The sequence below is a fragment of the Thermostichus sp. MS-CIW-37 genome (assembly GCF_054060065.1).
On the sequence record NZ_JBSSCV010000016.1, the window covers coordinates 1 to 55,247 of the forward strand.

Here is a 55,247-nt window from a genome sequence, read left to right on the forward strand (position 1 = left end):
CGTGGTTGGCTTGCCAACTGCAGGGCTACCGTTCGCGCCAGCGGGCCGGAGGCCTTAAGCCCGCCCTGTACTGCGAAGCAGTCAGGGTCGGGTAGTTTACTTTGAGATACACCCGCTAGCCAGAGCCGGATCCCTGAGGTAGAGTAGTGGATATCGAGCCTCGATCATCTACCGCAGTTGGGTCTCGCATTGAGTCTTGCCCAGAAAGTGTGTAAAGTGGTAGACGATGTGGACTTCGGCTGTATCATGTCTTCCCAGAGTCCGCGATTGCCAGGCTCGTTGTTGAGGTAGGCAGTTTGTCGCTTCTATGAGGACACTTCTACAGCCAAAAAGGTGTGAGGAAAAGAACAAGGAGAGAAACATGCCCGCGAAACACGCGAACTACTGGAAAACGCTGCTGGCTGGCACCCTGGGCGCAGCAGCGATCCTGACCCCTGGAGTGGCTTATGCCCAAGCTACCGGGCCGGTCACCTCCATCTCTGAGCTTTCGGATGTGCAGCCCACCGACTGGGCCTTCCAAGCCCTGCAATCCTTGGTGGAGCGCTACGGTTGTATTGCCGGCTACCCTGACCGCACCTTCCGCGGCAACCGGGCTATGACTCGCTTTGAGTTTGCCGCCGGTATGAACGCCTGCTTGGATCGCATCAATGAGTTGATTGCAGCCGGTTTGGCCGACAAAGTCTCCAAGGAAGACTTGGCCACGCTGCAGCGCTTGCAAGAAGAATTTGCTGCCGAGCTGGCGGCCCTGCGCGGGCGGGTGGATGCCCTGGAAGCCGATGTTACTGATTTGAAAGGGAAGGTCTTCAACCCGGTTACCAAGTTGAATGCCCAAGTCATCGCCGCTGTTGTAGGCAGCGCTCTCACGGAAGACAGAGTTGTTGATGGGAAGGTAGTAGCAGAGCAAAACCAAGCCAACATGACTCTTCCCTATCGGGTACGCTTGAACTTCGATGCTTCTTTTGTGGGTCGCGATCGCCTGCGCATTCGTCTCCAAGCTCGCGATGCTGTGACTGAGTTCTTTGAGGGGGATCCCGGCCTTGGCTTTGGCGGTGGTGGCGGTGGCACTTTCACCCTGGCCCAGCTAGTTTATCAATTCCCTGCTTTCGACCGCGCTGCTACTATCTACACGGGCATTACGGGTACGGGAGTGGGGAGCGTTCTGCAGTACAGCACGCCCTTTGATGCCCTGTCGGACTTTGCCGATGCTCCCAAATCTACGGCAGATGTGCCCAGCGGAACCCTATTTGGTTTTCGCTACCGTTTGAGCGACCAGTTTCGTTTAGCCTACGCCTACAGCACCAGAAGAGGGCAAGCTCTGGGGAGAGGCTTTGGCGACAGTGGCTTGACAGGTGATGATAGCGCCCACGTCGTTGAGCTGGGCTTCTTGCCGAACGAAAACCTGGAGATCTACCTGCAGTTTGCCAGTACCTATCTGCAGCAAGCAAATGACGGCCCCACCTTCCTGGCCACGGGTAAAAGTCTCTTCCGCGGGCCGGTAAGAGGAACGCAGGTCGATGTCTCTGCGCGGGTAAACGCCTTTACAGTCGCAGCCAACTGGGAGCTTAGCCCTCGAATTACCGTATCCGGCTGGTTTACGGCTGGCAATGTGGATTACAACCTGCCCAATGTGGTACCGGCTGGCACTGTGGATCCGGGTGATGAAGACTTTAATGGTTTCCTCCTTGGCTTTGTTTTCCCCGACCTCTTTGTGGAGGGTGCCACAGGCGGGATTGTATTTGGGCAGCCAATCGTGACCACAGACAACGACGGAGTGTGGGATACTCGCCCCTTCGTTGTGGACGTCTACTACAGCTTCCCGGTCAACGAGTACATTACTCTAACGCCTGCTGCCTACTTTGTGAGCAACCCCAATGGCGGCAGACCCGGAGACAACGACCCAACCATTGGCGTGGGGGCTTTGCGAGCTGTGTTTACTTTCTAGTTCTTAAAATCCCTGCGCTGACATCCAAGTTGCTAAGTAGGGATCCACTGGGTTGGATCCCTACTTTCTTACATCAGCCCCTCTGGGGGGATGAAAGCCTGGGCTTGACGTCAAGCTTGGGACAAAGCTAGGGATTACAAAAGGCACACTGAGCGGGATCCGCCCAGGGCTCTGCCACAGGCTCGGTGTGGGTGTGGGAACAGCGAGCACAGCCATATACCCAAGCCTTGGCCACGGGGGTGGGGGCGCCACATTGGCCGCAGGGCAGTCCAGAGATCGAGCGGATCCGCCAGTAGCCGGGAGTGCCGCAGGCCGGGCACAGGCTTTGGGCTTTGGCGATTAGGTTTTGGGTGGCGGCTGCGATGACTTGGAGCCGGGTTGGGTTGCACATGGCCCGCATGTCGGTTTCCAGATGCAGGCCACCCTGCCGAGCCAGCAGCTCCCCCACCACCTGCTTCAGGGTTGCTTCGTCTTGGATTCCTTTGTGGATAACCTGGGGCTTTTCTGGCTGGTCGAGGGCGATCAGAGCGTGCTGGGGAAAACCCGCCCTTTGGGCAAAGTCCAGCGCTTCTGCCCAGCTCTGCACCCAGCGATGGCTGAAATTGGTTTGGGTGCTCTCTGCATAGCCGACCAGCTCCAAGGGCTCCGCGCCGGGTTCAAAAACCCTGAGCATGACCCACTCCTGATTCCAAGGGATCCAAGGGATCTGGGGGTGGGGGCCAAAGGATCCCTCGCTGGCCAAGCCCAGAGCTTCAGGATGATCCTGCAAAGCCCTTGCAATCTTCAGGCGCAGAGTGTGGATGGGATCCCCCGGTCGGGGCCGCTCCCGCGAGAAGGTGCCCAGTTGGTCGGTGTCGAAAGCTACTACTTGAACTTGGATCCCCAAATGTTCGGCCAAGAGAGGGCCGATGACCTGCTCTTTGCGATGCATGGTTGCCAAGTAGGCGACCCGACCCTTCCATTGCATAGACTCAGACTTAACCTAGATCTGGCAAACGGATCCCGCAGCTTTGTGGCTCAGGCCAATTGGGGTTACTCAAACCAGGGGACTGGCCTCGAGCGGCAAGCCCAACTGGGCAACAGCCTCGGCCAAAGCCACCTCACGGCTGTCCACAAACCGCTCTGGGGACAGTGGCAGATGCAGGCTTTCTAGGCGCTGCCGGATCCGGCCCTTGGCCCCAACAATCCACACCTGTTTGCCCCGATCCAGGGCCTCGCGGATGGCATTTTCCAAGGATAGCGTCGCCGAAACTCCCAGCATCGGCACATCTGATAGATCCACCACCAGCGCTTGGCAGGAGGCCACCGCCTGATGTTGGCGGGAAATGGCTTGGGAAACCCCGAAGATCATCGGCCCGCTCAGGTAAAACAGCAACACCTGCCCGCATCCCTGGCGCAGCAATTCCCTCTCACGGGGAGTGAGATCCACCGCATCATCGGCATCGGTAATGGCTTTCACCTCTTCGGAGTGGATCTCGCTGAGGCGTTGAATGGTGAGCAAGTTGGCCACAAACACTCCCACTCCCACTGCAGCGATGAGATCCACAAACACCGTCATGAACATCACTCCGTACATGATGGCTGCCCCTTTGAGGGAAAGGCGGTGGGCCCGCTTGAGGAAGCTCCAGTCGAGGATATCCACCCCCACCTTAAAGGCGATCCCTGCCAGCACCGCCATTGGGATCCCTTGCGTGAGGGGAGCGGCAAACAGCACCACCATCAGCAGGATTAACGCTCGGGTAATGCCGGCTAGAGGGGTACGTCCGCCCGACTGGATGTTCACCACTGTGCCCATGGTGGCGCCGGCTCCCGGTAAGCCCCCCAGGAAGCCAGAGACAATATTGGCGATCCCCTGCCCGATCAGCTCTTGGTCGGAGTCGTGGCGGGTGCGGGTGAGGTTATCGGCAATGACTGCCGTCAAGAGGGTGTCGATGCAGCCCAGCATCCCCAGCACCACCCCATCCAGCACCAAGTTGGCCAGGGAAGCAAAGGGCAACTGCGGCCACTGCAACTGCGGCAAACCGGTGGGGATAGGGCCAATGCGCCGCAAATCCCAATCGGCCATGAACAAGCTGGCCGCCAGCGTGCCCACGAGCAAAGCCACCAACTGCGGCGGCACCACCCGTCGCCAGGGCTTGGGATAGCCAAAAAGGATGGCAAGCGTCAGCAGCCCCAGCCCCAGCTCTGGCATCTTGAGGTTGAGCAGGTAGGTCGGCAGGTTCTCCACCGCCCCAATCACTCCCCCCTGGCTGGTGTGGCCCAGCAGCGGCGGGATCTGCAGCAAAATCATGATCCAGCCGATCCCGGACATAAAGCCGGAAATAACGCTGTAGGGCATGAGGGTGATGTACTTGCCCAGTTTCAGGGATCCAAACAGGATCTGAAATAAGCCCCCCAGCATCACCACGGTGAAGGCCGGCCCCAGCCCCTGCTCCGGGTAACGAGCTGTAACATTAGCAACCACCGCCGTCATCATCACAGTCATCGGCCCGGTGGGTTCGGAGATGAGCGTGGGCGTACCCCCAAACAGAGCCGCAAAAAAGCCCACGCATACTGCTCCGTACAAGCCCGCCACCGGCCCTGCCCCCGAAGCCACCCCAAAGGCCAAGGCCATCGGCAAGGAAACAATCGCCGTCGTCAACCCGCCGAAGAGATCCCCGCGCCAGTTGTCTAGGCTCAGACGTCGGTGCCAATCCAGAAATCTCTTGCCGCCGGACTGTTGTTCTTTCGCTTGGCTCAGCATGCCCCAAAGCCCTCCACGCTATGGGCAGCCTATCATTGAACGTTACTATAGAGATCATGCTAGAGAATAGATTTTCTTCTATAGTTTCCCTCAAGGATTCCCCTCCAAGCGAGGGCATGGGGCTTGAGCCGGTAGAGTTGTGTAAACTACCCGACACCCGCGCTATGCGCAGAGTGCGAGCTTTATCCCAATCCCTAGCGGCCCCAGAGGACAGCTAAGTTTCGGAATTTCGGGCGAGTTTACAGTCGCCCCAAGAAGAGAGATTACTTGAGCAGCGTTATGGTCAGCATCCCCTTCCCACCCGCAGTGTCCACACTTGAACGACTTACCATTGCGGTAGGACTTACCCCGCTCAGGGTGGATGTGCAGGCATTTGTGGCAGGTCTGACTGGTGTAGGCAGGCGGCACCAGCACCACAGGCACTCCAGCAATGGCAGCCTTGTAGGCTACAAACATCCTGAGCTGGTAGAACGCCCAGTTGTTAGTCCTGCGCCGCTCAGCCTTACTTCGAGACTTCTGATTCAGGCAATCTCTGATGCCTGTCAAGTCTTCAAAAGCCAGTGCCGCACCAATAGCCTGGGCATCCCTGACCAAGGTTTTGCTGATGTTGTGGTTCAGCCATGTCTGGTAGCGCCGTTCTCTCCCAGAGAGCCTACGAAGCAGTCTTCTAGACGACCTCGTGCGTTTGGATTGAACCTTGGCGCGTACACGGCTGAACCGGTCGCGGACGGCCTGGATGTGTTCTCCACCCCAAGAGCGTCCGTTACTAGCGGTGGCGATATCCCGCCTGCCCAAGTCAACTCCGATTACCTTAGGAGTCTTGCCAGTTGGGGGAGTGTCCAACTTAACCGCAATGTTGATGTAGTACTCCCCTTGCTTGGTCTTGGACAGAGTAGCGCTTGTTGGCTTCTGGCCCCGCAGAAGCGCTATCTGATAGCCGCCGATCTTGAGCTTGAGCCGAACCCGTCCACTCATCAGTGTTACACCAACAACCTGTTCGGACTCTCGGTACTCGAAAGTACGTACATCCAAAGTCAGGCTGGTGGGGCGAAACTTGTGGACTTGTTTCACCGCTTTGGCGTTGCTAATCACACGGCGGAGTGCCTGACAGACGTGGTTGGCTTTCAACCCCGTTGCTGCTCTTACCGGTCGATAGACCAAGTGGTGCAGTTTGGCGGTATTCCAGCACTTTTCACGCTTAGCGGTGTCGAGGATCTGGTTGCAAGCGTCAGCAAATCCCTGCAAGGTGCGGTCAATCTCTTGACGCAACTCTTGTGGGACTATCAGCTTGCAACGTACAGAGATGGTCTGGCTCATGGGCTTATTGTAGTTCATCCAGGTTTTGTCCCAGTACACTTATATGGAGGCGGGCTTTCCTCCCGGCACCAAGCCTGCGGCTATGGTGCGGCCTCCAGCCCGAAAATAGGTGAGAGTAGTCCACATAGCGATGCCCATTGCTGTCCAGGTGGAGAATATCGGCAAATCGGTGGTTCCAGAGAATCTCATCGGCCAAGTAGGAGTGGCGAGCATAGATGGTTTGGGAAAAGGTATCGTCGATGCCGGTCAAGGTGACGATCAGCTCCGCTTGGCCCATCTGTAAATCTCGATCCATGAGGCTGTAGAGAGGGCCGCCGATGAACCACTAGGCATCTCCTGCTGGAAGTCAGCCGGCCTTCACAAAGGGCGAATGGTAGACTAGGAGTACAAAAATTCTTTGCTTAACTCAATCACCCTCAGTCTGCCACGGTCAGGGTTTACTTCCCGATAAACTTCCATTAACCCACTGCGCCAAGGCCGACTGGGATCCCTTACGGATAACCCAACCCCATGAGCGACAACGAATCGACGGCGCGCATCATCTCCACCGACCTGCAGCGGGAGATGTCGCAGTCCTACCTGGAATACGCCATGAGCGTCATTGTCGGGAGGGCTTTGCCAGATGCGCGGGATGGCCTGAAGCCGGTGCACCGCCGCATTCTCTACGCTATGCACGAGTTGGGCCTGACGGCGGATCGCCCCTTCCGCAAGTGTGCCCGCGTGGTGGGGGATGTAATTGGGAAATACCATCCCCATGGGGATCAGGCCGTCTATGATGCGCTGGTGCGCATGGCTCAAGATTTCTCCATGCGGGAGCGGCTGGTGGATGGGCATGGCAACTTCGGCTCTGTGGACAACGATCCGCCGGCAGCCATGCGCTATACCGAGTGTCGGCTGACTGCCTTTGCCCAAGAAGCCCTGCTCCAAGATATTGACGCCAACACTGTCGATTTTGTCGGCAACTACGACGGATCCCAGCAAGAACCCCTGGTGCTGCCAGCGCGGATCCCGCAACTGCTCTTAAACGGCTCTTCCGGCATTGCCGTGGGCATGGCCACCAACATCCCGCCCCACAACTTGGGCGAATTGGTGGACGGCCTGATCGCCCTCATCCACAACCCCAACCTGACCAGCCTGGAGTTGATGCAGTGGATCCCGGCTCCTGACTTTCCCACCGGGGCGCTGATCATGGGCCAAGAGGGTATCCGCGAAGCCTACACCACCGGGCGCGGCTCCATCACCCTGCGCGGAGTGGCCAGGGTGGAGACGATCGAGCAGCGGGGCCGACCGGTTCGGGACGCCATCATTATCACCGAACTGCCCTACCAGACCAACAAGGCAGCCATGATTGAGAAGATCGCCGAGCTGGTCAACGAGAAAAAACTGGAAGGCATTGCCGACATCCGCGACGAGAGCGACCGCAGCGGCATGCGGGTGGTGATCGAGCTAAAGCGGGATGCCCAGCCGCAGGTGGTGCTCAACAACCTCTACAAGCAAACCCCCCTGCAGGCCAACTTCGGGGTCAACATGCTGGCCATCCTCAACGGCGAGCCGCGCACCCTGACCCTGCGGGACGCGCTGCAGGCTTTTCTGGATTTTCGGGAAGAGGTGATCGAGCGGCGCACCCGCTACGAGCTGCAAAAAGCCGAAGAGCGGGATCACCTGCTGCAGGGCTATCTCTTGGCTTTGGGGCAGTTGGATCGGGTGATTGCCCTCATTCGGGGAGCCGCCGATACCGCCACAGCCCGAGAGGAATTGCAGGCGGTGTTGGGCCTGAGTGAAGCCCAAGCCGACGGGATCCTGCAGATGCAACTGCGCCGCCTCACCGCCCTGGAAGCGGAAAAAATCCAGGCCGAGCACGAAGACTTGGTGAGGCAAATTGCCGACCTGCGGGATATTCTGGCCCGCCGAGAACGGGTGATGCAGATCATCAGCGAAGAGCTGCAGCAGCTCAAAGCCCGCTTTGCCAGCCCGCGCCGCTCCCGCCTCTGTTTGGAGGATGGGGAGCTGGGAACGGACGATCTGATCGAAAATCGGGAGACGGTTATCTTTCTAACCGAGCAGGGCTATATCAAGCGCATGGGCCTTGAGGAGTTCCAGGTGCAGGGGCGAGCCACCCGCGGCAAAGCCGGCGCCCGCATCAAAGAAGACGATGCCATCGAACAGTTTTTTGCCTGTCGCAGCCACGACACCATCCTCTTTTTCACCAATCGGGGCGTAGTCTATACCCTGCCCGCCCACCAGATCCCCCAGGGGAGCCGCGCCGCCCGCGGCAGCGCCATCGTTCAGTTGCTGCCGATCACTCGGGAAGAGCGGGTTACTTCCATGGTGCCCGTAAGCAAGTTCAGCGAGGACGAATATCTGGTGATGCTGACCCGCGGGGGCTACATCAAAAAAACGGCCCTCAGCGCCTTTGCCAATGTGCGCTCCAACGGCCTGATTGCCATCTCTCTGGAAGAAAACGACGAACTGCGCTGGGTACGCCGCGCCCGCTCCAGCGACGATGTGGTGATGGCAACCCGCCAAGGCATGTCCATTCGCTTCCGGGCGGATGACGAGCAACTGCGCCCTCTGGGACGGGCCACCCGGGGCGTGCGGGCCATGACCCTCAACTCCGGCGATGACATCGTCAGTATGGATATTATCTCTGCCGAGTCGGTGATGGCTGCCGAACAAGAGGGGGAGAGGCTGACCAACCCTTGGGTGCTGGTGATCACCAAAGAAGGGCGGGGCAAGCGCTCGGCCATCGACCATTTCCGCCAGCAAAACCGCGGCGGCAAGGGGGTGATCGCCACCAAGTTCCGCCAGGCGTCGGACGAGCTGGCGGCCCTGCGCATCGTCAATGCCGAAGACGAGATCCTGTTGGTAACCGCCAGGGGCATTGTCATGCGCCAGTTGGCCAAGGCCATTCCCACCCAATCCCGCGAGGCGACAGGAGTACTGGTGCAACGCCTGGATCCCGAAGACAGCATCGTGGGGGTAACGGTGGTACCCGCCTCTTTTGTCGGGGATCCCGCCGCAGCCGAGGAAGAGCCCCCGGATGAACCCTCGGAAGAAAGCTGTTGATCTGAGGCCCCAGCTTCAGTCTCTGATATAGGGGATTCCAGGTACGGCATTTGCCGCCGCAGAGGGGTGGGATCCCGTACCGAGGGGGGTAAAGATGGGGTGTTACCTTTGGAATAGCCCAAATTCCGGGAACGGCAAAGGCCTGTGGGATCAGGCCGAGCGGCCCGGTTGGGATGGCATCTGCTGTGTTTGTGGAGCTGGGTTACTCCATGGCGAGCCCGTTGAACTTCATCCCTGGTTTTGAGGCAGTGCAAACTCCGAGCCCCGACAACCGGCTCTGGCAATACTTGCAGTCTCAGGATCCCAGTGTCTTTCAGGATATTGCCCGCAACTCTTCCCCGGAAGTGCTGGAGATCTTGGGCCACAACATCCGCAGCTTGGTGGGGAGCTTGCCCTCCGATCAATTCGGGGTTCAGATCATTACCAACCGCGAGAGCCTGGCGAAAATGCTCTCCGGCGCGATGATGGGCGGCTATTTTCTGCGGGTGATGGAGCAGCGTCTGGCCCTGGAGCAATCCTTGGGCAGCTCGCCCGCTTCCGACTCTTCTTCTCAGCCGGAGGCCGACCATTCTTAGCCGCCCGAGTTTGAGCTGCTTTCCGCCGGGAGCTGTTGCAGATCAGACGTTGAGTCCATCGAGTTCGGGCTGGGAAAGATGGGATCCGAATTCGAGCGTGCGCCCCGGCGGATCTTGGTTTGCCCGGATAGCTTTAAGGGATCCCTAACAGCCACGGCGGCGGCAGAGCACATAGCCCATGGGATCCAACAGGTGCTGCCGGAGGCCGAGGTGGAGCGGCTCCCCTTGGCCGATGGGGGAGAGGGCACCCTAGAGGTATTGCTGCCGACGCTGGGGGGAGAGAAAAAGGGTCTGTGGGTCACCGGCCCCCTGGGGGATCCCGTCTGGGCGGAGTACGGGGTGGCAGGAGAGCTGGCCCTGTTGGAGCTGGCCCAGGTGGCTGGCCTGACCTTGGTGCCACCGGAGCGGCGGGATCCCACCCGCACCACCACCTACGGCCTGGGGGAGCTGCTGCGGGCCGTCTGCCGAGAGCCTATTGCCGAGATCTGGATAGGACTGGGGGGATCCGCCACCGTGGATGGAGGGGCGGGCATGGCGCAGGCATTAGGCTATCGCCTGTTGGATGGAGCTGGGGATCCCATCGGCTGGGGTGGGGCGGAGCTGGCCCGGCTGGCGCGCATCGAGCCCCCCGAACAGCCTGTTTGGCAGGGGAAACGGGTCCGCGGCCTCTGCGATGTGCAAAACCCCCTCACTGGCCCGTTGGGAACCGCCGCCGTCTTTGCCCCCCAGAAGGGCGCCACCCCTTCCCAGGTGCAGCAGTTGGAGCAGGCGCTGCAGCAGTGGGCTCAAGTGGTGGAGCGAGATTTGGGCCGGGCAGTGGCCGGGATCCCGGGGGCCGGAGCCGCAGGGGGAGCGGGAGCAGGGTTGGTGGCTTTTTTGGGGGCCACTCTGGAGTCCGGGATCCGCTTGCTGGCCCAGCAATTGGCCCTGCCGGAGCGCATCCGCCGCTGCCATCTGGTCGTCACCGGAGAGGGCTGCCTCGACGAACAAAGCACGATGGGAAAGGTGGTGGGGGCCGTGCTGGAGCAGGCTATCCAAGCCCAAAAACCCCTGCTCATCCTCTGTGGCCAGGTGACTCCGGCAGCGCGCGCTGGGTTGGCAGCCCAGCCTCTTCCCCTTCGGGTTGGCGCCCTGTGCGACCGGATCCCCGATGTGGCAGAAGCCCAACGGCAGGCTGGCCGATACCTGGAGCAGATGACGGCCCAGGAGCTGAGAGATTTTCTGGAGCAGGATGCGGGGATTGGCCGGTTATAATGGCTTAAATCATCGTGTTTCGTAGGACATCATGGCCAGTATCGAGTTCTCCCCCGGCATCCAAGAGGTGCCCACCCAGGTGCGAGTGCTGAAATCCAAGACCGGCAACCGGGGATCCGCGATTTTCCGCTTCGAGGATCTAAAATCCGATACGCAAAACATCCTCGGCATGCGGATGATCGATGAGGAAGGGGAGCTGACCACCCGCAACATCAGGGCCAAGTTCCTGAACGGGGAATTCAAAGCCCTGGAAGTGACCTACGACATGGAAACCGAGGCAGAGTGGGATCGCTTCCTGCGCTTTATGGAGCGCTTTTCGGCGGCCAACCAGATGGGCATGGCCTAGTTTCCACCTCTCCCTCCTCAGCCCTTGGATTTTTTGCTGCCTTTGCCGGACTTGCTCTTGGCTTTGGGCTGGGCAGGAGCGGATTCCTTGGGCTTTTCCAACGGGGGGCGCTGTTTGTGCCAGTCGGTGCTTTGCTCGTAGGCATAGGCCACGCGGAGCACCTTGCTCTCCTGTAGGGCGTTGCCCACAATTTGCAGGCCAATGGGCAGGCCATCGGCAAACCCGCAGGGCAGGCTCAATCCCGGCAATCCCGCCAAGTTCACCGGGATCGTCATCAGGTCGCACAGGTACATGCTGAGGGGATCCTCCCGCTCGCCGAGCTTGAAGGCTGGGGTGGGGGTGGTGGGGCTGACCAGCACATCCACCTTCTCGAAAGCCTTGAGGAAGTCCTGCTTGATGAGGGTGCGCACCTTCTGAGCCTTGAGGTAGTAGGCGTCGTAGTACCCCGAGGAGAGGGCATAGGTGCCGATCATGATGCGCCGCTTGACTTCTGGCCCAAAGCCGTGGGCGCGGGTCTTGCCATACATGGCCAGCAGCGAGTCGGCAGGTTCCCGCAGGCCGTATTTCACCCCGTCGTAGCGGGCCAAATTGGCAGAGGCTTCCGAAGGGGCAATGATGTAATAGGTGGCAAGGCCGTAGCGAAAACTGGGGCAGTCGATCTCCAGGATCTCGGCCCCCAGTTCCTGCAGATGTTGAATGGCCGCTTGCACGGCAGCGCGGGTCTCCTCGCCGCATCCTTCCCCCAGCAAGTCGCGGATCACCCCGATTTTGAACCCCTTGATGTCCGGGATCAGAGCCTGGCTATAGTCCGGGATATCCACCTTCAGGCTGGTGGAGTCCATCGGGTCATGGCCGGCGATCCCCTGCAGCAGCAGGGCCACATCCTCCACCGTGCGCCCAAACGGCCCCACCTGATCCAAAGACGAAGCAAAGGCCACCAGCCCGTAGCGAGACACCAGCCCGTAGGTGGGCTTGAGGCCCACCACCCCACAAAAAGCTGCCGGTTGGCGGATGGATCCCCCCGTATCTGAGCCCAGGGCCACCACCGCTTGGTCGGCAGCCACCGCCGCCGCCGATCCCCCAGAGGATCCCCCTGGCACCCGCGTCAGATCCCAGGGATTGGCGGTGCGCTGAAAGGCGGAGTTTTCCGTGGAGCTGCCCATGGCAAACTCGTCTAGGTTGGTCTTGCCCACCGTCACCATGCCCGCAGCCGCCAGCCGCGCCGTCACTGTTGACTCGTAGGGGGGAATGAACCCCTCCAGCATCCGGGAAGCGCAGGTGGTGCGGATCCCTTGGGTACAGAGGTTGTCTTTGACAGCTAACGGGATCCCGGCCAAAGGGCCGATCGCCTCCCCGGCCCGAATGCGGGCGTCCACCGCCCTGGCCTGTTGCAGAGCCAGTTCCTCGGTCACAGTAATAAAGCTCTTGAGCTGCGGCTCCAGTTGGGTGAGACGCTCCAAGTATTCGCGGGCGATCTCCTCCGCCGAGCGCTCTTTGGCTACCAACTGGCTGTGTAGGGCGCGAATCACAGACATAGGCAAACTCGCAGGGAATGGCAAACGCCGATGAGGCCAGACCAAGTTCCCTCTAGACTAATCCAGATGGGATCCCTTCCCAACCCTAACTCCCTAAAGATCTCGTGGATCTCCCTCTCTTGCTAGGAGAGGATCTAGGGATGATCACATCAGCAGCGCCGAGCGCCTGGGCTGTTGGCAGTCAACGCCGTTCCAAAAAATCGCGGCGCAGATCCCGAATCTCCTGCCGCATCTCCCGCATCTCTTGGGCCATCTCGTCAGTGCGCCGTTCCAAAGCTTCGGTGCGGCGCTCCACAGCTTCCGTGCGCCGTTCAATGGCTCGGGTGCGCTCGTCAAAGCGATCCAGCGCCTCCCGGAAAAACTGTGCCAGCATCGCCTGCCCTTCCCGCAGCTCTTGGATCAAAACCTGCTGGTTTTGCTGGGCAGCTTGCAACTCCTGGACGGCCCGAATCAGCCACTGCTCTTGCTCAGGTGTCATGGTTACCAAGGCGCTACAGAACAAGGAAATCCTACCACCCTAAATCTCCTCCTGGGAGAAGGATCCGGGGATGGTTACACTAGCAACGCAGAGCGCTTGAGCCCAAGTTACCGCCGTTCCAAAAAGTCGCGGCGCAGATCCCGAATCTCTTGCCGGATCTCTCTCATCTCCTCCGCCATCTGGTCGGTGCGCCGTTCCAGTGCTTCTGTGCGCCGTTCGATGGCTCGGGTGCGCTCGTCAAACCGATCCATTGACTCGCGAAAGAACTGCGCCAGCATCGCCTGTCCCTCCCGCAGCTCTTGAATCAAAACCTGCTGGTTTTGCTGGACAAGACGCAGCTCCTGCTGGGCAGCTTGCAATTCTTTTTGGGAGGCTTGCAGCTCTCTTTGGGAGGCTTGCAACTCTTGGATGGCTTGAATCAGCCACTGTTCTTGCTCGGGCGTCATGGTTACTGAAGCACTACGGAATAAGGAAACCCTACCACCCCTCTCCTGCTGGGAGAGGGGCCAGGGGTGAGGGCGATGGAGAGTAGGGAACTCGAATCCCTGACCTCTGCGGTGCGATCGCAGCGCTCTACCAACTGAGCTAACTCCCCGTAGCTTTACCAGAATAACCCGAATCCGCAGCCAAGATCTCCCCCGCCTGTAACTCCAGCTTGGGAAAGACCTTTGAGGATACCGGATCGGATCCCTTCAGCTCCAGCACATCGTACCAGCCTTCGTGGAGCAGCAGCAGGCTTACTTTTTCTTCCAGCGGATCGACAATCCAATACTCGCCAATTCCCAAAACGCAATACTCTGCTTGCTTGGCCCGGTAGTCTGCTGCCTGGCTCGACTCACTCACCACCTCCACCACCAGTAGCGGCGGCGGATCCTCCAGGCGAATCAACGCCTCTCTGGATCCCATCTCCTGCCACTGCTCCAAAGGCAGCACCACCACATCCGGGATCCGCACCGTAGCCCACCGATTGCCCCGCGGAGACTGGATCCCCAGACCTCCCTGTATCACCGTCCAGGGCAACTGCTGCCGTGCAATCTCTGCCTCGAAAACTCGGCTGAGAAAGTTTTGAATCTGCACATGCCGTCCGGTTGGAAGAGCCATGGGCACCAACTCCCCTGCCACCAGCTCATAGCGGGTATCACTGCCATCCGAATAAGCAAGGTATTCCGCCAAACTCAGGCGAGCTCTTGATGGTGCAGAAACGGATCCCATTGCCAAAGCCATAAACCGTCTCGGCCAAAAGTCTCTTTGCTGCCATACTAGCCTTGTCATCTCGCACAACCCCTCTCTTCTTCTGGGAGCAGGGCTGTGAGCGCTCGGTCTGTTGGCAGTCAACGCCGTTCCAAAAAATCGCGGCGCAGATCCCGAATCTCTTGCCGGATCTCCCTCATCTCTTCCGCCATCTGGTCGGTGCGCCGTTCCAGTGCTTCTGTGCGCCGTTCCACAGCTTCCGTGCGCCGTTCAATAGCCCGGGTGCGCTCATCAAACCGATCCATTGACTCGCGAAAGAACTGGGCCAGCATCGCCTGCCCTTCCCGCAGCTCTTGAATCAAAACCTGCTGGTTTTGTTGGACAAGGCGCAGCTCCTGCTGGGCAGCTTGCAACTCTTGGATGGCGCGAATCAGCCACTGCTCTTGCTCAGGTGTCATGGTCGGCGAGGGTTACAGAAGAATAAAAAAATCCTATCACCCTGCATTTCTCCCTGGGAAAGGGGCTGTGAGCGCTCGGTCTGTTGGCAGTCAACGCCGTTCCAGAAAATCGCGGCGCAGATCCCGAATCTCTTGCCGGATCTCCCGCATCTCTCGGGCCATCTCGTCAGTGCGCCGTTCCAAAGCTTCTGTGCGCCGTTCCACAGCTTCGGTGCGCCGTTCAATAGCCCGGGTGCGCTCATCAAACCGATCCATTGACTCGCGAAAAAACTGGGCCAGCATCGCCTGTCCTTCCCGCAGCTCTTGAATCAAAACCTGCTGGTTTTGTTGGACAAGGCGCAGCTCCTGCTGAGCGGCCTGCAATTCTCTCTGGGAGGCTTGTAGCTCCTGGATGGCTTGAATCAGCCACTGCTCTTGCTCAGGGGTCATGGTTGCTGAAGCACTACAGAATAAGGAAATCCTACCACTGCCAATTCTCCTCTCACCCTGGGTGAGGGCCTCAGCAGCGCGGAGCGCTCGAACACCCCCTTGGGCCACCCAAAACAAAAACCCCTCTCTCTTTGGAAGAGGGGCTGGGGTTGAGGACGGAAATTCAAGCTCGATCAGTAAAGGGCTTCTTCTTGGTGGGTGATGATGGTGCAGTCGGAAGTAGGGTAAGCCACACAGGTCAGCACATAGCCCTGCTCGATCTGATCATCATCCAGGAAGGACTGATCGCTTTGATCCACCGTGCCGCTCACCAGCTTGCCAGCACAGGTCGAACAGGCACCGGCGCGGCAGGAATAAGGCAGCTCGATCCCTTGCTCTTCTGCCACGTCCAAAATGTATTCGTCATCCGGCACATCGATGGTGACGTTTAAGCCTTGCTCCTCGTTGATCAGAGTGACCTTGTAGGTAGCCATCCTGGTTGGGTCTCCAGAAAAAACATCCACTCCTCATCCTGCCACCCTTCTGCCCCGGATCAAGCATCCTTTTGTGAGGAAATAGGCAAATCTTCCGGTTTTTTCCAGGTGGATCCGCAAAAGCCATGCCGGGCAAGGATTGTAAACTACCCGGCTCCGACCGCTAAGCGGTACGGAGCGGGCTTTCAGTAGCCCTGAGCCTGCTCTGCTCTACCAGAGAACAAAACAGGCCCGAACCTCCAGGCTGGTTTACGACAGCCCCCAAGAGCGCAATCACATTCGCACCATTCAAATCCGCATCCCCTTCCCATCCACAGTGCCCACACTTGAACGACTTGCCACTGCGGTAGGATTGCGCAGGATCGGGATGGATATGCAAACACTTGTGGCAGGTCTGCGACGTGTAGGCAGGCGGCACAAGAATCAGAGCAACCCCCGCACGCAGAGCCTTGTACTCCAGAAACTGACGTAGTTGGTAGAACGCCCAACTGTTGGCCCTGCGCCGCTCGGCTTTGCTGCGTGGCTGTTGATTGACCCTTTCCCGGATCCCTGTCAGGTCTTCCAGGGCGATAGCGCTGTTGGTAGCTTTTGCCCTGGAGACAATAGCTTTGGAGATGCGATGATTGACCCACGCCTGAAAGCGCCTCTCCTTGCCAGACAGCCGTTGCAACAGTTCTCTGCATCTGCGCCGCGAACTGCGTGTGCCCTTACTGGCTTTGCGTTGGAGTACCGCCCTCAACCGGGAGTAGTGGTCTCGGACTCTGTTCAACTGCTGTCCATTCCAATTGTCCCCCTCTGACGTATGGGCAATATCTGTCCTTCCCAAGTCCACCCCGATCACCTTGTCGGTATCTTGTTGCTTGGGTGGTTTTTTCTCTACGCAAATCTGGATGTAGTAGGAGCCATCCTTCCGCTGGACTAGGGTGGCCGATTTGGGGTTAGAGCCAGCCAGCATTCCCCTCTGGTAGTTACCAATGGCTAGCTCAAAGCGTTCTCTCCCTTCAACCGTGGTCAGCGACACCGTCCAGTCTTTCTCGCGGAATGAAAAGATACGCGCGTCGTAGGTAACGAACCTACGCTTGAACTCTTTAACCGGACGGTTGCGCTGTCTCGCCACTTTGCGAGCGCCTGCCACCCGTCTGCACACCTGTTGAGCCAAGTTACTGGACAAGCCGAACCGGGCTCGAATCTCGTAGTAGCAAAGGGACTGCAGTTTGACCGCGTTGACGATCTTCTCCGGCGTGTTCTGGTTGACCCAGTTCAAGGCTTGGCCAAAAGCCTCCATCGTCGCGTCCAATTTGGCGGCTTGCGACGGGAACGCCTTGAGTTTACAGGAGATGGTCAGGACTTCGCTCATAAGTCCATTGTACTTCATCAAAGCGCATTCCTCCCGACACTGACCCTACGGGTACAGTGCGGGGCTCCTGCGATTTCTAGCTGACTGCTCTTCCGGTGGCTCCACCTGCTTTGCTCCCAGAAGCCGCCACCCGACTCCTTCCCGGGACCCTGCCCGGTGTCTGTGACCCACGTCACCTTTGATCTTGTCCAGAAAAAATCGGCAGTACTTGCCAAAGCGGGCTAATGGGCTTGTATGATAAGCAGAGTAAACAGACGAGCCGCTTATCCAAGCGCGTGTGCGTCTTTCCTCGATTGGCTCTTTCCTACGGCCTGGCTTGCCCTGGGCGAGTTGATCGGGTAAGTTAAGGGAAGTGTTCAGCCGAACCCCACTTTTTTGGTTTAAGAGGAGAACAATGAACGGAACAATGCACAAGTGGCTCCTGAAGTCACTCGGGTCTCTGTCTCTGGCTTCCACAGTGGTGCTGCTGCCCCTGCTGCTCACCGGTTGCGGCGAAGAAAGCAGCACCAGCACCGTCACACCCGTGCCGCCCCCACCACCCCCACCGGCTCCCCCGGCTCCCCCGGCTCCGCCGCCACCACCTCCAACCCCTGTTCCTGCTCCCACTCCCACCACTGCTGGCCCCATCAGCGCTCTGCCCACCCAACTGGCTGCTCTCACTGATAAGGGACAAGTCTTCTCCAACCCCACTGTCATTCCCGTTGGCTTTGGCATCCGCCGCGCTGGAGCAGCTGAGAACGTCCCGGTAGGCATCTACTCCGACTACCGAGCGGTGCTTTCCTTCCCCATTCCCGACGACATTCCCAGCAACGCCATCGTGCAGGGGGCGCAGTTGACGCTGGTGCAGTTGCCCTCCAACGACTCGGCCACCATTCCTGGTTTTGGCGACCGGGGGCTGGGCTTCTTCTTCCTGGATCCGACACCGCACAACCTGCCGTCCAACAACGTGGTGTTCCAGGAAGTGACCTTGGGTGCGCCCGACAACGTGGTGTCCAGCGACTTCTTTGCGCCGGCTTCCAGCCCCACCTTTGTGGCTCTGAGCATCAGCGGCAACGTGCTGGGCAACGATGTGTCAGCGGGGCCGCGCACGGCGGATGTGGGGCCTGGGGTGCAGCGGGCGGTGTCAGGCTCCGGCTTCTACCAGGTGCGGCTGCAGTGCGCCAAGGAGGTGTGGAATAACCAGGCCACGTCAGTATTCGCCACCTTAACTGCTTCCTCTATCGCCACAACTTCTATAAGTGCTTCTGGAGCACCTGCATTTAACGCGGCTGCTCCTGTGGCAGTAGAGTTCACTGGGTCCGTTCAGGTACCTCCAGCTACCAGTGCAAGCACCTATCAAGTTAACTTCGCCAACCCAGCCACGCTCACGATTACCCTCCTGGCCACCAACCCAGTTACGGTAAGCTTCAGTGCTGCAGGAAGCACCTTTACTGCTTTCCTACCCACTGGTCAGACTACCATTACGCAGAGTATTCTACAGATAGGTAACCTTGTTGGTGGTGGCTTCACACTTACCGGTCCGGCGGTTACTAATCTAGATCCTGTAAACCCCCAAAACTTCAGTGCCTCTTTCAGTCAGCTCACTGGCCCGGTCAACCTGACTCTAGTCCTCCCCAACCAAACTTTCTCCTACTCGGCCACCTTCACTGCCAGCTTTACCTCCAGCGGCACGGTGGCAGGCACGCCGGCCAATGCGGCTGGTTTCGAGATTAGCCAGGGGGCTACGGGCACCTGCCGGGCCGAGTTCGACAAAGAGCCGGCTACAGGCACGGGTGCTTCCCCCATCACCACGGCTCGCGGGCCGCGGCTGGACATCACCTTCACTGTCCCGCGCTAGTCGGCAGGCTGTTTAACCCCTCTGCGGGCCTGAAAGTTCAGGCCCGTTTTTTTCTCGCGGAACTCAGATGGGTGTAGGATTAGAGGTTATGAAATCTAGGGATCCAGGCCAAGTGACACCCGATGCGCTGATAGCTACTTTGGAAGTGGCCATCCGCCACCATCAGGCGGGGGATCTGCAGCAGGCGGAGGCGGCCTACCGGCAGGTGCTGGCTCTCCAGCCCGACCAACCGGAGGCTCTGCATTTTCTAGGCATCCTCTGCTACCAAACGGGCCGGCTGCAGGAAGCGGCAGCTCACCTGGCCAAGGCCACGCAGCTGCGGCCAGAGCAGGCAGCCTTTCACAGCAACTTGGGCGCTGTATATCAAGCGCTGGGCAAGCTGGAAGCAGCTATCGAATGCTACAGCCAAGCGGTGGCTCTGCAGCCCGATTACCTGCAGGCCTTCTACAACCTAGGCCTCTGCCACTTTCAACTGGGCCAGTATGACCAAGCCGAGGAGTATTACCGGCGGGCCCTGGCCCTGCAGCCCCAGGATGCCCAGAGCCTGACGGAGCTGGCCCAGATCTACCGACAGAAGGGGTGGCCGGCAACGGCCATCGACCATCTAGAGCAGGCGCTGGCGCTAGAGTTTACCCCAGAGCGGGCGCAAGAACTGGCAGAGCTCTGCCGCGAGGCCGGGCAGTTGGAGCGCTCCGCTGAGCTCTATCGGCAGCTCCTGGAGCAGGATCCGCAGCAAGCGGCCTTGCACAATGGCCTGGGCTTGACCTTGGCAGAGCAAGGGAACTGGGAGGAAGCTATTGCCGCTTTCCGTCAGGCGCTGGAGCTGGATGGGCACTTGGTGGAAGCTCACATCAACCTGGGCACTGCTTTGCTGGAGCAGGATCAGCCGGAGGCGGCCATCGAAGCCTATCGGGCGGCTTTGGCGCTGCAGCCGGATCGCCCGCGGGTTTACTTCAACCTGGCCACAGCCTATCGCAAGCTGAAGCAGCCGCAGCGGGCGCTGGACTACTACCATGTGGCCCTTGGCCTGCAGCCAGACTACGCCGAGGCCCATCGCGGCTTGGCCAACCTTCTGTCAGATCGCAAGCTGCGCAAGGTGTTCTCCAATGGACTGCTAGACAGCATGGCCCACCTCAGCCGCGCTCTGGGCGTGCGGCCCAACCTGGCCGAGGCCTACTTCGAGGCCGGGTGTCTGCTATTGGATCAACTGCGGTTTAAGGAGGCCATCCCCCTGCTGGAGAAGGCGCTGGAGTACAAGCCTGACTTTGCCCTGGCCTACAACAACCTGGGCCTAGCCTATCGGCATTTGAACGAGCCGGAAAAAGAAGAGATCCAATACCGGCAGGCGCTGGTGCACGACCCAGAACTGGGAGAAGCCTACTGCAACTTGGGGCTGTTGTTGCAAAGCCAGCACCGCAACGAAGAGGCCCTGCCGGTTTTGCAGGAGGCCGCCCGCCTCAAGCCGGACTTCCTGGATGTTCACCGGGCCCTGGGATCCGTTTACAAAGAGTTGAACCGCCTAACCGAGGCGCTGGAATCTTTTCAGCGCGCCCTGGAGATCAACCCCGAGGATCCTTCCACCTATGCAGGGTTGGCAGGCACCTTCCTCCAGCAATGCCGCCACGAGGAGGCCATCAAAGCCTATCGCAAGTCGGCCAAGCTGGCTCCGGGGGTGATCGCCTTCCACGGCAACATCCTCATGGGCCTGCACTACGCCCCCGATTTCGACCCCGAAGAAACCCTGCGGGAGCACAAAAAGTGGGGGGATGCCACCCAAGCCTCGGTGGCCCATCTGCGGCGGCCCTACCACCGGGATCGGGATCTGAAGCGGCCTCTGCGCATCGGCTACATCTCCGGAGACTTTAAGCTGCACTCCGTGAGCATGTTTTTTGAGCATGTCTATAACCACCACAACCACGAGCGCTTCCAGATCTACTGCTATTCCAACGGGCCGTATTCGGACATTGTGACCGAGCGGATGAAGGAAAAGGCCGATGCCTGGCGAGACATCCACAAGATCCGCTCCGATGTGGAGGTGGCCGACCTCATCCACGAGGACAAGATCGACATTTTGGTGGATCTGGCCGGCCATACGGCCTACAACCGCTTGGGAGTGCTGGCCCTCAAACCTGCCCCCCTCCAGGCCACCTATCTGGGCTACCCCAACACCACCGGCCTGACCTTGGTGGACTACCGCATCACCGATGCCTACGCCGACCCGCCGGGCATGACGGAGAAATACCACACGGAAAAGCTGATGCGCCTGCCCAAAAGCTTTCTCTGCTACAACCCTGTGGATATCTTTCCGCCGGTTTCCGAGCTACCGGCTCTGTCTGCCGGCTACATTACCTTTGGCTGCTGCAACAACCCCACCAAAATTACCCCCAACGTGGTGGCAGTGTGGGCGGAGATCCTCAAGAGGCTGCCCAATGCCCGCATCCTGCTCAAAAACATGCGCTACACCGACCGCAGCGTCTGCGAGATCTTCTGGGGGCACTTCGAGCGGCACGGGGTGGAGCGGCAGCGGGTGCATCTGGTGGGAGATCGCCGCAGCATTCCAGAGCATCTCCAGATCTACAGTGAGATTGATATCGGCCTAGATCCTTTCCCCTACAACGGCACCACCACCACCTGTGAAACCCTCTGGGGCGGTGCGCCGGTGGTTGTCCTGGCGGGGAATGCCCACGTCTGCCGCGTGGGGGTCTCCATCCTCACCAACGTGGGGCTGCCGGAGCTGGTGGCCCAAACCCCAGAAGAGTACGTGGAAATTGCCGTGAACCTGGCCACGGATCTGGAGCGGCTGCGCCATTTGCGCCACAGCCTGCGAGGCATGATGGAGAAATCGCCCCTGCGGGATCCGCAAAGCCATGCTCGCGCTTTGGAGCGGGCCTATCGGCAGATGTGGAAAAACCTGGTGGTCAGCGGTCAGTAGGTTCCTCGGATTCCGAAGGAGCCACCTGCTCGAAAATGTCCCACAGCTTGGCGGCCACTGTTGCCCATCTCAGCTCCTTGGCCTGTTCCAACCCCTTGGCAATGAGGGGAGAGCGTACCGGGTAGCTCTGGATGCGCTGCAGGGCTTCTGCCAGTTCCCGCACCGAGCCTTGGCAGAGCAGGGCTGTCGGGTTTTGCAAGGGATCCTTATCTTTTTTCTCTCCAGAGGCAGTTGCCGACTCCGAGCCGGAGGCATTTGGCTGCTCATCCCGGTAATGCACCACAGGACAGCCGCAGGCCATCGCCTCAAGGGGGCTGCTGGGCCGAAAGGTGAAGTGGAAAACCAGCGCCAGAGCCGAGGAATAGGCGCAGGCCAACTCTGGATTGCTCAGGCTGAGGTAGCGAAGGCCTTCTCGTTGGGGCAGTTGCGCTTTGACAGGATCCACCTTCAGAGGACTGGGAAAGGCAAAGACCAGCTCGGTGCGGGAGAGCCTTTGGCCCTGCAGGATCTCCCAAGCTTGGCTGACAGCCTGGATGCCACGGTAATCAGCCAGCTGTTCGGGCAAGACGGCCAAGAAAAAAGGGCGAGTCAACTGAAACTTGCGGCGAAACTCGGCCATGGCATCGGGAGCAGCCGGCTTGGCCCAGCCTTCAATGGCCGGGTAGACTAGCGACATCTGCTCGGGAGGGATCCCGGGGTAGTGGGTTCGGAAGCCAGCCAGCACTTCATCGGAGAAGAAGACGTAGTGGGAAGCAGCCAAGATGGCATTTTTCTTCTCGATGTATTCCGAGTGAAATTGGCTGCCGGCCTCTGCTTCTAGGTCGTAGATGAAGGCGATGGAAGGGGTGGAGATGGGGGTGGTGTAGCCGGTAGAAAGAAACAGCCTGGCCTTGAGCTGGTCGCAGGCGCTCTGCAGGCCGGCGCGATCTTCATCCGCTTCCGCAAAGGCAAAGCGAGGGATCTCGGAAAAAAAAGTTCCCGGCGGCAGCCAAGTTTGCCCGCGGGTGAGCACCACAAACTTCGTTGCCTTCTTGGCCTTGACCCACTCTTCAATGAGGCTCAGCCACAGGTAGGACTGATCCAAAAGTGGAGAGCGAGAAAACCCTTCCGACTGCCAGATAACCCCGTCGATGACGATCATCCCCCACCTCGTCTGAGCAATTTAAGAGACATTGAGAGCGGCAAACATCCTGGCCAGGTAGAAGTCTTTGTAGCGGGTTTGGGCAATTTGGTCATGAACACCCAGGACAAAAGCCACCAGATCATAGGACAGGTAAATCTCATGCAAAACTACCGCCATTGCCAGCCGCTGCCGCGGGGAGAGCCGATCCAGGTGCATAAAGTTTTTGACGTAAACATAGTCGCACCACAGCACTTGGGTGTAAGGGCGATAGGTTCTGGCTGAAAAGGGCTTGAGGCAGGCACCGAAGTTGCTGGTCATGCCATGCAGAAGAAAGCCCTCTTCTCTAAGGGCAATATCCACATCGCTAAAAAGAGGCTGGTTTTTGTAGAGGGGTATGTACTCGACTTCTGTTTGGATAACAGTAACACTCTGTAGAGTTTTTCTAGCGCCCCGGATAACATCCAGCTCGGCTCCCTGAACATCCATCTTCAGAAAGTCCACTTCGCCCAGCTCTGGAATATCATCCAGGCGGGTAGTCTGGACTTCCTCGACCCGAGTTACCCGACAAACTTCCGCCAAGTTCTCAAAATGCTGGGCCAGCTCCTGATCGGGCTCGTAAAGAGAGGAGGTGTAGCCGGCATTGGTGAAATAGAACTTGCGGCGGGATCCATCCCCAATGAAATAGGGAAAGTATTGCCGCTTCACTTTGTCGGCGCGAGGAGCCTCGGCTAGGGCTCTGGCGTTGAGCTTTTCGCATTCTTCTTTTTGGGGCTCAAATCCTATCACTTGGGCATGCCCTTCCTGAACCAGCTTGTCGAAGTTATCGCCGCCCAGAAACATCGCCCCCACGTCTGCAATTCGGATAAAAGGCATGTCTTTGCCGAGGATCTCGCTAATCGGGAAAGGCATTGTTCTACTCCACAGAAACGGCTAGATTAGACCGGCTTTGCTGACAAGAGAAAAGCGACGGGGATGCACAGCAACCAAGTTTAACGCAGTTGGCAGTTGCACAGAAGCCTGAACGGTACTGAGATCTTGGATCATCGGGTTGTAAACATAAATGAGATAGCCTAATTCGGCGAGAAGCTTCGCCGACTCCAAACCTGAAAACTGGCCGACATTTTGGTTTTCAAACAGGATCAGCGGGGTACAGGTCTCGATCAGCTTTCTCCCCCCCTTCAGAACAGGAACTTCTGCCCCTTCCGCGTCAATTTTGAGCAGATCGATGGTGGGCTTGCCCTCTGAGATCCACAGCTCGTCTAAGGTAATTTGCTGCACCGGCTTGGTTTCTTCTACAACCGACATGGGATCCGTGACGATGCGGTTGAAAACGCTGGCCCCTTCGCAAACCAAATAAACTTCCCGAGCCTCTTCGCCAACTGCAGCTTCCACGACCTGTACAGAGGGATCGAGTTGGTTTTGAGCAACAGTTGCCCGCAAGCACTGCAAACACCCCGGCGTGGGCTCGATGGCATAGACTTTCCCAGACTCGCCCACACAGCGGGCAAAGAGAAAGGTGTAAACCCCAACGTTGGCCCCCACGTCAATGGCGTTCATGCCCGGCTTGAGGATTTGCCGACACAGCTCGATTTCACTCTCAAACCAGCGATCTTGAGCCAGGAGGACGAAGGTTGCAATGCTCTTAAGGTCTGGCTCCAGCCTCAGCTTGTACCCCTCATACTGAGTCCAAATTTCCATACTGGCCACCGCCTCCGAGGCTGGATCTCCGTTAGGAGGCGTTTCTAACTCTTGCTCTGCTGAATCCGACTCCGCCTTGGAGGGATCCTGCCGCGGAATGTAGCGATCTAGAGCCAGTTGCAGCACTTGCAGGGCCCTGTCCTTCTGCCCAGGGAAATGGTCGGCTATTTTCTGCAGCAAGAAAGCCCCTTCCGGCTGCGCCTGCGCTGCCGCATTCATGGCAACCACCATTTGCGCCTCTAGATCCTCTGGGTCAATGGCTGCAGCCAGCCGCCAGTAGGGCAATGGCTCCGGTCGGTAAACGACTCCGCTGTGGTGGGCTAGCCAACGGGCTAGAGTGTGGAGGTAGCGCTCGCGGGGGCCAAGGCGGGAAGCAGAAGCGGCCTTAGAAGAGCGGCGGGCCTTTTTGCTAGCAGAAGCCAGACGAGGGGGATCCCAAGCGAGCTTGGGTTGGGATCCAGTTAGGCCCAAGCTGGGATCTTCTAGGTAACGCTGGGTCAAAAGCCGGGAGAGCAGCTCTTTTCCCTCTTGGAGGGCCGTGTAGCCGCTTCCCAAGGCCAAAAGGGCATGGAGGCGATTGAACTGGGAGGGGAGATGGTTGGGATCGAGATCCAAACCCTGCCGCCAGGCCGCCAGAGCCATGGCCCAAGCCGCACGTCGCTCCCGCGAGGTTTTGGCTTGCTGGGCCTTCAAGCAGTGAGAGATTCCCAGCTCGTTACATTCATCGGCAGTGGTGGGGATCCCCATGGCTTCGCTAACTAAGCTGCTGAATTATCCTACCACCTTGCCGGAGCTGCACTGGGTCTTCCCTGAACAGGCAGAAGAGAAGGCGGAAAAAGTTTGGTAACCTAGGAGAGCGATGCCGCTTGTGGTTGAGGGATGTTCATGGTACGCCGTTTCCCCGTCTGGATTGCTGCTGTCGCCTTGGCAGGAGGGATCGCCTGTACGCAGGCAGCTCCTGTGCAAACTCCTGACCAGGTGGTGAAAACGTTTATCGCAGCCACCGAGAAGGGGGACTGGGGCACGGCAGACAGCTACCTGACGGAGCGCTTCAGCAATGCCCTCCGGCCGGGATCCCTGCCTTCGATTTGGGGCATGGTGGGGGAGAACGTGCAGGTGCGCAACCAAGAGGTGACCGGGAAGACGGCCTATGTCTGGGTGGAGGGCACCGACTCGCTGGAGGATGCGGCCCAGCGCCTGGGGCTGGATCCCTTGACGTTGCGCAAGTATTTGACCCAGCCGGATCTGGCGGATCCCACCTATCAGCAGTTGGCCCCGCAGTTGGTGGGGATGCGCCTGGAGGGGGACACGGTGACCTCCCGCGTCAAGATCACCCTCTACCAGCAAGACCGCGGCTGGCGGATCGAGGTGTGGCAGCCGGATAAGCCACCTGCTGCTTCGGGATCCCAGTCGGAAAACCCAGAAGAGACAGAAGCAGCGGATCCCGGTGAAAATTCTGCATCTCCAACCGAGAACCCCTAGGACTGTTACCTGCAGGGAGATTGGGGAGGGTGTGGATGTGAGAGCGTGGTTTTTCCTGGTGCTGGCTTTGCTGCCTCTGGGGGGCTGTTGGCAGGCCAAAACGGCTGAAGAAACGCTGCGGGAGTTTGTCCAGGCGGCCAATGCTCGGGATTTTGCCACGGCAGAAGCCTTGCTCACCCCGCGGCTGCTGAAAGGGATCCCTCCGGGGGCCTTGGATCAATCGTGGCCCTCAGCGGAGGAGTTTACCCTCACCCCCATTCAAGCGGTGGGCAATACGGCCATTTTCCGGGTGGAGGCAATCCTGAAGCCAGAAGCGGTGGTGCCGACTTTGCGTTTCCAGTTCACTGCCGAGGAGCTGCAACGATTTTTAACAGAGCCGGATCGGGAGGATCCCCGGTTTCGCCCTTTTCGCTCTCAGTTGGGCTTCTACGAGCCTTTGCCGGAGGGTCGGCTGCGCGCAGTTATGGAGGTTACCCTCTATCGCCAGGCTCAAGGGTGGCGGGTGGAGTTGGCTCGGCTGCAGCCTTTAAATACAGAGGTTCTCTACGAGCCAATCAAGTTAGCGGAAGAAGCACAGCCTTTCCAACTAACTGGGACGGTGCGGCTGCTCAACCGCAAGGAGGGCTGGATTGGGGTCAACTTGGAAAAAGTCAGCCCCAGCTTGGAGCGCTACGCGGGCACGTGGGTCTCGGTGGTTCCTGCTGAGGATGTTCAAGTGACCCGCCTTGGCCGTTCTGCCAGTTGGCTGGATCTGCGCCCAGGCGATGCGGTGGAAATGGAAGGCACTGTTCGGTTCGCCGTCAACGTCGATGCGGAAGGGCGGATCCCAGCGGCCATTCGGGCCGAGCAAATCAGGGTACTCAAAGCAGACTCAGAGGGATCCGGATCCCAGCCTTAGGTGGGACAGCGTGTGTGGCCATTGCAATTCCAACTGGGACACTGCACCCATACCTCAACCGTTTCTCCCAGAATGAGATAAGGGGGCGTCATAAATTGGGAAGGACAGCTCCTGGGGGAGCAACTCCTGTTAACGCAGAGGAGAGTCCAACAGCACCACCAGCCGCTCTTCAAGGAACTTGAGATTGGCCACCACTTGGTTAAAGGCCTCTTCGGGGGTCCAATCCATGAGATCTAGCGCCTTGGCCGCCAGGGCCTGTACAGGAACAGGCTCTTCTCCAAAAACATCGATCAACCAGCGCACCGAGAAGGGATCGATGGTGATGTTGCCCTCGGAGCCGGGCCAGCCGTTGATGTTGACCGGGCCATTGTCGCGGATGGCATTCTCAAAGGCAGCCTTGGCGTTGAGCCTCAGCAGCAGGGGATGGGCGTGTACCGAGCCATTTCTCCATTCCTCGTTGCTGAAGGGTTGGGGAGAAGTGGCCCCGGTGGGGTGGCCACACCAGAAGTCGATCAGGCGGGTCAGGTTAGGAAAGATTAACTCGATAAAGTGCAGCAGCTCCTCTTGGTTGAGCTTTTTGATTTGGCGCAGAGCGTAGGGAACGGGCTTGGTGAGGACCCGCTCCAGCTTCCACTGCTGCCAATTGACCATGCTGATGAACTCCAGCCCGGCTTGGCGGAGCATCTCAAAGACCTGAGGTACGGTAAAGCCTTTGTCGCTGCGCAGCAGGAAGTTGGCCAGGATCCCATTGGTGGTTTTGATGGCATCCCCCTGCCAGTGGCTTTTGACGAAGCTGCCCTCGTGAAGGGCATCCATCAGCTCCCTGAGGATGGGAACGGCTTTGGCAGCCGGCTCATCCATCACCCCCAGCAGCTCCATGGCATCCTGCATGTTGAAAATAAACTGGCGCTGGTAAAGGCTGTGGACATTGGTGCGGATGATGCCGTCCGGTTTGAGCACCTGGCGCATGCCTTTCAGCCCTGCCACCGGATCGTCCAGTAGGTAGAGCACGTCATTGCAGGCGATGAAATCGAACTGCTCCCCCAAGGCTTGCAGGTCGGTGATGTCCATCACCTCGAAACGCGCCTCTTTGATCTGGTGAAACTCAAAGCGCTGCCGGGCCATTTTCAGGGATTCTGCCGAGATGTCCACCCCGACGAAGGTGGCACCCGGATTGGCCGTGGCCAGCACGAGGGTCTCCCAGCCGGAGCCACAGCCGGCGTTGAGCATCACTTTGCCCTCGGGTTTGACCACCTTGCGGTTGCGGCGATAGTAAGCGGTGGTGAGGCTGTTGGCAAACAGCGCGAAGTTATCCGTAACCGTCTGCTCAATCGGGACATTCGGGTAGGGAAATTCGTCAAACTGCGCCTGAACCAAGCGGGACGTCGATTGCTCCGGCATAGGGATCCCTGCCTCTGTAGGACTGATTAGGATTCTAAAGCGATTCCAGGGTTTAACCCAGGCGCTGCTCGGTTTCGGGATCGAACAGGTGGAAGCGATCCATATCGAAGATCACTTCCGCCCACTGGTTGACGCGCAGCTGGGTACGGGGATCCACGCGGGCAATAAACTCCTGCTCGGCCAGGATCCCTTCTCGGTCGCTGGTGCTGAGATAGAGGATTACTTCATGGCCCACCAGCTCCGTTACCGAGACCTTAGCCCGCACCGGGGCAGGTTGGATCCCTGGGGGTTGGTAGTGGGGATCGTGGATGTTTTCCGGGCGGATGCCGAAGATGACCGACTTGCCGACGTATTGCCAATAGGGCTCTGCCTGGTGGGGCGGGATGGCCACGCGGAAGGCGCCGGTATCCACCCAGAGAGTGCCCTCCTGCTCCCGCAGCTTGGCCTGGAAGAAATTCATGGCGGGGCTGCCGATGAACCCGGCCACAAACAGGTTGGCAGGGCGGGTGTAGAGGGTGTGGGGGGTATCCACCTGCTGCAGGCGGCCATCCTTCATGACGGCGATGCGGTTGCCCATGGTCATGGCCTCCACCTGGTCGTGGGTAACGTAGATAAAGGTGGTGCCCAGTTGCATGTGCAACTTGCTAATCTCGGCCCGCGCCTGTACCCGCAGCTTGGCATCCAAGTTGGAGAGGGGCTCATCCATCAAAAACACCGCCGGATTGCGCACAATGGCCCGCCCGACGGCAACCCGCTGCCGTTGCCCACCCGAAAGTTCCTTGGGCTTGCGGTTGAGCAGGTGTTCGATCCCAAGGCGCTTGGCCACCCCCCTAACCCGGCTTTCGATCTCCGCCCGTGGCAGGCCGCGCAGCTTGAGGCCAAAGGCCATGTTCTCGGCCACGGTCATGTGGGGGTAGAGGGCATAGGATTGGAAGACCATGGCGATATCCCGATCCTTGGGGGGGACATCGTTCACCCGTCGATCGCCAATGTAGATGGAGCCGGCGCTGACCTCTTCCAACCCGGCCAACATGCGCAGGGAGGTGGTTTTGCCGCAGCCGGAGGGGCCGACAAAGACGAGAAATTCCCCGTCTTCGACGGTGATGTTCAGGTCATGGACGGCGGTGGTGTCTCTGTAGCGCTTGGTAACGTGTTCGTAGGTAACGCTGGCCATGCTCTCAACCTTGGCTCCGTTGCGCACTCAAACCCTATCCAAAGCGGCGGGCAAAAGTCAAATCGAGTTGAGTTGAGTTCGGTAGGGAGAGCTGGGGATCCCTGCAGCGAACCCGATTTATTCCTGCTTGAAATGAGCGCAAGCTGAAAAACCAAAACGCAAAAAAGGACTAAAAAAGGGTAGGCGATGAGCCTACCCCTATGGGATCTTTTTTCCTCATGGAAAATTGCCTAACCTCAGAGCAGCTTCAGCTACGCCCATCAGGAGACAACGCTCACTTTGACCACTTGGGCTTTTTCAGAGTCTGCCTTGGGCAAGGTGAGGGTGAGGATCCCATCTTTGTATTCGGCTTTCACCTGATCGTGTTTGATCCGGTTCGGCAGTGGGATCACCCGTTGGAAGCGCCCATAACGGAATTCAGTCCGGGTTACCCCTTTGTCTTCAGAGCGCTTCTCAAATCGCCGTTCCCCGGTGATGGAGACCGCTTCGGCTGTCGCTTGGATATCCAAGTCGTTGGGGTTCAAGCCGGGCAGCTCCAGCTTCAGGGTAATGGTTTCGGGATCATCGTGCATCTCCACTGCCGGCATGAAGGCAAAGCCGTCGGCCTCGGTGGTGCGAGGGATCAACCGGTCGAACATCCGGTTCATTTCCCGTTGAATTTCGTCAATTTCCCGAAATGGATCCCAGCGGACAAGAGCCATAGAGCATCCTCCTCCTCTATTACTTTGCTTTTTTGACTTCCAGTTCGAGTTTGGAGCTTAGCTTTTGGGGCTCAACTTTAGAGGTGCAAGCAAAACCTCTATGCTTCTAGTGTAGTCAAATCCGTTCCGGGAAATGTAGGGTTTTCTGGAATGTTTCTTAGGTGTTTACCCTACAGGTTTATCCATCCAAAACCCTCTGGGACTCCGTATGTTTGGGGCGGCGATGGAGTTTTGTGGGTAACCACATACTGAGACCGGTGGCCACCATCACCAGCAGCCCCAGTCCGTTTAAGAAGGGGTAAACCGCTTGCAGGTCGAGGGGGCCCCACTGCCCTTTGTGGATTTGGATCAGCCAGTAGTAGTCGAAGTTTTCGTTAAGGCGGGCAATTTGATACAGGGATCCCGTCAGCACCGTTACCACCAACGGCAGGGCCAGGATGGGGGCAAGGGTGCGGTGGATGCGGCGGATCCTCTTTGGATTCAGGGCCATTGAGCTTTCTCCAGGGCAATGGGGCGATCCCTGCCATGCTATCAGGGCAGCTAGCCCCTATTCTCGCTCAAGAACGGCTCCTGGACAGCTCCTCCACGTGCTGCCGCGGGATGACCCGTCCTTCGTCCTCAAAGCCAGGGATCTCGTGGAAGTTGAGGTAGCGGTACAGCTCGCCGGCAAAGGGCTGGATCTTGGTGGAGACGATCTCTCGGTACTCCTCAGGGGTGGGGATCCGGCCCAAAAGGGCGCAGGCGGCGGCCAGCTCGGCGGATCCCAGATAAACCCGCGCGTCTTTGCCCATGCGGTTGTTGAAGTTGCGGGTGGAGGTGGACATGACGGTGGCCCCGTCTTCCACGCGGGCTTGGTTGCCCATACACAAGCTGCATCCCGGCATTTCTGTTCTGGCCCCGGCGGCAGCAAAGATGCCGTACACGCCTTCCGAGCGCAGTTGTGCCTCATCCATGCGGGTGGGCGGACAGATCCAGAATTGGCGCACCTTGGCCCGCCCTTGGCCTTCCAGGATTTTGGCGGCGGCGCGGTAGTGGCCGATGTTGGTCATGCAGGAGCCGATGAAAACTTCGTCAATCTTGATCGGCGTATCGGGGTTGCCGGCGGCGTGTTGGGCATGGACTTCGCTCAGGGTCATCACCTTGTCGGGATCGTTGGGGGCACAGACGATCGGCTCGGTGATGGTGCTGAGGTCAATTTCGATGACTTCGGCGTATTCAGCGTCGGCATCCGCCTCCATCAGGCTGGGGCTGGCCAGCCAGGCTTCCATTTTGGCGATGCGCCGCAGCAAGGTTCTCGCATCCTGGTAGCCGCGGGCAATCATGTTTTTCAGCAGCACCACGTTGGAGCGCAGATATTCTGAGACCGTCTCGATGCTCAGCTGGATGGTACAGCCGGCACAGTTGCGCTCTGCCGAGGCATCGGTAAACTCAAAAGCTTGCTCCACCTTCAGATGCGGCAGGCCCTCGATCTCCATGATGCGCCCGGCAAAGACGTTTTTCTTGCCTTTTTTCTCAACGGTGAGCAGGCCCCTCTGAATGGCCACGTAGGGGATGGCATGGACAATATCCCGCAGGGTGATCCCCGGCTGCAGTTCCCCCTTAAAGCGCACCAGCACCGATTCCGGCATGTCCAAGGGCATCACCCCCATGGCGGCGGCAAAGGCCACCAGACCGGATCCCGCCGGGAAGGAGATTCCCAAGGGGAAGCGGGTGTGGGAGTCGCCCCCGGTGCCGACGGTATCCGGCAGGAGCATGCGGTTGAGCCAGGAGTGGATAATGCCATCGCCGGGACGCAGGACAACGCCCCCGCGGGAAGCGAAAAAGTCGGGCAGCTCTTTGTGGATCTGGATGTCCACCGGCTTGGGATAGGCGGCGGTGTGGCAGAAGCTCTGCAGCACTAGGTCGGCGTTGAAGCCCAGACAGGCCAGCTCCTTCAGCTCATCGCGGGTCATGGGGCCGGTGGTGTCCTGGGATCCCACCGTGGTAATGAGGGGCTCACAACTGGTGCCCGGGCGCACGCCTGGCAGCCCACAGGCTTTGCCCACGATTTTTTGCGCTAGGGTATAGCCTTTGCCGGTGTCTGCCGGTGGAGTGGGGCGGATAAACAAGGTCGAGGGAGGCAAACCCAAGGCTTGGCGGGTTTTGTCGGTGAGGGCACGGCCAATCAACAGGGGAATACGTCCCCCCGCCCGCACTTCGTCGGGGAGAGTCACGGGCCGCAGGGAAAAGGTGGAGAGAACCTGGCCGGCCTCAGAGCGGATCACGCCTTCGTAGGGGCAAATGGTAACCACCATGCCGGTTTCCAGGCGGGAGACATCGCACTGGATGGGCAAGGCCCCGGCATCTTCGGCGGTGTTGAAGAAGATGGGCGCAATGGTGCCCCCCAGGATCACCCCCCCAGCCCGCTTGTTGGGCACATGGGGAATGTCGTGGCCGATGTGCCAGAGCAGCGAGTTGAGGGCGGATTTGCGGGAGGAGCCGGTGCCCACCACATCCCCCACAAAGGCAACGGGATGGCCGCGGCGCTTCAGCTCGGCAATGGTGACCAGGGATCCCGGAGCGCGGGACTCCAGCATGGCTTGGGCGTGGAGGGGGATATCCGGGCGGGTGGTGGCGTGGGCGGCGGGGGAAAGGTCATCGGTGTTGATCTCGCCGGCAACTTTGAACACCGTCACGGTGATGGCTGCGGCCAGGGGAGCTTTGGCGGTAAACCATTCGCCCTTGGCCCAGGACTCGATCACCTGTTGGGCATAGGCATTGCCGGACTGGCTCAGCTCCAGCACGTCGTGAAAGGCATCGAAAACCAGCAGGGTGTGGCTGAGGGCGCGGGTTGCTGCCGCTGCAATCTCACTCCGGGGATCCCGCAACAGATCCAGCAAAACCTGGACGTTGTAGCCCCCCAGCATGGTGCCCAAGAGCTCCACCGCCCGCAGGGGAGTGATCAACGGGGATTCAACCTCCTCCTTGGCCACAGCCGCCAAAAAGCCCGCTTTCACATAGGCGGCTTCATCGACCCCCGGCGGGACGCGCTCTGTTAAGAGGTGCAACAAAAAGGCTTCTTCGCCAGCAGGCGGGGCCTTCAGGAGCTCGCACACCTGGCTGGTCTGGGCAGCGTTTAAGGGCAGCGGCGGGATCCCTTGGGCCTCGCGGGCAGCGGCGTGTTGGCGGTATTCGGCCAGCATGGGGGTTTAGGCACTCGACGTGGGCATTTATTCTACCGCTAGCTCGGCAGAGGAAAGGTCCTCGAGAAGGGATCCCATCCGCTGGCGGTAACTCAGCTTGGCCTAGGATAGCTCCGCCAACAGCTCTTTTTGGTAAAGGCCAATACAAGCTTGGATCAAGTCGTCCAGCTCCCCATCCAAGATGGGCTGCAGAGGGAAATTCTGGTTAAGGCGGTGGTCGGTAACGCGGTTGTCCTTGTAGTTGTAGGTGCGAATTTTTTCCGAGCGGGATCCCGTTCCCACCTGCATGCGCCGAGCAGAGCTAATGGAGGCCTGTTGCTCCTGCAGCTTCATCTCGTAGAGTTTGGCCCGCAAAATCTGCATGGCCCGCTGGCGGTTCTGCAGTTGGGAACGCTCCTCGGTACAAAACACCCGGATCCCGGTGGGCTTGTGGAGAAGATCCACCGCCGTCTCCACCTTGTTCACGTTTTGGCCGCCTGCCCCCCCAGAACGTGCCGTTTTGATTTCGATGTCTTTCGGGTCGATCACCACCTCCACCTCGTCCACCTCTGGCATCACCGCCACCGTGGCCGTCGAGGTGTGGACACGGCCTTGCGCTTCGGTGACGGGCACCCGCTGCACCCGATGCACGCCAGCTTCAAACTTGAGCTTGCTGTACACCTGATCCCCTTGAATCTCCAGGATCGCCTCTTTGTAGCCCCCCAGCTCTCCTTCCGAGAGGCTCGCCAGACGCACCGACCAGCCCAGCTTTTCGGCGTAGCGGGTGTACATGCGGGCCAGATCCGCCGCCCACAGCGCCGCCTCCTCCCCACCGGTGCCGGCGCGAATCTCCAACATGATGTTCTTGTCGTCGTTGGGATCCCGGGGCAGCAGCAGCAGGGTGAGCTTTTCCTCCAGTTGTTCTTGGCGGGCCCGCAGTTGCTCAAGTTCCGCTCTTGCCATCGCCTCCAGCTCCGGGTCGGAGGCCGATTCCCGCAAAAGTTCTTCCGTCTGTTGCAGATCGCGATTCAGCTTTTGCCAGTCGTGAAAAGCCTGGACGGTGGCCTCCAAGGAGGAGCGGGCCTTGGCAATCCGCTGCAGCTCAGCTGGATCCGTGGCCACGTCCGGATCGGCCAAGCGCACCGTCAGCTCCTGAAAGGTGGCTTCGACATTCTTAAGCTGGTCAATCAGTTGAGCAGAAGCCATAGACTTGCGATACCCAGGAATCCAAGTATTGCCCACACCCAGATGGGGGAACCTCTACTTGGCCTTTTTGCCACCGCTCATGCCGTATTTGCGCATGAACTTCTCCACCCGGCCTTCGCTGTCGATGATCTTCTGGCTGCCGGTGAAAAAGGGATGGTTGCCCGACCAAACATCCACCTTGAGCTCCGGCTTGGTGGATCCCACCGTCATCACCACTTCGCCGTTGCAGATGACTTTGGCTTCTGGATACCACTGCGGGTGCAATCCTTTCTTGGGCATAACCCTTTCCTCCTCTGGGCCTGTTTCTATACCCTTGTCTATCAACATCTTCCTCTAAAAACAACGGCAGGGATCCCTAGCGTTTCGAGTACTGGGGAGCCTTGCGGGCCTTACGCAGGCCGTATTTCTTCCGCTCCACGGCGCGCGGATCCCGTTTCAGATAACCCTCTACTTTCAAGGGGCCGCGATTGGCCGGATCCACCTCACAGAGGGCGCGCGCCACCCCCAGCTTGATCGCATCCGCCTGGCCGTGAACGCCGCCGCCATGGGCTCGCACCAAGATGTCGTAGGAGTTTTCCAGACCAAGGATCTCCAGCGGCCCCTTCACACTGGCCAGCAGGGCTTCTTGGTACTGCAGATACTGGTCTCCCGGCCTGTCGTTGATGATGATTTTGCCCGTGCCGGGCACCAAACGCACGCGGGCAACGGCGGTTTTGCGGCGTCCCGTTCCCCAATAAACGGCTCGTTGGCTGCTCGCTTGAGTCATGCTTTGGCTCCTGGGATCGTGTTGAGCGGATAAACTTGGGGCTGCTGGGCCTCATGAGGGTGGCTCGGCCCGACATAAACTTTTAGCTTGGTGAATTGCCGCCGGCCCAAACGGGTGTGGGGCAACATTCCCTTGACCGCTTTTTCCACCACCCGCTCCGGCAGGCGCGCCTGCAGTTGGGCAAAGGTTTCTACTTTCATGCCGCCGGGACGGCCAGAGTGGCGGCGGTAGAGCTTTTGGGTGCGCTTTTTGCCAGTGACCACCACTTTCTCAGCGTTGATCACAATTACATAGTCCCCCGTATCCAGGTGAGGGGTGAAGTCCGGTTTGTGCTTACCCCGCAAGAGGGTGGCCACAGCGGCGGCCAAGCGGCCCAGGCGCTGATTGGCAGCATCCACCAGATACCAGCGGGGCGCCAGAGTCTCGGGGTTGGGAAGGGGAGTTTTGTTCATGGCAGGCAAGGAAACATATCAGGACAAGCTTGGAGATCGCCCAGATCAACCGCAGGAATGGGCCAACGCAGCCGGCGACCGAAGGGCGGAGGGAGGCTCTGTGGGCAAGGCCCAAAAGGGCGGCGAGTGGGCGAACTGTTGACCGAAGGGATCCGCAGCATAGCCCACATCCGTCAGGCACAGCCCTTGCGGAGGAGCGCTGTAGCGGGTGCGCATCTGGCTCCAGTCGTTGTGTTGCCACAGGTGGACAAATTGGGCTGGGCTGAGCTCGCCTCGGCCCACCACCTCTAGGGATCCCACCAAGAGCCGCATCATCCGGTAGAGGAAGCCGCTGGCCTGCACCTCGATGCTGATCAAGTCCCCCAGCCGCTGGCAGAGCACCTCCTGCACCTGTACCCGCGAGTGGGGCCGATCCGATCCCCGCCGCCGGAAGGCTTCCAAGCTGTGCTCCCCCAGCAGGGAATTCAGGGCTTCCGCCATCGGCTCCACCTGCAGAGGCCAACGCACTTGCCAGCTAAAGAGGCGCCAGAACACATCCGGTCGCTCCCGGTTCAGGATCAGGTAGCGGTAGCGGCGCCAGCGAGCCGAAAAGCGAGCGTGCCAGGAGTCAGGCACTTGAGCAGAAGCCAGCACTACCACATCTTCCGGCAGACAGTCGTTCAGCACCCTCGACCACTCCGCCGCAGGGATGCCGGAGGTGGTGTCGAAGTGGGCCACCTGGCCTGCAGCATGAACCCCCGTATCGGTGCGACCGGCCCCATAGAGGGTTACCGGATGCCCCGCCCGCGACGCAATCGCCTCCTCCAGCACCCCTTGCACGGTACGGCGGGCTGCCTGGCGCTGCCAGCCATAGAACCTGCTGCCGAGGTACTGAATTCTCAGGGCAATGCGACGGTACGGCATGGATCCCTTTCCGCTACACCAGCTCGATGACCGCCATTTCTGCTCCATCCCCCCGCCGATGCACGGTGCGCAAGATGCGGGTATAGCCACCGGGCCGATCCCGGTAGCGCTCAGGAGCCTGCTCAAACAGGGAGCGCACCAGCTCCTTGTCGTAGATGTAGGCCAGCGCCTGTCGCCGCGCCGCCAGGGATCCCTCTTTGGCCAGGGTGATCATCTTCTCGGTGGTGGCCCGAATGGCTTTGGCGCGGGCTTTGGTGGTGGTGATCCGCCCTTCCCGCAGCAGAGCCGTGGTCAGCGCCCGCATCAGGGCCTTGCGCTGGTCGGCGGGCTTATTGAGGTGGGGGGTACGACGGCGGTGGCGCATGGTAACCTCTGTCTTGTGTCCTACACTCTTCGGGGATCCTTGCGTTTTGACGCGGTTGTGCTAGCGGTGCAGATGCTTGAGACGGAACCTAAACTCTAGGCCTTGCCTTTTTCGCGGGTGCGGGGCAGTGTCAGACCAAAGCGGGCTTTCAAAGCCTGCACCACCTCTTCGGCAGACTTCTGGCCAAAGTTTTTGATCTCCAGCAGATCTTCCTCGGTATAGAGCAGCAGATCGGCCACCGTGTTGATCTGAGCTCGCTTCAGACAGTTGTAGGCCCGTACCGAGAGCTGTAGCTCCTCGATGGGGATCTGGTTTTTTTGGTTGTCCTCGTCTGGCTTGGGCGGCACAGGAGCATCGAAGCTGACCTCCTGCAGCGGTGCGAACAAGCCCACCAAAATGCGGGCCGCTTGGCTGAGGGCCTCTTGCGGGGTGAGGCTGCCGTTGGTCCAGATTTCCAATACTAGCCGATCTTTTTCCAGGAATTGGCCCACCCGAGCTGCTTCCACAGCGTAGTTCACCTTGCGCACCGGCATGAAGACAGAGTCGATCTGCAGAAAATCAATCGCCATCGCTTTGCTGTCGGAGTAATCGACGGCGCGGTAGCCATGTCCCCGGCCAATCATGAACTCCATTTCCAAAATCGCCCCTTCCGCCAGGGTGGCAATGTGGTGACGGGGGTTGATCACCTCCACATCGCTGGGCAATTGCAGCTTCTCAGCAGTAACTTCCCCTGGCCCCTGAGCCACCAAGCGGCCCACCTGAGTCTCGGGGGAACTGGAGCGCAGCACCAGCTCCTTCATGTTTAGAAGGATCTCCATCACGTCTTCCCGCACCCCCGGCACCGTGGAAAACTCGTGGGTCACCCCGGCAATGCGTACAGCAGTCACCGCCGTCCCTTCTAGATTGGAGAGCAACACCCGCCGCAAAGCGTTGCCCACCGTGATCCCTTGGCCGCGCTCCAGTGGCCCCAGAGCAAATTTGCCGTAGTGAACGCCGTTATCATCCCGATGAGATTCAACACACTCGGTCTGGTAAGCAACAGCGCTTGAGCTCGCTCTGCTGCCCAGAGAGTGGGAGAGGGTTCGGCTGGTTTGAATCGTCATGGTGGCCCCGTCCGTCTGGCTCGACATCCGTTTGGAGAACTGATGAAACTTCGAGGTCATCTCACGCTTGGGCAGACCTGTAGCTCTGGAGCAAACTCCTACAGACGCTCGACCGGCCCTCAACGCGGGATCCTTTAGACACGCCGCCGCTTGGGGGGACGGCAACCGTTGTGGGGAATGGGGGTGATATCTCGAATAAGGGTAATTTCCAAGCCCGTTGCCTGTAGAGCGCGAATGGCGGTTTCTCGACCGGCTCCCGGCCCGCTGACCATCACTTCGATCTGGCGCATGCCGTTCTCCATGGCTTGACGCGCCGCACTTTCTGCTGCCATTTGGGCGGCGAAGGGAGTGCCCTTTTTGGCCCCTTTGAAGCCCGTAGAACCTGCCGAGGCCCAAGACACCACATCGCCGTTGGGATCCGTGATGGTGACGATGGTGTTGTTGAAGGTGGACTGAATGTAGGCCACCCCATTGGGGATGTTCTTTTTGACTTTACGTCCGCGCCGTTGCTGCCGAGCCATGATCCAGGTGTCCTTGCAATCGACTGTTTGGGGTTGGGATTCGGGATGGTGGAAGAGTTTTGCCTTCCGCGCCGAGCGACTACTTCTTGGCAGGAGCTTTCTTCTTGCCGGCCACCGTTTTCCTGACCCCCTTGCGGGTGCGGGCATTGGTGCGGGTGCGCTGACCACGCACGGGCAGACCCAGGCGATGGCGACGACCTCGATAGGTGCCAATGTCGATCAGCCGCTTGATGTTCATCGCCTCCTGGCGGCGCAGATCCCCTTCTACCTGGTATTCGCCCTCCACCACCGTCCGTAGGGCGGCCACCTCAGCGTCGGTGAGGTCGCGGGTACGAGTATCCGGATTGATACCGGTCTTCGCCAAAATCTGGCGGGAGCGGGTTAGCCCAATGCCGTAAATGTAGGTGAGGGCAATCTCCACTCGCTTTTCTCGGGGGATGTCAACTCCCGCAATCCGTGCCATAGTCAGGGGTACCTTATCAAATCAAACCAACTCGAACACACTTGCCCAGTAAGGATTGAGTTGCCTGCCTGAGATGGGATCCTCATTCAGAGAAATGTTGCTGTAGAGATGCCGGTCTTGGGATCCATGCTCACCGAGAGGTCTAGCCAACGTTTTGCTCGGTTGTGTCGGAAGCCTTTGCCTCTGTCTCCCGTTGCAGGCTGAACCCACCCACCATCGACCCTCTAGCCCTGCCGCTGCTTGTGCTTGGGGTTGGAAGAACAAATGACCATCACCCGACCGTGGCGGCGGATGACCCGGCATTTTTCGCAGATCCGACGGACGGAAGGCCGTACCTTCATGGTTGATCCTGACAAAACCAGCGAATATCCATTCTATGTTCGTCTGGGCAACCTGTCAAAATGTGTTTGGGTTTGCTGACAGCGAGCGGACAGTCGGGTTGGCTATACTGGTTGGGCGAGGATCTGATACATTCACGCTGAACTCTCCTGAACATGGTTCAGGAAAGAAGCGATCGCATCCTGCCTATCTCTGAGCAGGAAGGCGGTATCCCGCAAACCCCTGAGGAATACCCCCCGAGCGCTTTCCCCCTTCACTTCCCGGCAACCGTTGCGGTGGACTCAAGGATCAGGGGGAAACTTGGTCTACTATATCCCTCTCAATGACTTTTGCCAAACCGCTTAAAGCTCAGTAAATTCAGCAAAGTTCAGGGTTTTGGGGGTTAGAGGCATGCTCCTGAGTCAAAGCAGGCGCGGCTGTGGAGTGAGGAAGGTCATGCGGTGGCAATGGCTGGTTGTGCTGAGCAGCGTGCTGGGGCTGGGATCCCCTGTGTTGGGGCAAGGGATCCCTTCGCCGGAGGCAGGCTCTTCCTCTGCTGGGAGGAACTTTTCTGCGGATGGGAACGGCCTGAGGACAGAGGGGGATTGGCTTTTGCCGTTGCGCAGCTCTGCCGATCGCATCGATGGGGTACCGGATCGGGGCTGGGTTGCGGTTGGGCTGTTGGAGGAGCAGGCGGTGACTCTGCTGGATGGGGCCAGCGGGGATCCCCTGTGGCAGGCGGCGGTGGGGTTTGCCCCCAGTGTGGTGCGGGTGGATGAGGCGCGGCAGGTGGTCTATGCCTCTGGCCCCAATGCCCCTGGGCTGGTGGCCCTCGATCTGCTGACGGGGGAGCTGATTCAGGCTTATGGGTTGCCGGCAGGGGTTTTGGATATTGCCGTGGATGCGGCCACAGGGCGGGTTTTCGCCTCCCTGCCCTCTGCCCAGAGTTTGGCGGTGATGGCTGCTCCCCTTCGCAGCAGCGGTGCGGAGCACAAACGCCAAAGCGACCCCTCAGAGCAGCCGCAAGCCCGCAATTTGCCGATGCCCGGCCCCCCTTTGGCGCTGGCCTACGATGCGGAGCGGGGATCCCTGTTTGTGGGTCTAGCCGGGGAGGATCCCCTCAGTTTGCTGGTGGTCAACCCAGACAATGGGGAGTTGTTGGCCCGTTGGCGCGGCGGCAATACTCCGGAAGCGATGGCTTTGGATGCCGAACGGCAACGCTTGGTGGTGCTCAACTCGGGCAGCCAAGATCTAACAGTGCTGGATCTGAGCCGCAGCGGCGAGGCCCTGCAGCGGGTTGGCCTGGATTGGCGACCGACGCGGCTGGCCCTTTCCCCGGATGGACGTTGGGCTTACGTGACCTCCCGCGATAGCGACCGCCTGCAGCTGGTGGATTTACAGACGGGGCGATTGGTGGCCTCGCTGCGGCTGCAGGGACAGCCGACGGGTCTGGTGATGCTGGGGGAGCGGGATTTGTGGGTGGTGGCAGCAGGGATCCCAGCTTTGCGCCGTTTGCAGGATATTCAGGCTCAAGTTGGCGACGGCGGGACAGAGGTCCTGAACGGGGGAGTCCCCTCTCCAGGCAACCGCGGTGTGGTGACCGGGCGGGTGCTGGATATTGCCGGCCAACCTGTTCAGACGGGGGTTTTGCACTTGGCCGCCACGCCAACCCAACCCAGGCAAACCGTCCGCATTGCTGCCGACGGCACTTACGTGCTGCCGGAACTGCCGGCCGGCCTGTATTTGGTGGATGTGGAGGTGCCGGGTTTTCCCCTGACCAGCACCCAGGTGGAAGTCCGGGCCGGCTTTGTCTCCACTCAGGATATTCGTCTGCCGCCCGGGGAACCGACCCGCCAGCCGGAGGGCATTGGCCTTTTGCCCGATGAACCCGTTTACTCGGATGAGCTGGCCCGCCACCTCAGCATGGCCCTGAAGGAGTTGCAGCCCCAGCGACCGGTGATCCTCTTGAAGGGGCCTTTGGGGCCGGATCCTCGGTTTGAGCCGCTTCTGCCCCTCACCCAGGGCCTAACGTTGTTGGATCGGGATGAGCGCTACACCTCCGATTTGGCCAAGCTGAAGGCCATCGGGGATGCCCTGGGATTGCGCTACATCCTTTTGACCCAGATGCAGATCTCGCGGGACTACAACCGCCAGGGCAACTCTCTGCTGAATACGGCCTTACGCTTTGTGGCCCCGACGGTGCCGGTGGAAATTCCCAATTTCACCCCCAACCAGTTGCGCAGCCGCGGGGTGGTGGTGGTGGTGGACTTGCAGAGGGATCGGCCTGGGGATCGGGCTCGCTACTACGAAGCCTATGGGCGGGATGATGTGGGCGGGGATCCGATGTTTGAAGATGCGGCAGCGGGCCTGTTTCGGCTGCAGGTGCGCAACATGGTGCCGGTGTTTGTCCAACAATGGCAAACCAACAACCCCTTTTCTGGGTGAGGATCCCTGCAGCAGGATCTTGCCCTGTTCGCGTCAGGGGTGCGGAGCAGAATAGAACCGACTGCTACTACCGGATGCAACCTTCGCCATGCCTTTTTTCTTCTTTCATCCTCTCCGGCACAGGATTAGCTATCGCTACGCAACGCTCTCGCGAACAGGCAGTCTGGCCCTCTGCGGCTGGCTGGCACTGGCTTCAGGAGCGCTGGCTCAGGCTCCGGCCACCCCCATTCCGCGGTTGACGCCGTTGTTTCCCTCCCAAAACAGAGGGCAGCCCCAGGGAACAGCACGGCTGGTGGGGCAGGTGAGCAACAGCGTGGGGCAACCTGTGGCGGGGGCACAGGTGCAGTTGGAGGGCATGGAGAACCCCAATCAGCCGATTCAAACCGATGAGCGGGGCGCTTTTGAGCTAGACCAAGCCCCAGCCGGGCGTTGGCTGTTGACGGTGTGGCACCCCGACTATGAAAAGGCAGAGCAGGAGATCCTGCTGCAAGGGGGCCTGACCACCCCTGTGGATGTGGTTTTGCAGGTGCCCATTCGGCCTCAACCCCGTCGTCGCCTTGGCATTTTGGGGGTGGGAGGGTTGGAGCATACCCAACTGTTGGGCCAGCGCCTGGCCATAGAGGCGGTGCGTCTGGGCTTGATCCCCAACGGCGAGAAGGTGGTGCCCCTGGACAACCGTCGCATTCAGCCCATTTTGCAGAAGGTGGGCTGGCCCATCTACGAGCTGTTTGAGTGGGATCGCCGCAAGCCGGAGGCGGTGGGCCAATTTTTCGATTACCTGGGCCTGGAAGCCATCGTCATCGCCCGCGTCGATGTCCTCACTCGACCAGCTTCGCCAACGGAGCTGAGCCTGCGTTCCCGCAGCCGCCTGGAACTGTGGCGGTTTGATGAGCAAGGCAACCTTGTGGTAGATATCCTGGCCGAGGCCAGTCGCGATCAGGTGGAGCGGAGCAACCTCAATGCTGCCGAGCTGGCCCAGCTTTATCAAATCCAAGTCACCCAGATGGCTGCTGAGGTGGGATCCCGCTGGAAGGAGCATCACCCGCTGGCCCAGTACCTAGAACTGGCTCAGGGAGAAGCCCCACCCCCACGCTCTCGCCTGGATACGGCTGTGGAGCTGCGCATCCCCTCTGCCACACCGACTCCCTAGGTCTTAATTATCCCTGCAGCACCTGCCCCCACCCCTACCAACGGCCAGGGCGAAGGGGGAGGCGGGTAGGTCATGCCTCTGTTGAATTGCTGCCCGGCGCTGCAGCCGGCCTGACCGCGTCAGCGCTGCAGTTCCCCCCCCAGCGCTTTGCTCCTGACGCCAGCTGTCCCATGGGCTATTTTTGCTGGGGATCCCCCCTGGTTGCCCGCAGGACTCTGTCCCACCGGCGCGAAAGGGCGAGCCATCCCAGTTTTAAGGCCGGCCCCAGCACCTGCCAGCCGCGAAACCGAACCACCAGGGATCCCTGTCCGCACCAGCCGATGCGGGTGAAGGTCAAGCGCAGGTGTTGGGCCAACTGAGGGGGTAGAGCGGCGATTAGTCCCAAGCATTGCCCCGTCAAAGCCGGATCGGCAAAGCCAATTTCCACCCCTCCTTGCCAAGATTGGATGTGGAGCTGCTTGCCCAGCTTCCACAGGTAGGGCCAATCTCTGGGGGAGCAACGTTCTCTCCGCTGCGCCGGCCAACGGCCGCGAAGGCGCAGGGATCCCCAACGCCATTCCCAACCACGGCGGCTGCCCCGCACAGTCCACCCCCCCCACCCGTGCCATTTCCAGATCCAGGCAAGGGGGCCCTGCCAGGGTTTGCGGTAGCGCAGAATGAGCTGTTGAGGCCAGAACAAGAGAGTTCCCACAAAGACGGCCAGCAGCAATCCCAAAGGACTCCGTCCCGCTAACGCGAACAGCTTGAGCACCGACTGGGATCCTCCGCGGTCAATCCATAGCGGGCCAGAAAACGGGGCAAATCGACCACCAGGCAGGTGTAGGATCCCTGCATCACCAGCCGCTCCTGTTGGGTAATCTCGACCTGAAACCGAATGCGTCTTCCCTCCACGGCCACGACTTCGACCCGAACCTGCAAGGGATCCCCCGCCACCGCTGCCGACCGATGCTCCAAGGCAAAGCGGATCCCGACCGCCGCTTCCTCCGGCTCGTAGAAGGGCTGCAAGGTGGTGTGGCTGCACCGCTCGATCAACGTCAACAGAGCCGGGGATCCGATCACCTTCACACCGGGGTTGCCCAGGGCTGCAGCGGTTTGTTCTGGGCCGAGGGTCCCTTGCCAGGTGCCGAGGGTGCCCAGGGGAACAGGTTTCATCAGCGGGCGGGGGCGCGCCTTCTCCCAGAGTGCCATAGGCTCCAGCCTTGCCAGAGCAGGAGAATCAACGCCAGGATCCCGACCACCCCGGCCAGCACCAGCGCCCGTTCCCAGCGGGTGGCATGGAAGCCGGTTACCGTCCAATCGCGGCTGAGGTTGGATCCCAGAATGGCGAGCACAGCCAGGCCCAAACCTCGGATCCCCAGAGATTCCGCCCCTCTTCCCTCCTGCTGCAGGAGGATGGGCTGCAGCGCCGCCAGGATCAAGGCGGTGGTCAAGGCTCCCAACAGGAAGGCCGCTTGCGGCTGAGCGTGAATGAAGTAGCCCACCCCCACCGGCAGAGCCAGGCTGGCCAGCGTCAGAGCGATCCCCGTCTGCAGGGGTTTGTCTGGCCCATACAGCCAGTGCAGGAGCGCCGCCAGCGCCATGGCCGCCATGCCCAGGTACAGCGCCGCCGACACATAGGGTTGGGTGAGGTCGATCCCGGCAACCTGCAGGTTGAACTGGTGCAACAGGTTTTGCAGCAGAGGGCGGGCCGACAAGAAGAGGGCTGCCATCGCCCCCCAGCGGCTGGGAAAAGCCAGACACCCCAGCCCCAAGAGCGCCGCCCCGTAGGATCCCCCCAGCCGCAACGCCAGCAGCGCTCCTCCCCCCACCAGCGTTAGGCCCACGCAGGCCCGCCAGAGCAGCCGTCCTTGTTGCTCGGCAACGCTGACGCGACCGGCTAAAGCCTCCGGCCCGCTGACGCCAGCAGGTTCCCCTGCCGGCGCGGGGATCCCCTGTCCCGTCTGGTTCTCCAAGGCAAGCAAGGCCCACGAGAGCAGCACCCCTGCCCCGTAGAGCAAGGCCCAGAAGGGATCCTGGTATAGGCCGTTGCGGGTCAAGGCCAAGGCCAGCGCCAACGCCACCAGCCACCCCACCCCATGCCCCACTGCCGACAGCAGCCCGGGGGAGTCTTCTGAGGCGGTCAAGAGCGGCACAGTGCCTGCCACCAAGCTGAGGGCGGCCAGCCCCACCGGCAACAGCACCTGCCAAGGGAGATCCGGCTGGGATCCCATCTCCAGCAGGCGAGATCCCCAGGTTATGGCGGCAATGCCGCTCCACCCCTGGCCCAGCGCCATCAGCAACGACAGGGCTTCCGCTGCGGCCAAGACCCCCAGCAAAGGGATCCCCACCAAGCCCATCCCCAGGCCGCAGCCCCACAGAAAGAGCATTCCATGCTGCTCCGCAATGCCGATGCGACTGGGGGAGCCGATAGCCAGACTTTGCCAGGCCGCCAAACTGAGCAACAGCACTACCAGCCCTTGCCCGGCCCGACCGCAACCACTCAACCCCAGCAACCCCACTCCCACCAGGCCCCCCAACAACAAGGCAAGGGGGATCGGCTCCGGCAACTGACCCAGCCAGCACCCCAGTGCCACCAATGCCGCCAAGCCCAGCCCCACCGCCGGTTGCCAACGGCGAACGGATCCCCAGCGGCGATAGCGAATCGCTTCCAACAGCAGAATCACAAAACCAATCGCAGCCGCAATCGCCAAAACCCCTCTGTCCATAAGCCCCCGCCCTTTCCCCCCAGCCTTGCTGGCTTTGTCCTGGTTCCCAATTCTTCTCGCAGCTACCCACTCTATTTAAGACCTGCCCTCCCTTCTGGAGCCAGTCAACCCGGCCTCCTCAAAGATAAGCTGGAAGAGTGCAGCAAGCGAGCATTCATGGCTTCAGACCAGTACAAGTTCGATCTCTTCCTGCGCTACCACCGAGAGCAAGCCCGTTGGGCTCGGCAGTTGGCAGAGCGGCTGGATCGCGAGGGTTTCAAAGTCTGGTTTGACCGCTGGATGCTGCAGCCGGGGGATAACCGCAAGCTGGAGCTGCAACTGGCCATCGAACAATGCCGCTGGGTGGGAGTGGTGGCCTCTCCAGAGTTTGTTGCCGATCCCTGGCCAAGGGATGAGCTGTACAGCGGGTTTCCCCATGCCCCGGCACGACAAAACCAGCGCCTGCTGACGCTGCTGCACACCCCCACTGAGCTACCCCGCCCCCTGGAAGAGGCGCCCCTGCTGGATTTTACTGGCTCAGAAGAGGATCCGGTGCTGTTTGAGTACCGCGCCTTGGAGCTGATGCACTTTTTGGATCCCAGCTTCCCTGCCCCCGGGGATCTGCAGCGGTTCCGGCTGCAATACCGCCGCCGTGAGGGGAAAGAGTCCCTGGAAGATGAAGAGGTGCGGGGATTTCAGGCCTTTTTGCGGGCCATCCAGATGGCCATCCTGCGCATTGCCACAGGCGAAACCCCCTCCGCCACGCCAGAAGAAGGAGCGCGTCAGATCGCCATTTTGCAGTTCATTCAGCGGCTGTTTCAGTGGAACAGTGCCGACATCCAATTCGAGCGGGGGGAAGACTGGCGTCGCCGCGGCAACCTGACGGAAGCCCTGGCCGCCTACGACCGGGCTCTGAACATGGATCCCAACTTCGCCCTGGCTTGGAGCCGCCGTGGGGATGTGCTGGTGCAGCTGGCCCGCTACCGCGAGGCGGTGGACAGCTACAACGGATCCCTGAGCATCAACCCCTACGACGAAGAAACCCGGCTGCGCCTGGCCCTGATTCTGGGGCGCCTGGGGCAGTACAAGTCGGCGGTGGTCAACTACGACAAGGTGCTGGAGAGCAACCCGGAAGATGCTCTGGCCTGGCATAACCGCGGCATCCGCCTGCTGCAACTGAAGCGGTCTAAGCTGGCCCTGAACAGCCTGAACAAAGCGCTGCGCTACAACCCCAAGCAGCCCCGCACCTGGCTGGCCCGTGGGATCGTGTTGCGGCGGCTGCGTCGGCCCAGCTCGGCAGCGGCTAGTTTTGCGCGGGTTTTGAAGCTCAACCCCAGAAGTGCGCGGGTTTGGCGCTACCAAGGCAATGCCCTCTTCCACTGCCACCGGCTGCGCTCGGCTGTCGAGTGTTACAAGCGCTCGCTGCGGCTGCGTCGCCGGGATCCCATCACCCTGCACAACTTGGGGGTGGCCCTGCTGCGCTTGGGGCAGTATCGGCTGGCCAGCAAGGCCCTAGAACGCGCTCTGCGCTACGATGCCGACAACTACAAAAGCTGGTACGCCCGCGGTGTGGCCTTCCAGAAATTGGGCTACCTAAAAGAAGCCTGTATCCACTTCGAGGAAGCCCTCAAGATCAAGCCGGAGCACTTTCCGGCCCGCTATGCCCTGGCAATGGCCCAGCAGGAGCTGGGGCAATATGAGGCCAGCCTGCAGCATTTCCAGCGCTTGGTGCAGCAGCGTCCCGGCAGTTCTGCCTGCTGGTTTGGCCAGATCACCAGCCTGCGGCGTCTGGGCCGGCTGGAAGAAGCCCGTGCCGCCTGCCAGCAGATGCTCCGCCTCAACGAACGGGATCCCTGGGGCTGGTTTGCCCTGGGGTTGATCTACAGCGAGCTGAGGGATCCCGAACAAGCTGTGCAAGCCTACTCGCGGGTTTTGCAGCTCACCCCAGAAGATGCTGTGGCCCTCAACAACCGCGCCTGGGAAGCCTTGAAATTGGGGAAGCTGGAACCTGCCCTGGCAGACGCCCAACAGGCCACGCACCTGGATCCGCAGCGGCCCGCCTTTTGGCACACCCTGGGGCTGATTCAACTGCGGGCCGGCCAGCGAGCAGCCGCCCAGGCCAGCTTGCGGCGCTGTCTGGAGCTGGATCCGCAATTTCAGCCGGCCCAAGCCGCCCTGCAGGACTTGGCCCAGGAAGACTCGGCCTCGCCGGCGGGAACAGCTCTGCCGGATTTGGAAACCCTCACTCCCCAACCGCAGCCAGTTGACCCCAACCCCTAGCAGGATCCCCTGGGCTTTCAGACCCCAAGGACAATGCCTGCAGCAGGCAGACGGGAGCAGAACATGCCACACTGGATCCCGCCCCCCAGGACCGACACGCATGGATCCCTATCTGATCCCTGTCAAGCTTCCCCACAGCTCCTACGATATTCTCCTCCAGTCTGCCGAAGGCCCCCCTGGCCACAGCCTCATCCAGCTGGGATCCCAAATGCGAGCTAGAGGGCTTTCCGGCAGGGCTCTGGTGGTGAGCCATCCCGGCATTGCCAAACACTTTGCCGAGAAGTTGCTGCAGGGGCTGCAACAAGCGGGGTTTGCCGCCCACCTCTGCCTATTGCCTGCCGGCGAACGCTACAAAACCCTGCGCTCGGTGGCCAAGATCTACGACGCCGCCCTAGCCTTTGGCCTGGAACGCTCCTCCACCTTGGTGGCGCTAGGAGGGGGGGTCATTGGCGACATGGTGGGGTTTGCCGCCGCCACCTGGCTGCGCGGGATCCCTTTTGTGCAGGTGCCCACCTCACTTTTGGCCATGGTGGATGCGGCCATTGGTGGCAAGACCGGCGTCAACCATCCTGGCGGGAAAAACCTCATTGGGGCGTTTTATCAGCCGCGCCTGGTGTGGATTGATCCAACGCTATTGCAGACTCTGCCCCAGCGGGAGTTTACCTCAGCCCTAGCGGAGGTGATCAAATACGGCGTGATTCAGGCTGCCGACCTATTTGAGTTTTTGGAAGATCGACCCCAACTGAGCCGCTATACCGACTTTACTCCCGCAGACTTGCACTACCTGCTGCGCCGCTGTGCCGAGTGCAAAGCCTGGGTGGTGCAGCAGGACGAGAAAGAAGCGGGCCTGCGGGCCATCCTCAACTACGGCCACACCCTCGGCCATGCCCTAGAAGCTGCCACCGGCTACCGCCGCTATCTGCACGGAGAAGCTGTCGCCATCGGCATGGTAGCTGCCGGGGAGATCGCCCGCCGCCTGGGTTGGTGGAGCGCCGCCGAGGCGGAGCGGCAACGACACCTGATCGAAAAAGCAGGATTGCCCAGCCGATGGCCCGCCGGGATCCCTTGGGAGACGGTGTTGCAGGCGATGCAGGCCGACAAGAAAGTCAAACAGGGGCGGATTCGCTTCGTTTTGCCCCGCCGCATCGGCCAGGCCGAGCTGACCGATCAAGTCGAGCTGGCAGAGGTGCAGGCTGCTTTGGCCTCGATTACAGCAACCTCTGGAACCCTAGAATTAGGAAAACCTAAGGACAAGAAAGCATGGCACGGCAACAACGAGTAGCCATTTTGGGAGCAACAGGGGCAGTAGGGACGGAGCTGCTGACGCTATTGGAAGAGCGCCATTTTCCTGTAGCCGACCTCAAGCTTTTGGCCTCGCCCCGTTCAGCGGGCACTTATTTGACCTTCAAGGGGGAGCGGATCCCGGTGGAACCAGTTTCAGAAGCGGCCTTCCAGGGCCTGGATCTGGTGCTGGCCTCTGCCGGAGCCGGTGTTTCCAAAGCCTGGGCCAAGCCCATCGTCGAGGCGGGGGCGGTGCTGATTGACAACTCCAGCGCCTTTCGCCTGGATCCCGATGTCCCGCTGGTGGTGCCGGAGGTCAACCCCCAGGAAGCCTTCCGTCACCAAGGGATCATTGCCAATCCCAACTGCACCACCATCCTAATGTGCGTGGCCATCTACCCCCTGCATCGCCACATCCCCCTGCGCCGCGTGGTGGCCGCCACCTATCAATCGGCCAGTGGGGCCGGGGCCCGCGCCATGGTGGAGCTGCAAGAGCAAACCCGCGCCTACCTGCAGGGGCAGCCGTTGCAGCCCCAGGTGTTCCCTTACCCCATTGCCTTCAACCTCTTCCTCCACAACAGCCCCCTGCAAGAGAACGGCTACTGCCAGGAAGAGATGAAAATGGTCAACGAATCCCGCAAGATTATGGGATCCCCCAACCTGCGGCTGACAGCTACCTGTGTGCGGGTGCCGGTGCTACGTACCCACGCCGAGGCCCTCAACCTGGAGTTTGAACAGCCCTTCCCTGTGGAAAAAGCCCGGCAAATCCTGGCCCAGGCCCCTGGGGTGGTGCTCATTGAAGGTTGGCAGCAGAACCGCTTTCCCATGCCCATCGACGTGGCCGGCAGGGATGAAGTGGCGGTGGGCCGCATCCGCCAGGACATCTCCGAGCCCAAGGCCCTGGAGCTGTGGCTGTGCGGGGATCAAATCCGCAAAGGTGCGGCCCTCAACGCCGTTCAAATTGCCGAGCTGCTATTGAAGGACTAATTTACAACTCTCCAGGTTACTGGCCCCGCTGTAACAGGGGCAGCCTCATTGCTGATCAACGTCACCGGGTCGTTGGGGTAGATGTAGGCGTCGTTTGGGTTCAGAGCTAACGCCGTTTGGACAGTGATGTCCACTGTGCAAGTTTGTCCTGGGCTTAGGCCTGCTGATCCGCCGGTGAATGCAATGGTTTCATTGTTTCCATCCAAATCTGTATCTGTGAGCGTAACGGTGCCGCACGTAGCTGGCGACACAGACGAACCGGTAGCTTTCAAACCATTATTCGGATTGTCCGGCAAGATGTGTTCAAAGGCCAAGTTCGTCAGTGGAATGGATGCGTTGTTGATGATGGTAAACGTCAAAATTCCGGTGCCGGTAAGTGCGCTACTGCCACCTAGGACACGCGGGTTGGGATCAAAGGCCATGGTAAAGGTGGGATCTGGCACCGTTACCGTTAGGTTGATAGCATCAGCGATGGCATTAGGCCCTTGGTTGCTGCTCAGGATTACCACGGGGCTGGTCAGGGATCCCGCTGTCGTGGCTGTAACTTGAAGATCCAGGCTGATGGTGCAGCTAGCGTTGGCTGCCAATGAGCCGTTGACCAGCAAGATGGAAGTTGCTCCTGGTGCAGCTGCCAGCGTCCCGCCACAGCCGTTGCTGAGGTTGTTGGGATTGGCAACGACCAAACCGGTAGGCAAGGGGTCGGAAAAAGTTAGACCAGCCAGGGGCAGGGCAGAGGTGTTGGTAATCGTGTAGGTCAGAGTTGTTTTGGGAGTGGAGCCAAAAGCCAGCGAGACCGAGGTAGGACTAAATGCCTTGCTAAAAGTCGGGGCACCCGTTGTGGGCGTAGGTGTCGGGGTTGGGGTGGGTGTTGGAGGCGGCGTAGGTGTCGGAGTTGGAGTCGGTGTAGGTGTAGGCACTGTCGTCCCACCGCTTCCGCCTCCACCGCAGCCGGTCAGTCCTAGACAGGCCGCTCCTAGACTCAAGGCCACAAGAGTTGTAGCTGCTTTTTTCTTCATCGCTCTCTCACTCCTCATCACTATCGGACTTGACTTTAGTTTTTATCGACCTGTCTTGCTGCAGTGTACTCCAGTCCAATTGCTGTTCAGGACGCTTCTGCGCCGAGGCAATTTGCAATTATTGTAATAAACCTTGGCTTAGCTGGCAAACTCCAACTGGGGAATAGAGCCTTCAGACTTGCTCTTGTGTACCTTGCTCATAAACACAAAATCTGGCGCTCCAAGCCAACTTTCAGAACCTCGCCTATGCCGCTCGAGCCAGCAATGTTCACACAACGTTGGAAAGGGAGGAGAATTGAAAAGCATTCGGCCTTTGTGGAGATTGGCTTGTGCATCCAATCGCGATGGGATCCCTGGCCAGCTTGATCGCCGGCTTGGCGACGGGGCTGGGGGCTTTGCCGGCCCTTTTTCTTCCCTCGCTCTCCGAAAGGGTACAAGGGATCCTGCTGGGATTTGGGGGTGGGGTGATGCTGGCGGCCACCTCGTTTTCGCTGGTGGTGCCGGGCACCGAGGCAGCCATGGCGCTGGGGTATTCCCCATTTGGAGCGGCGGTGGCGATGGCGGCGGGCCTGCTGCTAGGGGCAATCTTCCTGGAGAGTGCCCACCGCTTTTTTCCCCACGAGCACTTTTTCAAAGGGGTTGAAGGGGAGAACCGCGCCCATTTGAAGCGGATTTGGCTTTTTATCATTGCCATTGCCCTGCACAATTTCCCGGAAGGCTTGGCGGTGGGGGTGGGATTTGCCACCGGCCAAGTTAGCGATGGGTTGGCGCTGGCGCTGGGGATCGGCTTGCAGAACATTCCAGAGGGGCTGGTGGTGGCTTTGTCGCTGGCAAGCCAAGGGTATTCGCGGCGGTTTGCTTTTGCCATTGCCCTGGTGACCGGGCTGGTGGAGCCCATCGGCGGGATCCTGGGAGCAACGGTGGTCTCTCTGGCGCAGCCCCTACTACCCTGGGGCATGGCTTTTGCGGCGGGGGCGATGTTGTTTGTCATTTCCGATGAGATCATCCCTGAGTCGCACCGGCAGGGGTTGGAGCGGGAGGGCACCTTTGGGGTCATCAGTGGGTTTGTGGTGATGATGTTGCTGGATATCACCTTGGGCTAGCAAGGGATCCCGTCGCGAAGTGGAACGGAGTTTTATTTTTTTATGTTGAGTAACGAACCCTTTTTGTGGCGAGGAGCAGGGGAACACGCCTGTCTGCTGCTACATGGATTGGGGGGCGGTGTTTACGAGTTGCAATGGCTGGCAGAGCGGCTGTTGGCGGCTGGCTTGACGGTGCAGGGGTTTAACTATCCTGGCCATGACAGTGCTCCGCATCGCTTACACGACCGCCGGTCTGCCCACATGCCCCCTTCCCGCTGGACGGAGTGGTACGGGCGGGCTTTGGAGCATTATCTGGCTTTGCAGCAGGAGTATCCCCGCGTTTCCTTGGTGGGCTTTTCCACCGGCTGTCTGCTGGCTTTGCACCTGGCTTTTGCCCATCCCATCCATAAATTGGTGCTGCTGGCGCCATTTTTCGCCATTCGCCACCACTGGTACTATCTTTTTCGCCCTGAGCAGTACCTGAACAGCCTGGGTTGGCTATTGAAGGAGGTGCCCCGCCTCAGCTTGCCGATTCGGGATGGGGACGCTCGAGCCTTGGCAGAAAGAACGGCCTATTTCCGCAACTTTAATCTGTCGGCGGTGCGCAGCGCTCTGGAGCTGATCGAGCGGGTCAAGGGAGAGGTGGCCGGCATCCGGGTTCCCACTCTGATCCTGCAATCTCGCCAAGATACAGTAGTGGATCCTGAACAGGCAGCGTGGCTCTATCAAGAGCTGGGATCCGAGGAGAAGATCTTGTCTTGGCTGGAGCACTCCGACCACATCCTCACTTTGGACGGGGAGCGGGAAACGGTGTTTGACCAGGTTTGCGCCTTCCTCAACCAGGATCCTTCTGCGCCCGGATCAGCGTAACCCGCTGCCAAGCACCGCGGGCATCGTAGTCCCGGATCAAACGCAAGAGACAATGGCAGTCTTCCGACTGCGGAAACCAGCTCAGGCTCACCGAAAAGCTGCGATCCCGGTGGGCGGTAGGGATGGGCAAGGGATCCGGCCCGCCAATCCACAGCCCTCCCGGCAAGGGATCCCAGTTGCTCAACCACTCTGCCCCCAAGCAGTCCACCTCGGCTTCGGCAAACCGGCCCTCGGCAACCGCAAAGCTCTGGGCGATCCCCCGCCATCTCCCCTGGAGGCAGGCCCTCAGTCGCTCTCTGCTCAGGGGTGCACAGTCTGCAACGGGATCCAAAGCTTGGCCGCGCCGCTCCAGGATCGCGGTTACCTCTACCAGACGACCTTGGGCATCCCACTGTTGCACCAGCCGCGCCTTGCGATCCCCCCAGAGAAAGCCCTGCTCGACGGCAAAATCACTAAACGGCGCCAGCTGCAGCCGCCCGTTGGAAAAGGATCCATCGGGGAAAAACCGCAATCCCGGCGAGAAATCCTGGTAGACCCAGCTCTGGGAGCTTTCGGGAGTGGGGGATCCCTGTAGGGGGTAGTAGGCGTTGGTTTGGCGGATCGCGCTCCCTGCCGCCGGACTTCCTGAAGAAGAGGATGGAGCCAAGGCCTCAAAGGTGATGAGGCTGCGCTTTTGGCCCCCCAGCTCCCAGCCGCCGGCGGTGGGTCGATAGTTGGAGAAGAGGCCGTGCCACACTCCCAGGTGGAGAGCCAGACATTGTTTTTGGGTTTTCATGAAGCAATGTGAAGCTAAGATTGTGAGGACGTAACGCTGGAGAGCAAGACCTATGGGGAAGAAGCTCCGAGGTGGCATTTTACTGGTTTTGGGGTTTATGCTGTCTCCCCTTTCCTGGTGGAATGACTTGTTTTTCAACCTGCCGATTGCCTATGGGTTGGGCTACCTGTGTAGCCTGTGGCAGCCACAGTGGTTTTTGAGCGGAACCCTCGTGGGGTACTGGCTCTCCAACTTGATGGGCATTCTCATGATGCAGTTTGGCGCTACGGATGTCGTCGAGAAAGGCGAGAAACCCCGCAATATGAAACGCGATCTCTTGATTGGGCTGGCTTCTTCTACCGCCTATACTTCGGCAATTGTTGGGCTGCTTCAGTTTCACCTCGTCGATATCAGCGCCATCTTCCCCATTTCTTAACCCTATGCCGCTGGCAATTTTCTGGGCAACTTTAGTCGAAGGGATCCTTGCTTTTGTTGCCACCCATATCGACGACTTTTTCTTGCTGGTTCTGTTGTTTGCCCAGGCGCAGCTGCAACCCCTGTGGAAGGGCTGGCACATTTGGCTGGGAGGCTACTTGGGCTTGGCAGGGTTGATCCTGCTCAGCTCTCTGGGATACCTGGGGGGCCTGCTGTTGCCGCCACCTGCGATTGGGCTGCTGGGGGTGATCCCGATTGCTGTGGGTGGTTGGAAATTGTGGCGACCTGAACCTGAAGAAACCTTGGAAAAAGAGTTGGAAGAGTTGCGAGAGCGCCCAACCCAAAAGGCTTGGCCGATCCTTTTGCCCCCACCAGCCCTGATGTCCATGCTCCTCACCTTTGCCAATGGTGGAGATAATGTCAGCCTGTATGTTCCTCTGTTTGCCGGCAGCACCCCTCCTCAGTTGGCCCTCTTTGCCACAATCTTTTTTCTGATGAAGGGATTGTGGTTTGCAATGGCTCAAAAACTGACGATGCAGCCTGCAGTGGCGAAGGTTTTAACGGAACGGACAGAACACTGGGTGCCCTGGATTCTC

At 59.9% G+C, this 55,247-nt stretch carries 53 protein-coding genes and 1 tRNA gene (1 of these 54 running past the window's edge); 18 read left to right on the forward strand and 36 right to left on the reverse strand.

From position 1 onward, the window contains the following. Positions 1–361 precede the first annotated feature (361 nt). Positions 362–1,942, forward strand: coding sequence for an iron uptake porin (locus ACVWYZ_RS08540; protein ID WP_457466797.1), 1,581 nt, complete (start codon positions 362–364; stop codon positions 1,940–1,942). Positions 1,943–2,069: 127 nt separating this feature from the next. On the opposite strand, the gene ACVWYZ_RS08545 is transcribed toward ACVWYZ_RS08540, so the two are convergent. The 4 genes from ACVWYZ_RS08545 to ACVWYZ_RS08560 all read right to left on the reverse strand — a co-directional run bounded on the left by ACVWYZ_RS08545 (position 2,070) and on the right by ACVWYZ_RS08560 (position 6,321). Next, the gene (locus tag ACVWYZ_RS08545) at positions 2,070–2,909 is read right to left on the reverse strand and encodes a DUF6671 family protein (protein WP_457466798.1); all 840 of its coding nucleotides are present in this window, start codon (positions 2,907–2,909) and stop codon (positions 2,070–2,072) included. Between the two features lie 69 nt (positions 2,910–2,978). Beyond that, a complete protein-coding gene (locus ACVWYZ_RS08550) occupies positions 2,979–4,685 on the reverse strand; it encodes a SulP family inorganic anion transporter (protein ID WP_457466799.1) in 1,707 nt (568 codons plus the stop codon). 162 nt (positions 4,686–4,847) lie between these two features. Then, positions 4,848–6,002 (reverse strand): RNA-guided endonuclease InsQ/TnpB family protein, encoded by a 1,155-nt coding sequence (locus ACVWYZ_RS08555; protein ID WP_457466835.1) that lies wholly within the window; start codon positions 6,000–6,002, stop codon positions 4,848–4,850. 4 nt (positions 6,003–6,006) lie between these two features. Further along, positions 6,007–6,321 (reverse strand): hypothetical protein, encoded by a 315-nt coding sequence (locus ACVWYZ_RS08560; RefSeq protein ID WP_457466836.1) that lies wholly within the window; start codon positions 6,319–6,321, stop codon positions 6,007–6,009. 191 nt (positions 6,322–6,512) lie between these two features. Here ACVWYZ_RS08560 and gyrA point away from each other — a divergent pair, with 191 nt between their 5' ends. From gyrA to psb28, 4 genes are all read left to right on the forward strand, one after another. Next, on the forward strand, positions 6,513–9,068 hold the full coding sequence (gene gyrA, locus ACVWYZ_RS08565; protein ID WP_457466800.1) for a DNA gyrase subunit A: 2,556 nt from the start codon (positions 6,513–6,515) through the stop codon (positions 9,066–9,068). Positions 9,069–9,277: 209 nt separating this feature from the next. Beyond that, positions 9,278–9,643 carry a DUF760 domain-containing protein gene (locus ACVWYZ_RS08570; RefSeq protein ID WP_457394414.1) on the forward strand — a complete coding sequence of 122 codons (366 nt, stop codon included), beginning with the start codon at positions 9,278–9,280 and terminating at the stop codon, positions 9,641–9,643. A gap of 78 nt (positions 9,644–9,721) precedes the next feature. Then, the gene (locus ACVWYZ_RS08575) at positions 9,722–10,897 is read left to right on the forward strand and encodes a glycerate kinase family protein (protein ID WP_457466801.1); all 1,176 of its coding nucleotides are present in this window, start codon (positions 9,722–9,724) and stop codon (positions 10,895–10,897) included. 31 nt (positions 10,898–10,928) lie between these two features. Beyond that, positions 10,929–11,243 carry a photosystem II reaction center protein Psb28 gene (psb28, locus tag ACVWYZ_RS08580; RefSeq protein WP_011433213.1) on the forward strand — a complete coding sequence of 105 codons (315 nt, stop codon included), beginning with the start codon at positions 10,929–10,931 and terminating at the stop codon, positions 11,241–11,243. A gap of 17 nt (positions 11,244–11,260) precedes the next feature. Here the strand turns inward: psb28 and gatA are convergent, their stop codons facing one another. From gatA to ACVWYZ_RS08625, 9 genes are all read right to left on the reverse strand, one after another. Next, a complete protein-coding gene (gene gatA / locus ACVWYZ_RS08585; RefSeq protein WP_457466802.1) occupies positions 11,261–12,778 on the reverse strand; it encodes an Asp-tRNA(Asn)/Glu-tRNA(Gln) amidotransferase subunit GatA in 1,518 nt (505 codons plus the stop codon). Positions 12,779–12,959: 181 nt separating this feature from the next. After that, on the reverse strand, positions 12,960–13,256 hold the full coding sequence (locus ACVWYZ_RS08590) for a hypothetical protein (protein ID WP_414342514.1): 297 nt from the start codon (positions 13,254–13,256) through the stop codon (positions 12,960–12,962). Between the two features lie 107 nt (positions 13,257–13,363). Next, positions 13,364–13,702 carry a hypothetical protein gene (locus ACVWYZ_RS08595; protein WP_414342512.1) on the reverse strand — a complete coding sequence of 113 codons (339 nt, stop codon included), beginning with the start codon at positions 13,700–13,702 and terminating at the stop codon, positions 13,364–13,366. A gap of 76 nt (positions 13,703–13,778) precedes the next feature. Next, positions 13,779–13,851: transfer RNA gene (locus ACVWYZ_RS08600), tRNA-Ala, on the reverse strand. Continuing rightward, positions 13,842–14,528, reverse strand: coding sequence for a Uma2 family endonuclease (locus ACVWYZ_RS08605; RefSeq protein ID WP_457466803.1), 687 nt, complete (start codon positions 14,526–14,528; stop codon positions 13,842–13,844). Before ACVWYZ_RS08605 ends, ACVWYZ_RS08600 begins: the two co-directional genes overlap by 10 nt. Before the next feature lie 59 nt (positions 14,529–14,587). Then, positions 14,588–14,905 carry a hypothetical protein gene (locus tag ACVWYZ_RS08610; RefSeq protein ID WP_011433208.1) on the reverse strand — a complete coding sequence of 106 codons (318 nt, stop codon included), beginning with the start codon at positions 14,903–14,905 and terminating at the stop codon, positions 14,588–14,590. Positions 14,906–14,995: 90 nt separating this feature from the next. After that, a complete protein-coding gene (locus tag ACVWYZ_RS08615) occupies positions 14,996–15,334 on the reverse strand; it encodes a hypothetical protein (protein WP_457466804.1) in 339 nt (112 codons plus the stop codon). A 173-nt stretch (positions 15,335–15,507) separates the two neighbouring features. Next, a complete protein-coding gene (locus ACVWYZ_RS08620; RefSeq protein ID WP_011433206.1) occupies positions 15,508–15,807 on the reverse strand; it encodes a ferredoxin in 300 nt (99 codons plus the stop codon). 163 nt (positions 15,808–15,970) lie between these two features. Next, positions 15,971–17,164 (reverse strand): RNA-guided endonuclease InsQ/TnpB family protein, encoded by a 1,194-nt coding sequence (locus tag ACVWYZ_RS08625; protein WP_457466805.1) that lies wholly within the window; start codon positions 17,162–17,164, stop codon positions 15,971–15,973. A 394-nt stretch (positions 17,165–17,558) separates the two neighbouring features. On the opposite strand from ACVWYZ_RS08625, the gene ACVWYZ_RS08630 reads away from it, so the two are divergent. Continuing rightward, complete coding sequence (locus ACVWYZ_RS08630; RefSeq protein ID WP_457466806.1) at positions 17,559–19,001, forward strand: hypothetical protein; 1,443 nt, start codon at positions 17,559–17,561, stop codon at positions 18,999–19,001. 88 nt (positions 19,002–19,089) lie between these two features. Continuing rightward, entirely contained in the window at positions 19,090–21,933 is a 2,844-nt protein-coding gene (locus ACVWYZ_RS08635) for a tetratricopeptide repeat protein (RefSeq protein ID WP_457466807.1), read from the forward strand. Here the strand turns inward: ACVWYZ_RS08635 and ACVWYZ_RS08640 are convergent. From ACVWYZ_RS08640 to ACVWYZ_RS08650, 3 genes are read right to left on the reverse strand one after another with little or no spacing between them, the layout of a single operon-like run. After that, positions 21,920–23,074: a hypothetical protein gene (locus tag ACVWYZ_RS08640; protein ID WP_457466808.1), complete on the reverse strand. Its 1,155-nt coding sequence runs from the start codon at positions 23,072–23,074 to the stop codon at positions 21,920–21,922. The genes ACVWYZ_RS08635 and ACVWYZ_RS08640 overlap by 14 nt on opposite strands. A 21-nt stretch (positions 23,075–23,095) precedes the next feature. Continuing rightward, positions 23,096–23,965 carry an FkbM family methyltransferase gene (locus tag ACVWYZ_RS08645; RefSeq protein WP_457466809.1) on the reverse strand — a complete coding sequence of 290 codons (870 nt, stop codon included), beginning with the start codon at positions 23,963–23,965 and terminating at the stop codon, positions 23,096–23,098. Positions 23,966–23,986: 21 nt separating this feature from the next. After that, positions 23,987–25,501: an FkbM family methyltransferase gene (locus tag ACVWYZ_RS08650; RefSeq protein WP_457466810.1), complete on the reverse strand. Its 1,515-nt coding sequence runs from the start codon at positions 25,499–25,501 to the stop codon at positions 23,987–23,989. Positions 25,502–25,639: 138 nt separating this feature from the next. Here ACVWYZ_RS08650 and ACVWYZ_RS08655 point away from each other — a divergent pair, with 138 nt between their 5' ends. Next, positions 25,640–26,236: a hypothetical protein gene (locus ACVWYZ_RS08655; protein ID WP_457466811.1), complete on the forward strand. Its 597-nt coding sequence runs from the start codon at positions 25,640–25,642 to the stop codon at positions 26,234–26,236. A 31-nt stretch (positions 26,237–26,267) separates the two neighbouring features. After that, on the forward strand, positions 26,268–27,134 hold the full coding sequence (locus ACVWYZ_RS08660) for a hypothetical protein (protein WP_457466812.1): 867 nt from the start codon (positions 26,268–26,270) through the stop codon (positions 27,132–27,134). A gap of 129 nt (positions 27,135–27,263) precedes the next feature. Here the strand turns inward: ACVWYZ_RS08660 and ACVWYZ_RS08665 are convergent, their stop codons facing one another. The 15 genes from ACVWYZ_RS08665 to rpmJ form a co-directional block, all read right to left on the reverse strand. Then, complete coding sequence (locus ACVWYZ_RS08665) at positions 27,264–28,535, reverse strand: class I SAM-dependent methyltransferase (RefSeq protein WP_457466813.1); 1,272 nt, start codon at positions 28,533–28,535, stop codon at positions 27,264–27,266. A gap of 52 nt (positions 28,536–28,587) precedes the next feature. Beyond that, positions 28,588–29,709: an ABC transporter ATP-binding protein gene (locus tag ACVWYZ_RS08670; RefSeq protein ID WP_457466814.1), complete on the reverse strand. Its 1,122-nt coding sequence runs from the start codon at positions 29,707–29,709 to the stop codon at positions 28,588–28,590. A 260-nt stretch (positions 29,710–29,969) separates the two neighbouring features. Then, positions 29,970–30,410 carry an Hsp20/alpha crystallin family protein gene (locus tag ACVWYZ_RS08675; RefSeq protein ID WP_011433199.1) on the reverse strand — a complete coding sequence of 147 codons (441 nt, stop codon included), beginning with the start codon at positions 30,408–30,410 and terminating at the stop codon, positions 29,970–29,972. A gap of 178 nt (positions 30,411–30,588) precedes the next feature. Beyond that, entirely contained in the window at positions 30,589–30,900 is a 312-nt protein-coding gene (locus ACVWYZ_RS08680) for a PepSY domain-containing protein (RefSeq protein ID WP_414383494.1), read from the reverse strand. Between the two features lie 67 nt (positions 30,901–30,967). After that, complete coding sequence (acnB, locus tag ACVWYZ_RS08685; protein WP_457466815.1) at positions 30,968–33,592, reverse strand: bifunctional aconitate hydratase 2/2-methylisocitrate dehydratase; 2,625 nt, start codon at positions 33,590–33,592, stop codon at positions 30,968–30,970. A gap of 102 nt (positions 33,593–33,694) precedes the next feature. Further along, entirely contained in the window at positions 33,695–34,777 is a 1,083-nt protein-coding gene (gene prfA / locus ACVWYZ_RS08690; RefSeq protein WP_011433196.1) for a peptide chain release factor 1, read from the reverse strand. A 54-nt stretch (positions 34,778–34,831) separates the two neighbouring features. Then, positions 34,832–35,056, reverse strand: a complete 225-nt coding sequence (gene rpmE / locus ACVWYZ_RS08695) for a 50S ribosomal protein L31 (RefSeq protein WP_011433195.1) — start codon at positions 35,054–35,056, stop codon at positions 34,832–34,834. A 76-nt stretch (positions 35,057–35,132) separates the two neighbouring features. Then, positions 35,133–35,543, reverse strand: coding sequence for a 30S ribosomal protein S9 (gene rpsI / locus ACVWYZ_RS08700; RefSeq protein ID WP_011433194.1), 411 nt, complete (start codon positions 35,541–35,543; stop codon positions 35,133–35,135). After that, positions 35,540–35,995: a 50S ribosomal protein L13 gene (rplM, locus tag ACVWYZ_RS08705; protein ID WP_414355792.1), complete on the reverse strand. Its 456-nt coding sequence runs from the start codon at positions 35,993–35,995 to the stop codon at positions 35,540–35,542. Before rplM ends, rpsI begins: the two co-directional genes overlap by 4 nt. Positions 35,996–36,040: 45 nt before the next feature. After that, positions 36,041–36,898: a tRNA pseudouridine(38-40) synthase TruA gene (gene truA, locus ACVWYZ_RS08710; RefSeq protein WP_414424562.1), complete on the reverse strand. Its 858-nt coding sequence runs from the start codon at positions 36,896–36,898 to the stop codon at positions 36,041–36,043. Between the two features lie 13 nt (positions 36,899–36,911). Next, complete coding sequence (rplQ, locus tag ACVWYZ_RS08715) at positions 36,912–37,262, reverse strand: 50S ribosomal protein L17 (RefSeq protein WP_011433191.1); 351 nt, start codon at positions 37,260–37,262, stop codon at positions 36,912–36,914. Between the two features lie 95 nt (positions 37,263–37,357). Further along, positions 37,358–38,365, reverse strand: coding sequence for a DNA-directed RNA polymerase subunit alpha (locus tag ACVWYZ_RS08720; protein WP_011433190.1), 1,008 nt, complete (start codon positions 38,363–38,365; stop codon positions 37,358–37,360). A 134-nt stretch (positions 38,366–38,499) separates the two neighbouring features. Next, on the reverse strand, positions 38,500–38,886 hold the full coding sequence (gene rpsK, locus ACVWYZ_RS08725) for a 30S ribosomal protein S11 (RefSeq protein ID WP_011433189.1): 387 nt from the start codon (positions 38,884–38,886) through the stop codon (positions 38,500–38,502). 79 nt (positions 38,887–38,965) lie between these two features. Further along, entirely contained in the window at positions 38,966–39,349 is a 384-nt protein-coding gene (gene rpsM, locus ACVWYZ_RS08730) for a 30S ribosomal protein S13 (protein WP_011433188.1), read from the reverse strand. A gap of 224 nt (positions 39,350–39,573) precedes the next feature. Then, positions 39,574–39,690, reverse strand: coding sequence for a 50S ribosomal protein L36 (rpmJ, locus tag ACVWYZ_RS08735; protein WP_011433187.1), 117 nt, complete (start codon positions 39,688–39,690; stop codon positions 39,574–39,576). Between the two features lie 433 nt (positions 39,691–40,123). On the opposite strand from rpmJ, the gene ACVWYZ_RS08740 reads away from it, so the two are divergent. Together ACVWYZ_RS08740 and ACVWYZ_RS08745 are read left to right on the forward strand one after the other, a co-directional pair. Beyond that, positions 40,124–42,112, forward strand: a complete 1,989-nt coding sequence (locus ACVWYZ_RS08740; protein ID WP_457466816.1) for a carboxypeptidase regulatory-like domain-containing protein — start codon at positions 40,124–40,126, stop codon at positions 42,110–42,112. An 88-nt stretch (positions 42,113–42,200) separates the two neighbouring features. Next, positions 42,201–43,262, forward strand: a complete 1,062-nt coding sequence (locus tag ACVWYZ_RS08745) for a carboxypeptidase-like regulatory domain-containing protein (protein ID WP_414424564.1) — start codon at positions 42,201–42,203, stop codon at positions 43,260–43,262. A gap of 175 nt (positions 43,263–43,437) precedes the next feature. Here the strand turns inward: ACVWYZ_RS08745 and ACVWYZ_RS08750 are convergent, their stop codons facing one another. Genes ACVWYZ_RS08750 through ACVWYZ_RS08760 form a run of 3 tightly spaced genes read right to left on the reverse strand, consistent with a single transcriptional unit; the run spans position 43,438 to position 45,967 of the window. Beyond that, the gene (locus tag ACVWYZ_RS08750) at positions 43,438–44,013 is read right to left on the reverse strand and encodes a hypothetical protein (protein ID WP_457466817.1); all 576 of its coding nucleotides are present in this window, start codon (positions 44,011–44,013) and stop codon (positions 43,438–43,440) included. Next, complete coding sequence (locus ACVWYZ_RS08755; RefSeq protein ID WP_457466818.1) at positions 43,992–44,450, reverse strand: thioesterase family protein; 459 nt, start codon at positions 44,448–44,450, stop codon at positions 43,992–43,994. The genes ACVWYZ_RS08750 and ACVWYZ_RS08755 overlap by 22 nt, the downstream gene beginning before the upstream one ends. Continuing rightward, positions 44,414–45,967, reverse strand: a complete 1,554-nt coding sequence (locus tag ACVWYZ_RS08760; protein WP_457466819.1) for a hypothetical protein — start codon at positions 45,965–45,967, stop codon at positions 44,414–44,416. Before ACVWYZ_RS08760 ends, ACVWYZ_RS08755 begins: the two co-directional genes overlap by 37 nt. A gap of 156 nt (positions 45,968–46,123) precedes the next feature. On the opposite strand from ACVWYZ_RS08760, the gene ACVWYZ_RS08765 reads away from it, so the two are divergent. The 3 genes from ACVWYZ_RS08765 to ACVWYZ_RS08775 all read left to right on the forward strand — a co-directional run bounded on the left by ACVWYZ_RS08765 (position 46,124) and on the right by ACVWYZ_RS08775 (position 50,494). Then, on the forward strand, positions 46,124–48,226 hold the full coding sequence (locus tag ACVWYZ_RS08765) for a tetratricopeptide repeat protein (RefSeq protein ID WP_457466820.1): 2,103 nt from the start codon (positions 46,124–46,126) through the stop codon (positions 48,224–48,226). A gap of 100 nt (positions 48,227–48,326) precedes the next feature. Continuing rightward, the gene (gene aroB / locus ACVWYZ_RS08770; RefSeq protein WP_457466821.1) at positions 48,327–49,508 is read left to right on the forward strand and encodes a 3-dehydroquinate synthase; all 1,182 of its coding nucleotides are present in this window, start codon (positions 48,327–48,329) and stop codon (positions 49,506–49,508) included. Beyond that, positions 49,487–50,494 (forward strand): aspartate-semialdehyde dehydrogenase, encoded by a 1,008-nt coding sequence (locus ACVWYZ_RS08775; protein ID WP_457466822.1) that lies wholly within the window; start codon positions 49,487–49,489, stop codon positions 50,492–50,494. Before aroB ends, ACVWYZ_RS08775 begins: the two co-directional genes overlap by 22 nt. Here the strand turns inward: ACVWYZ_RS08775 and ACVWYZ_RS08780 are convergent. Next, the gene (locus ACVWYZ_RS08780; protein WP_457466823.1) at positions 50,491–51,528 is read right to left on the reverse strand and encodes a DUF7933 domain-containing protein; all 1,038 of its coding nucleotides are present in this window, start codon (positions 51,526–51,528) and stop codon (positions 50,491–50,493) included. The genes ACVWYZ_RS08775 and ACVWYZ_RS08780 overlap by 4 nt on opposite strands. 311 nt (positions 51,529–51,839) lie before the next feature. Between ACVWYZ_RS08780 and ACVWYZ_RS08785 the strand changes: the two genes are divergently transcribed. Together ACVWYZ_RS08785 and ACVWYZ_RS08790 are read left to right on the forward strand one after the other, a co-directional pair. After that, positions 51,840–52,613 (forward strand): ZIP family metal transporter, encoded by a 774-nt coding sequence (locus ACVWYZ_RS08785; RefSeq protein ID WP_457466824.1) that lies wholly within the window; start codon positions 51,840–51,842, stop codon positions 52,611–52,613. Positions 52,614–52,655: 42 nt separating this feature from the next. Next, positions 52,656–53,462 carry an alpha/beta hydrolase gene (locus tag ACVWYZ_RS08790; RefSeq protein ID WP_457466825.1) on the forward strand — a complete coding sequence of 269 codons (807 nt, stop codon included), beginning with the start codon at positions 52,656–52,658 and terminating at the stop codon, positions 53,460–53,462. Here the strand turns inward: ACVWYZ_RS08790 and ACVWYZ_RS08795 are convergent. After that, positions 53,428–54,237 (reverse strand): DUF3598 family protein, encoded by an 810-nt coding sequence (locus tag ACVWYZ_RS08795; RefSeq protein ID WP_457466826.1) that lies wholly within the window; start codon positions 54,235–54,237, stop codon positions 53,428–53,430. The genes ACVWYZ_RS08790 and ACVWYZ_RS08795 overlap by 35 nt on opposite strands. Positions 54,238–54,289: 52 nt before the next feature. Here ACVWYZ_RS08795 and ACVWYZ_RS08800 point away from each other — a divergent pair, with 52 nt between their 5' ends. Further along, positions 54,290–54,652 carry a hypothetical protein gene (locus ACVWYZ_RS08800; protein WP_457466827.1) on the forward strand — a complete coding sequence of 121 codons (363 nt, stop codon included), beginning with the start codon at positions 54,290–54,292 and terminating at the stop codon, positions 54,650–54,652. Between the two features lie 4 nt (positions 54,653–54,656). After that, positions 54,657–55,247: the 5' portion of a cadmium resistance transporter gene (locus ACVWYZ_RS08805; protein ID WP_457466828.1), read on the forward strand. It continues 60 nt past the right edge of the window; 591 of the gene's 651 nt are visible here — the first part of the coding sequence; it begins with the start codon at positions 54,657–54,659; its stop codon lies off the right edge, out of view.

Excerpts from the sequence above, each read along its gene's own strand:
- ACVWYZ_RS08605 (WP_457466803.1), bottom strand. The coding sequence starts at position 14,528 with ATGACAAGGCTAGTATGGCAGCAAAGAGACTTTTGGCCGAGACGGTTT.
- rplM (WP_414355792.1), bottom strand. The coding sequence starts at position 35,995 with ATGAACAAAACTCCCCTTCCCAACCCCGAGACTCTGGCGCCCCGCTGG.
- ACVWYZ_RS08630 (WP_457466806.1), top strand. The coding sequence starts at position 17,559 with ATGAACGGAACAATGCACAAGTGGCTCCTGAAGTCACTCGGGTCTCTG.
- ACVWYZ_RS08590 (WP_414342514.1), bottom strand. The coding sequence starts at position 13,256 with ATGACACCTGAGCAAGAGCAGTGGCTGATTCGGGCCGTCCAGGAGTTG.
- ACVWYZ_RS08765 (WP_457466820.1), top strand. The coding sequence starts at position 46,124 with ATGGCTTCAGACCAGTACAAGTTCGATCTCTTCCTGCGCTACCACCGA.
- rplQ (WP_011433191.1), bottom strand. The coding sequence starts at position 37,262 with ATGCGCCACCGCCGTCGTACCCCCCACCTCAATAAGCCCGCCGACCAG.
- ACVWYZ_RS08625 (WP_457466805.1), bottom strand. The coding sequence starts at position 17,164 with ATGAGCGAAGTCCTGACCATCTCCTGTAAACTCAAGGCGTTCCCGTCG.
- ACVWYZ_RS08795 (WP_457466826.1), bottom strand. The coding sequence starts at position 54,237 with ATGAAAACCCAAAAACAATGTCTGGCTCTCCACCTGGGAGTGTGGCAC.
- ACVWYZ_RS08620 (WP_011433206.1), bottom strand. The coding sequence starts at position 15,807 with ATGGCTACCTACAAGGTCACTCTGATCAACGAGGAGCAAGGCTTAAAC.
- aroB (WP_457466821.1), top strand. The coding sequence starts at position 48,327 with ATGGATCCCTATCTGATCCCTGTCAAGCTTCCCCACAGCTCCTACGAT.
- ACVWYZ_RS08575 (WP_457466801.1), top strand. The coding sequence starts at position 9,722 with ATGGGATCCGAATTCGAGCGTGCGCCCCGGCGGATCTTGGTTTGCCCG.
- ACVWYZ_RS08745 (WP_414424564.1), top strand. The coding sequence starts at position 42,201 with ATGCCTTTTTTCTTCTTTCATCCTCTCCGGCACAGGATTAGCTATCGC.
- ACVWYZ_RS08775 (WP_457466822.1), top strand. The coding sequence starts at position 49,487 with ATGGCACGGCAACAACGAGTAGCCATTTTGGGAGCAACAGGGGCAGTA.
- ACVWYZ_RS08540 (WP_457466797.1), top strand. The coding sequence starts at position 362 with ATGCCCGCGAAACACGCGAACTACTGGAAAACGCTGCTGGCTGGCACC.
- ACVWYZ_RS08800 (WP_457466827.1), top strand. The coding sequence starts at position 54,290 with ATGGGGAAGAAGCTCCGAGGTGGCATTTTACTGGTTTTGGGGTTTATG.
- ACVWYZ_RS08645 (WP_457466809.1), bottom strand. The coding sequence starts at position 23,965 with ATGCCTTTCCCGATTAGCGAGATCCTCGGCAAAGACATGCCTTTTATC.
- rpsK (WP_011433189.1), bottom strand. The coding sequence starts at position 38,886 with ATGGCTCGGCAGCAACGGCGCGGACGTAAAGTCAAAAAGAACATCCCC.
- prfA (WP_011433196.1), bottom strand. The coding sequence starts at position 34,777 with ATGGCTTCTGCTCAACTGATTGACCAGCTTAAGAATGTCGAAGCCACC.
- ACVWYZ_RS08675 (WP_011433199.1), bottom strand. The coding sequence starts at position 30,410 with ATGGCTCTTGTCCGCTGGGATCCATTTCGGGAAATTGACGAAATTCAA.
- rpmE (WP_011433195.1), bottom strand. The coding sequence starts at position 35,056 with ATGCCCAAGAAAGGATTGCACCCGCAGTGGTATCCAGAAGCCAAAGTC.
- ACVWYZ_RS08650 (WP_457466810.1), bottom strand. The coding sequence starts at position 25,501 with ATGGGGATCCCCACCACTGCCGATGAATGTAACGAGCTGGGAATCTCT.
- ACVWYZ_RS08670 (WP_457466814.1), bottom strand. The coding sequence starts at position 29,709 with ATGGCCAGCGTTACCTACGAACACGTTACCAAGCGCTACAGAGACACC.
- ACVWYZ_RS08780 (WP_457466823.1), bottom strand. The coding sequence starts at position 51,528 with ATGAGGAGTGAGAGAGCGATGAAGAAAAAAGCAGCTACAACTCTTGTG.
- ACVWYZ_RS08610 (WP_011433208.1), bottom strand. The coding sequence starts at position 14,905 with ATGACACCTGAGCAAGAGCAGTGGCTGATTCGCGCCATCCAAGAGTTG.
- ACVWYZ_RS08665 (WP_457466813.1), bottom strand. The coding sequence starts at position 28,535 with ATGCCGGAGCAATCGACGTCCCGCTTGGTTCAGGCGCAGTTTGACGAA.
- ACVWYZ_RS08555 (WP_457466835.1), bottom strand. The coding sequence starts at position 6,002 with ATGAGCCAGACCATCTCTGTACGTTGCAAGCTGATAGTCCCACAAGAG.
- rpsI (WP_011433194.1), bottom strand. The coding sequence starts at position 35,543 with ATGACTCAAGCGAGCAGCCAACGAGCCGTTTATTGGGGAACGGGACGC.
- ACVWYZ_RS08790 (WP_457466825.1), top strand. The coding sequence starts at position 52,656 with ATGTTGAGTAACGAACCCTTTTTGTGGCGAGGAGCAGGGGAACACGCC.
- ACVWYZ_RS08655 (WP_457466811.1), top strand. The coding sequence starts at position 25,640 with ATGGTACGCCGTTTCCCCGTCTGGATTGCTGCTGTCGCCTTGGCAGGA.
- ACVWYZ_RS08640 (WP_457466808.1), bottom strand. The coding sequence starts at position 23,074 with ATGATCGTCATCGACGGGGTTATCTGGCAGTCGGAAGGGTTTTCTCGC.
- ACVWYZ_RS08615 (WP_457466804.1), bottom strand. The coding sequence starts at position 15,334 with ATGACCCCTGAGCAAGAGCAGTGGCTGATTCAAGCCATCCAGGAGCTA.
- rpsM (WP_011433188.1), bottom strand. The coding sequence starts at position 39,349 with ATGGCACGGATTGCGGGAGTTGACATCCCCCGAGAAAAGCGAGTGGAG.
- truA (WP_414424562.1), bottom strand. The coding sequence starts at position 36,898 with ATGCCGTACCGTCGCATTGCCCTGAGAATTCAGTACCTCGGCAGCAGG.
- ACVWYZ_RS08760 (WP_457466819.1), bottom strand. The coding sequence starts at position 45,967 with ATGGACAGAGGGGTTTTGGCGATTGCGGCTGCGATTGGTTTTGTGATT.
- gatA (WP_457466802.1), bottom strand. The coding sequence starts at position 12,778 with ATGTCTGTGATTCGCGCCCTACACAGCCAGTTGGTAGCCAAAGAGCGC.
- ACVWYZ_RS08595 (WP_414342512.1), bottom strand. The coding sequence starts at position 13,702 with ATGACGCCCGAGCAAGAACAGTGGCTGATTCAAGCCATCCAAGAGTTG.
- ACVWYZ_RS08550 (WP_457466799.1), bottom strand. The coding sequence starts at position 4,685 with ATGCTGAGCCAAGCGAAAGAACAACAGTCCGGCGGCAAGAGATTTCTG.
- ACVWYZ_RS08680 (WP_414383494.1), bottom strand. The coding sequence starts at position 30,900 with ATGGCCCTGAATCCAAAGAGGATCCGCCGCATCCACCGCACCCTTGCC.
- rpmJ (WP_011433187.1), bottom strand. The coding sequence starts at position 39,690 with ATGAAGGTACGGCCTTCCGTCCGTCGGATCTGCGAAAAATGCCGGGTC.
- ACVWYZ_RS08720 (WP_011433190.1), bottom strand. The coding sequence starts at position 38,365 with ATGACGATTCAAACCAGCCGAACCCTCTCCCACTCTCTGGGCAGCAGA.
- ACVWYZ_RS08740 (WP_457466816.1), top strand. The coding sequence starts at position 40,124 with ATGCGGTGGCAATGGCTGGTTGTGCTGAGCAGCGTGCTGGGGCTGGGA.
- ACVWYZ_RS08635 (WP_457466807.1), top strand. The coding sequence starts at position 19,090 with ATGAAATCTAGGGATCCAGGCCAAGTGACACCCGATGCGCTGATAGCT.
- ACVWYZ_RS08755 (WP_457466818.1), bottom strand. The coding sequence starts at position 44,450 with ATGGCACTCTGGGAGAAGGCGCGCCCCCGCCCGCTGATGAAACCTGTT.
- acnB (WP_457466815.1), bottom strand. The coding sequence starts at position 33,592 with ATGCTGGCCGAATACCGCCAACACGCCGCTGCCCGCGAGGCCCAAGGG.
- ACVWYZ_RS08570 (WP_457394414.1), top strand. The coding sequence starts at position 9,278 with ATGGCGAGCCCGTTGAACTTCATCCCTGGTTTTGAGGCAGTGCAAACT.
- gyrA (WP_457466800.1), top strand. The coding sequence starts at position 6,513 with ATGAGCGACAACGAATCGACGGCGCGCATCATCTCCACCGACCTGCAG.
- ACVWYZ_RS08545 (WP_457466798.1), bottom strand. The coding sequence starts at position 2,909 with ATGCAATGGAAGGGTCGGGTCGCCTACTTGGCAACCATGCATCGCAAA.
- psb28 (WP_011433213.1), top strand. The coding sequence starts at position 10,929 with ATGGCCAGTATCGAGTTCTCCCCCGGCATCCAAGAGGTGCCCACCCAG.